This is a genomic window from Cysteiniphilum marinum (genome assembly GCF_014857925.1).
Lineage (GTDB): Bacteria > Pseudomonadota > Gammaproteobacteria > Francisellales > Francisellaceae > Caedibacter > Caedibacter marinus.
Genome location: NZ_JACYVZ010000013.1, coordinates 1 through 57671 on the forward strand (window position 1 = coordinate 1; position 57671 = coordinate 57671).

The window sequence follows — 57671 nt, forward strand, 5'->3', positions numbered from 1 at the left end:
TTGACCAAGCAAATATGGTTTGGTGTACAGATTTGACTTACATTCGCCTAAATCAAGGCTTTATCTACTTATCTGTGATCATGGATTGGTATAGTCGTTATGTGCTTAGTTGGGGACTTAGCAACTCTATGGAAGCCTCATTCTGTGTTGGCACATTAGAAGATGCGTTATTGCATTACGGAAAGCCTGATATTTTTAACAGTGATCAAGGGTCGCAGTATACCAGTACTGAATTTACAGGGCTTCTTTTAGCAAATGATATTAAGATTAGCATGGATGGTCGAGGTCGTGCCTTTGATAATATTTTTATAGAACGCTTGTGGCGTAGCGTTAAATATGAGGAGGTTTACATAAAAGATTATGCTGATATGCAAGAAGCCAAACGCTCATTAAAACGATACTTTGAGTTTTACAATTATGAAAGACATCATCAAGGTCTTGCGTATAAAAAACCAGCGGAGGTTTATTTCAACACTAACTATAAAAACACTGATGCCGACGCATTTAAAGAGAAACTATTATCCGGCTTAAAACCAAATGAAAACATTTGTTTGAAGCCTATAGTTGATGAGTTGAATTTGCAGTAGAAAATATCCCATTTTTATTGCAAAGTGGTCTAGACAATGGGGAGTACTTTATATCTTAGTGTTTTTGTTGGTCCATTAACACAATAAATTATGGATTGGCAACTCGTAAACTTTATTTTTGATTATCACTCAACCCTTGATTCGCATTAAACATGAGGAAAATGCAGCCAAACATTTTTCATGTGGTGATTGTATGGAAATGAGTGCATTGGGTGCACAATTTCTCAAGCAGAATGGTTTTGATGGGACGGTAAGTGTTATGGGGATCGGTGAGGATGTTACAACAAATCATGCATTTATTGAGGTTGGCTGAAAGTCATGGGTAATCAGGAAATGATTTGCGATTGGTAATATTAATAATTTAAAATTATTGATATATATTTGATGTCAGCAGTTTATTAAAATTATCAACATTAGCAAAGTATTAAAGTCAACTACAAGATATATGCAAGAAGTATGGGTTGTGTATAGTGGCTAGTATTTTAAAAGATTAATTTCTTCAAAGCAGGCACAAGCTTTTGAAGGTATACGTCATAAAAGTAACAATAGAAAATTATTTTATGTTGGGCTTTTAGTGACAGGTGCATCAGTGATAGTGATTGCTGCATTTATTAGCATGATGCTATCCGTTTTATAAATTTAATTTAAACAGTCATTAGGAGATGTTATGAAAAAGATATGTGTACTATTAGTTAGTGTTTTTATGTTAGGCTCAACAGTTGGTGCTTTTGCGCATAATACGGATTATACAGCAAATGCAAACCATGCTTACAAGCAAAGCATAGTACAAACCCAGCAAGATTAATTTTGACTCAAAGTATTAGGTAAATTGACGGTTTTAGATGTTTGAAATAATCCTCATAAATTATTTGTGATGGGTATAAAGGCAAGGAGCTTATGTAAATGCTGCTTAAAAGGGATGCAGGCTTTTTAGTGCTTGAAGGTTGTGTGTGCTATCGAGCATTAGACGATAGGTACATAGAAAACACGATTGATTTTGCTACTAGGCACCTTTTAGAGCATGAGTGTTTAATAAGTAAAACAGATCTTGATTACACTACTTTTAGATGGTTTGTGCAGTTATATTGTCAAGCTGCGTTGCGCCATGGTTTATCTGTTATTGCGTTGGATGCAGATAGTGGTGAGGTGATTGGTTTTGCAATTAATGAAGACCCTTACTCTGCTATTGCAGTAGATGAGAATATCTTTTATGAGGTGAGCTTAAGTTTTCATCCAATTTTAGATATAGTTTCACTATTTAAATCAGGACTTGATGTTATCTCTACTCAGTTGCAAGCTACTTTTCATTTGCACTTGTTGGGAGTAAAGCTATGTTGGCAAGGAAATGGTATTGCTACAAGGCCTATTGAGTTATCTGAAGAAATTGCAAAGAAGAATGGTTTTCATAGTATGGTGACTATAGCAACAAATTGGCATTTGAGAAAAGGCTATGAAAAATTAGAGTATAAAATTATCGAGAATGCGCTTTGTAAGGGTTTTGTTGTTGATGGGGAAAAGCCTTTTTCACATATTGTAGATGGTGGAGTTTATTTGCTCAGTAAGAAGCTGTAAACATTATTTTTAATTTTTAGGCCTTGCTTGTTTAACAATCTTGAAAAATTGCGCGGGGGAACGCGGCCGTTGTTTAGCATGGATGCTGGCACGGTTTGTTTTTTAAGAAATACTGCAACTGGCTCAGATTAGCGATATAGCAACTGTAAAGCACTTTGTGGTTGGTATAAATACACCCTCAATAATTAACCACTAAATAAATGTACTTAATTCACTTAACATTATTAGCACAAATGGGTAATATGTGCAGCATTACAATAGTGATTTAATGAAGCTATGTTAGTAAACGAGAGAGAGCACTCCTGATATAGTTTCTACGCTGCATTTTTATAAATATGCTGCTTAACTAAATTCCAGTCTTGAGCCCACTGGTTACTTGCTAAAGAGGTTCTAAGTTGCAATACCTTATGTGCAGACCCTCGGTTCCATTGCGCCTTATATTTCTTTTTAAACCGAGTATTAATAACACTCTCAACACCGCTTTCTATTGCACTGCTCGTGTATACTTTTCCTAATGTTCGTCTTGACTCATAATCCACTAAATATGCTTTATTATTAGCTATGTATTTCAGTAAATCATGTGCCTTATCTGCAAATTCAGTTGTTACAAGCAACCCATAAAGCTCAGATAGTCTAGTGATTGCCTCATCAGTTTTACCATGCCACACCTTCCATTTAATGGACGTAAGTTGCTCAGACTTATCACTGTTTAATTGACCAATTAACGTATCAAACTTCTTAGATATATGATACCAGTCAAGAATATAAGTAATTGATTTGCAGTGTTTTTTAAGGGATTTTAAAACATTCCAGCAATTCTTAGCACCATCTGATAAGGCAATGACATCAGTTTGTTTGGTCAACCCCTCCTTCTTTGCGGCAATCAAAGTCATCGCTTTAATTGATTTATGATGATCCTTATAACTTGAAGCTGCATAAGATTTTTGAGTGATTTCTCTATCTACATTATCTGTTTTTTTAGATGCTTTTCTGACTAAATTTTCAGGGTTGTAAACTTTAGTTAGCAAAGCTTCAAAATTACCTCGGGTTGGATGCTTATCTTTAATATAACCACCATCAGTTTGCACAATTAATTCTGCTGCAGCTTTGATTTCAAAATCCTTCAGACAATCCTCATCTTGATGTATCTCATGCAAATGCTGCCCAACACGCTCAGCTGTTCTCTTTAAATTCAGCTGACCATTCACTGGTCTATGACGCTTTACTTGTGCATCTAGTTCATGCTGGGCTTCAACGAATGACATCTTAGATGCAGCAACTGCTTGCATCTCTAATAAATCAGGATGACGGTAGTCCCCAAATAAGCCTTGAATGCTATAAGCTATTAGTTTTCGACACTCATGATTAGTACATCTTCTTCTAGGTAAGTTTATCTTATGATCACTGAATACGCTGTTAAAGTTAGATTCATAAGTTCCGTAATTTCTCATTTCACTGCCACATGCTGGACAGGTATCTTCAAGATCGTAAACGGTTGATTGAAATTTTAGGTAATTATCCTGTATACGGTGCAATATCTCTATTTGTTCTACATGGTTGTAACCTAAATCATCTATTGGTTTTTAATTTGGTGGAGGCGGCGGGAGTTGAACCCGCGTCCGCAAACTCGCCATCTTCAGATCTACATGCTTAGATTTATCTATTATCTTTAACTTAAACTTGCCCGATAAATCAGGGCAGCATTTAAGCGAGTCTTAAGATTTAACCGCAGTGTTTAGACAGACACGTTGGCGATCTTGTGAAAGAGATGAACGAACGTAAGATAGATCCACAAGCAAATACTATCGGTTCGTGCGTATCTAGGTTCTTAAGCTAGATTAAGCAGCTTTACGAGCAGCGAAAGCTGCATCGTTAGCTACAACGCGTGCTTTTTTATTTTTGCCAGTTATTAGCAAATTGTAACGTGTTTTACGAGGCAGATACACCCTCGGCATGCACTGCAAGACATTGACATTCCCGTCGAAGCCATATTCGCCCCCAGTGAGGTTTGTTATTGTAGGTAAGGGTATCAATAAAGGCAAGTGGCAAGCTGAATTATTTTACTTATTTTGCTCATTTTGATTTTTGTGCAAATCGGGCGTAGATAACAATGCCAATTAATGGTGCTAATAAACCAATAACTGAGACGGTGATTAATAAGACGCCAAGCTCACTATAATTTGCCGGTGTGCTAATGGTGTTATTGCTATGATCGATAACTTCACGTGTGACAACAAAGATTTGATTAAGGTATTTGCTAAATAGTGATCCGGCAGTTAAGGCTAGATTCATAAAGCTTGCCATTAAAGCAAACCAGGTTGCGGCATTGCCCTTAGGTGCATAACGCGCGATAAGGGCTAACATCGGAATCATTGCCAATTGGGCAAAGGGTGAGGCAATCGCGCTATCAATGAGTACAATAGTGCGTGCACCAAAACCAAAATAAACCATTGTCCATTCATGTAAGCCATAATAAAGTGCGATAAGTGGCAGCTCTAATAAAAAGCCTGCAACAGTGAGCCATAACAGTACCCATGCGATCGACTTCTCGGTGATAAGACGCGCGAAAAACCACATACCAACAATCGACATAAAAGCACCAATTTGTGAAAGTGTGCCAAAAAAAGCTTTGTCAAATCCAAGTACATCGATCATAAACCATTGAGCGCTAGGGCCCGCAGTAGGTGAGGCGCGAAAGATAAAGATCATAAGGGCTGCGACAAAAATAGCACGCAATAAATCTCTGGGTAATTCTTTGGTAATTGATTTAAGTAAATAGATAATAATCACTAACGATACGACAAAGACAATCTCTTGGGCAAAAGGAATGCTACTTAAGCCGATTACAATAATAAAAACAGCGTAGATCAACCCGCCAATAAGCACGGTTTTGTTAATTGGTTTTCTCGATACTTTATCCAAGCGAATACATAAAATACCGGTAATACTAATCAATGGAATAACTAAGGTGAGCAGAAATAGATTTTGATAACTCATCACTTGTGCAAGCCAACCACCAAGACCAGCAACCAAAAACATGCCTAGGCTTAAACTTAAGCGTCCTAAGAGTTGAACCATTGCTAGATCTTTATCGATATCTTTTTGAGGGCGTCCCTTGCGTTCAACCACCTCAACACTCATGGCGTCAGCAACAACATCCTGTAAAACAACACCAAGAACAGTTAAAAGTGATGATACAAAGAAAAGGGTGTTATCAGGTGCTAAAGCCACGATAAAAGACCAGCGCCCAGCTAATCCTGCCATAAGTAGAGAGCCACAAACCATTAAAATCGCTGCAAGATAGATATAGGCTTTACGCTGTGAACCAAACAAGGGCAGACTGTCAACAAACTGCCCAAAAACCATTTTGATATTCCATGGTAAGCTTAACCATACACCAATAACAATAAGGCTTTCAGCTGATAAGTTTAATTGCTCTTTGACAAAAAAGGACTCACCAATGCCTGAGAAGATGCTACAACCATAGGCAAAATAAATCATCAATAGTGGCAAATAACGTAGGCGCATCGCTTTGATTGGTTGGATTAAACTATCGACTTGCATATTAAAATAATCCTTGCCTGATATTCCTTGTAATATTAAGCATAGCTAAGATTATCTAATTTACAAAAATCATATCAAACGCACTAATCACGGCATTGTTTTGCCATCTTTTATGATACAATTGCCGCGTTTTATTAAGCTGAATGCAAAAAATAGCAAATATCTAAAAGAATATATAAAGAGTAAAAGAGGTTTTGATATGGCTGGTCACAGTAAATGGGCAAACATTAAACATAAAAAAGCAAAAGAAGATGCTAAGCGTGGTAAGGTTTTTACTAAGCTGATTCGTGAGATCACCGTTGCCGCACGCTTGGGTGGCGGGGACAAAGATTCAAACCCACGTTTACGCGCGGCAGTGGCAACCGCATTATCGAATAATATGACCAAAGATACGATTGAGCGCGCGATTAAGAAAGGTGCTGGTGGTGAAGAAGGTGGAAACTTAGAAGAAATTCGTTATGAGGGTTACGGTCCTGCGGGTGTTGCATTTATCGTTGATTGTATGACCGATAATCGCAATCGTACGGTGGCTGAGGTGCGTCACGCCTTTACCAAAGCCGGCGGCAATTTGGGTACGGATGGTTCAGTGGCGTATATGTTTAATAAAAAGGGCATTATCAGTTTTGAGACCGGCTTAGATGAAGATATGGTGATGGAAGTCGCCCTTGAAGCTGGTGCTGAAGATATTGTGAGTTTTGATGATGGTGCGATTGATGTTATTACCGATCCTAATACATTCTCAGAAGTCAATGATGCTTTAGAAGCTAAAGGCTTAAAAGCAATCTCGGCTGAGATTACAATGGATGCGGATGTTAAAACCAATATTGACGATGCCGAAATTGCACAAAAGATTATGAATATGATCGATCGCTTAGAGGATCTTGATGATGTGCAAAGCGTCTATAGCAATGTCGAGTTTGATGAAAGTGTTATGGATGCGCTTAATTCGTGATTATTTTAGGCATTGATCCAGGCTCGCGCATTACTGGATTTGGTGTAATCAAAGTGCAGGCAAAAGAATGTTTGTATGTTACCAGTGGTTGTATCCGTATTACTAAAGAAGCAACCGCTGAGCGCTTAAAACAAATTCAAGATGGGATTAATGATATTGTTTCGGCTTATTGCCCAACGGAAGCGGCAATTGAACAGATCTTTATGTTTCAAAATCCAGGAGCTGCATTGAAACTCGGACAAGCACGAGGTGTAGCCATGTGCGCTTTAGCAAATCAAAATCTCACGATTAACGAATACTCAGCTAAGCAAGTTAAGCAGGCCGTTGTCGGAAATGGTAATGCAACAAAGTTTCAAGTGCAGCATATGGTGCAATCTTTTTTGCAATTAAGTAGCAAACCACAGGCTGATGCTGCAGATGCTTTGGCGATTGCGATTTGTCATTTTCACAGTCGCAATAGTTTGCAGTTTATTCCAGGAGCCAACAAAATTGTACGAGGACGATTACGATGATTGGAAGAATAAAGGGTGAGCTTATCGAAAAGCAGCCACCATTGATATTGGTTGAAGCAGCTGGTGTCGGTTATGAGGTATGGGTACCAATGAGCTCGATTTATAAGCTGGGTGATGTTGGGCAAGAAGTGATACTGCATACCCATTTTGTTGTGCGTGAAGATGCGCAGCAACTTTATGGCTTTGCCACTAAGTCAGATCGTAGATTATTCCAAGAGCTTATTAAGATCAATGGCATTGGTGCTAAGATGGCGCTAGCAATCTTATCGGGTATGGACGGGGTAACTTTTGTCAGCTGTATTGAGTCACAAGATCATGGGTTGTTATGCACGATTCCAGGCGTTGGTAAAAAAACGGCGGAGCGTATTATTATTGAGATGAAAGATAAGATCACAAAATTAGTCCTTGAGTTAGATGCTTTAACACAGAATATGCCACATACTACAGAAGAGAGTGCAAGTCATGTTCATTCAGGTAATACAAGCTATCAGGCAAGTTCAGCGGTGCACCAAGCGATTGATGCACTGGAAGCACTTGGTTATAAGCGTAAAGAAGCTGAGAAATACGTGCATAAAGTCAAAAATGACGCTGATAGTGTCGAGAGCCTTATTCGTTTGGCATTGCAAGGGACGCAAAAGGTATAAAAGACGCAAAAGATGTAAAGGTTATTTGCTATAAAACATTCTTCACTTAAATAAAAACTTTGTTAAGCTAATCGACGAATATTTTACATGGACAAATAGAAGGTGAGAGATTAACTTATGAAAAAAGTCAAAAAAATGGAAAAAATCGTTAAAACATTATCGTTACCACTGATAGGTATGGGCTTAATGTCATCAGCAGTTGCAATGACAAATTACCAAGGTCCTAATCAGACAAAAGCACTATTTATATTACATAATGCGCATGTAAATCCTTTATACAAGCCCGTGCTTCAAGTGCCTGCTAAAGATAACCTAAAAGGGCATGCTAATGTGTATCAGGGGGAATATGCCGTATATATTCCTATTAAAGGGGATGAGTCATTATTGACACTGCTAAAAGAAGTCAATACGTTGGCATACCCTGATATGGCAACAAGAGTTATGACAACGCCGCATATTAGTGTCATTCAAGGTGTATTTAAGGGCAAAAACTATCAAGAGTTGGTTGAAGCGGTTACTCAATTGGCGAAAAACACCAAAGCGCAAGAGGTGACTTTAGCCAAGAACTTCAGCGTGGCAGGAGATACCTTATCTTTGGATGTTGCCGGAGATAACGCCTTTTTGAATGAGCTTAATGCAGAGTTAACGGCCAAAACGCACCCCAATGCACCAACGCATCAAACGATTGTTGCTATTGAAGAAGGGCATGCAGATCTTACGCAAATGCAAAGTGGTAGCGCGTGGCGTGATTATAATATTCCAGGCAGCAATCGCTCACATATCACAGCGGTTTATAACAAAGGTAATAGTGAATTGGCTACCAAAGCAAATAAGTTACTCAATAACAAAAGCTATAGCGTAATGGTTGATAGCATCGCAATTGCCAAAATGGATGATAATGGTAATTTATATGGCAAGCCGATTTTTGTTGCTCAATTCAAATCATGAGTTTGACGCGTTGCCCTTGGGCAAACTCAAGCCAAGAGATGCAAAATTATCATGATCACGAATGGGGTGTGCCACTATATGATGAACAAAGGCTATTTGAGTTTTTATGTTTAGAAGGAGCGCAAGCAGGCTTAAGCTGGCAGACGATATTAAAGCGACGTGATAATTATCGCCAAGCTTTTTATGACTTTCAGATTGATAAAGTTGCAAACATGACAGCGGATGATGTTGAAGCTTTAATGCAAAACACAGGCATTATTCGCAATCGTCTTAAAATCAAAAGTGTGATTAACAATGCTAAAATTTGGCTTAAGTTATCTACAACGCAATCAATGGTTGAGGTACTTTGGCATTTTGCGCCCAAAGAAATAATTATTTATACAGAGCACGAAGCGATTCCGGCATTCACTGAAGCGTCAAAGCAGATGAGTAAATGGCTTAAGTCACAAGGTTTTAGCTTTGTTGGGCCAACGATATGTTATGCCTTTATGCAAGCAACAGGGATGGTCAATGATCACTTGAGATCATGTTTTACTCGGAGTAGATCAAAATAATAGATTAAAAATATCTGCTGTAACAATATTGATAATTGTTCTCATAAAAATACAATGCCACTTAACTTAATTAAGCAAACCAGTTCAATTCAATCAAAGGGGATATTATGTTGAAGCGCTTTATTAATATAGCAGCTATTAGTGTTAGTTTATTTGCTTTTACTATCGTTTACGCCAAAGAAGAAGTTAATGTCTATTCATACCGACAGCCTTTTTTAATCAAGCCAATTTTGGATCAGTTTAGTCAAATGCATAATATCAAAGTTAATATTATTTTTGCTGATAAAGGTTTAGAGGAACGTATTGCACGTGAGGGTAAATATTCGCCAGCAGATGTGATTTTGGCAGTGGATATCTCACGAGTAATGGAGTTTGTTAGTCGTAATTTAGTACAACCGGTAAGCTCGAAACTGTTAACTGAAAATATTCCTGCTAATTTGCAAGATGCAAAGAGTGGGTGGTTTGCACTGACAACACGTGCTAGAAGTATCTATGCACAAAAAGGATTGCCAGATATTGATACATTGAATTATGAAGATTTAGCAAATCCTGAGTTTAAAGGAAAAATTTGCATGCGAAGTGCTAAGCACCCATACAATATAGCCTTAATTGCATCAATGATCGCCAATAATGGTTATGATCAAACAAAAGAATGGTTGATAAAAGTCAAGGAGAATCTTGCGCGCAAACCACAAGGCAATGATCGTGCGCAAGTTAAAGCAATTAAAGATAATCTATGCCAATACTCATTAGGCAATAGTTATTACTATGGCAAAATGTTGCTAGATGAACAGCAAAAATCATGGGCAGAAGCTGTGACTATTGTTTTTCCAAATCAAAATAATCGTGGTACACATGTCAATGTTTCAGCAATGATGATGGCAAAGTATGCGCCAAATCGTGACAATGCTTTAAAATTGATGGAATATCTTGCTAGTGAGGAAGCGCAAAGCATGTATGCAACGCTTAATATGGAGTATCCGGTTAACCCTAGCGTTAATCCCTCTCCATTAGTGGCATCATGGGGTGCATTTAAGACTGATTCAATTGATCTAAATAAAATTGCTGATAATCGCAAACTTGCGCTTAAACTTGTTGATGAAACAAGATTTGATCTAGCAAGTTAAATTTTGGTTATTGGCTATAAATGATCAATAAAGTTATTCTTACTATTGCAAGCTTTATCGCAGCATTAATATTAATGCCAGTTTTTGCATTGCTCGTAGAATCAATCACTCAATCAAATCAAGCGATTTTTGAGCACCTTTGGCAGACAACACTATTTCATTATATTAAAAATTCACTTTTGCTTGGACTAGGCGTTGTATTATTAAGTTTATTTTTTGCCATTCCAAGCGCTTGGCTTGTGACGCATTTTGAATTTCCTTTGAGCCGTTATTTTCAATGGTTATTGGTATTGCCATTGGCAATACCATCTTATGTTGTGGCTTATCTTTATACGGATTTATTTGATTATTCAGGTGTTGTGCAGTCAACCATTCGTTGGTTATTTGACTTTGATCATGCAAATGATTATTGGTTTTTTAATATACGGAGCTTAGGTGGCGCCATTTTTATTTTGGCATTGAATCTTTACCCTTACCTTTTTTTATTACTGAAAACAGCATTTTCTCAACAATCAACGCATCTAGATGATGCTGCCTCTTTATTGGGTGGTAGTTCATATCGACGATTTGTTAAGATTACCTTGCCGCTGGCTATGCCGGTTATCATTGCTGGATGTGCTTTAATTGCGATGGAAAGTCTATCTGAATTTGCGACAGTACAGTATTTTGCTATCAATACATTAACTACCGCAATTTATGACACATGGCTTGGGTTAGGGTCGCTAAGTGCAGCGGCTAAATTAGCAATGATTCTACTGTTGTTTATCATCATTTTATTGAGTATTACACGCTATTTTCAGAAAAGAGAATTAGCTATTACTCATGCTGAGCCTAGAAGAAAAATAGCATTGGATCGCAGAGGTAAGTTTTTAGCTTTTTGCTTTTGTTTTAGCATCTTCTTTCTTGGGTTTTTGTTGCCATTTATAGAGCTTATTTATTACGCAATAAAATATTTTGCAGAATCCATGACACGTTCATTTATCATAATTATACTGCAAACGATGGGCGTAGCGGTAGGTGTTGCTGTAATTTGTATTATTATGGCATTGTTTATCACATTAGCTAAGCGCAATCTTCCCTCTTATACATCACTAAAAATTGTACAAGAAGGGGCAGCCTTGGGATATGCCATTCCTGGAACGGTTCTAGCTATCGCTGTACTTGTGGTGTTAACAGCCTTTGATTATATTCTCAATGATATACTAAATTATTTTCAGAGTGAGTCGATCGGGTTGATATTTAGCGGTAGTGTTTTTGCAATTATTTTTGCTTTTTGCATTCGTTTTTGTAGTATCTCAATCAATACGATTGATGCGCGATTGAAAAATATTTCCAATGATTTCGATCAGGCAGCACAATTATTACGTCATAATAAGTTGAGCGTGAATCTGGCAATTCATTTTCCTTTATTAAAGCATGCCATACTTGCTGCGACTTTATTAATTTTTATCGAAGTAATTAAAGAACTACCTGCAGCGCTAATTTTAAGACCGTTTAACTTTGAGCTGTTATCAACTTATATATTTCAATATATCTCCGATGAAATGATAGAACATGCAGCATTAGGTGCCATGCTTATTACGCTTTTAAGTATGGTTCCTTTGCTGATTATTAATAAATTACTTCATAAAGAGGTGTGAGATGTTGCACGTTAAAGAATTAAACTATCAAGTCAAAGAATCTACCATTTTCAGTCAATTAAACTTTGAGCTTAGCCAAGGAGAATCATTAGCCTTACTTGGCAAGAGTGGCTGTGGTAAAACTACTATCTTAAAGTGTATTGCTGGCGTATTAACCGCAAAATCGGGGCAAATTACCCTTAAGAATCAGTTGCTTTCAGATCAAGGACACACTTTGATACCAGCACACAAACGCAATATCGGTATGATTTTTCAAGACTATGCATTATTTCCACATATGAGTGTATTTGATAACATTGCTTTTGGCATGTCTAAACAAGTCACTAACAATAAAAGCCGGAAAGAAAAGAAAGAGGAGAAAAAAGCTGAAATTAGTTCACTAATAAGACTTGTTCACTTGCCGGAGAGTCTATTATCTCGATATCCGCATGAGCTCTCAGGTGGTCAAAAACAGCGTGTTGCTATTGCTAGAACACTTGCTATTGCGCCACAGCTTGTATTGTTAGATGAGCCATTTTCTAATATTGATAGCGAAGTTAGGTTGTCATTGCTAAGTGATATAAAGACTTTATTTAAAAAGCGGAATATTAGCAGTATTTTAGTGACTCATTCAACGAGTGAGGCATTCAACTTTGCTGATAGAGTTGCAATAATGGAGAACGGTCGCATTGCGCAATTAGATAAACCTTTTGATCTATATCATGCGCCAGCAACAGCGAGCATTGCCCGATTGATATCTGATGGTGTATTGATTAAAGCTAAAGTTAATCAACGGGGAAGACTTCAGTCTGCCATCGGCGAAATTAATGCAAATCAACCATTTGATTCTTGTTACTATCAAATGTTTGTTCGTCCAGATGCTATAGAAATCTTGTATTCAGAGGAGTGTACTGAAAATATATTCACGGCTAAAGTTATAGATTGTCAATTTAACAATGGTCGATTTTATCTGATACTTATATGCCATCAAACACAATTAGTGGCACATCATCATTTGCCGATGACGCTAGGCATGGAGTGTCTTTTTAAGCTTCATGCAAATAAATTGGTTTTAATTCCAGATTGGGCTTAAGCTTTAGTTTTGTATTTTATCTTTGATGCCAAATAGAATAACAGTAGCAATAATTGCCATGCCATTGGCAAACAGGCCTACAGCAATAAACGCTTCACCAATACCAAATACAATGGCGTAGTGGATTTCACTTGGACCAAAATATTGTTGAAATAAAAAAGCACTTATTGATAAATAGGCGATGATAGCACCCATAATGGTACAATACAGCCTAAACGAGCAACTCACCATCCTTAATGGTTGTTTTACGGTAATTTAATGTCGCATCATAGATAATTTGATTGTAATGAGTGCAATCCCACAAAATTAAATCAGCACATTTACCGATGTCAATACTCCCTTTTTGATCTTGAATGCCAAGTGCATAAGCCGCATTAATCGTTGTTGCTTGAAAGGCTTGATAAGGCGTCATGCGAAATAAAGTGCATGCCATATTCATCATCAATGGTAATGACAAAAAGGGTGATGAGCCTGGGTTTGCATCAGTAGCAATAGCAATTTTGACATGATTCTTTAGAAGCTCAGCAATCGGTGGCAGCTTGGTTTCACGTAAGAAATAATAAGCCCCAGGCAATAAAACAGCAACTGTGTTTGCCGCGCGCAGTTTGGCAATATCTTCGATTGCAAGATATTCTAAATGATCAGCTGATAGGGCGTTAAATTCAGCGGCAAGCGCCGCACCTTTTTGATCAGATAACTGCTCGGCATGTAGCTTTAACTGAAACCCAAGTGCTTTGGCGTGAGTAAACAGGCGTTTTATTTGTGTGTGTGAAAAGCCAATATTCTCACAAAATCCATCAACAACGTGTGTTAGATTTTCTTTTTTAAGCACTGGCAGCATGTCAGTAATAATAAAATCAATATATTGATCCTTATCATCAAACTCAGGTGGCAAAGCATGGGCACCTAAAAAGGTAGGTATTATATCGACACCTTTTGATGTGTTAAGTTTTTGCGCAACTTTAAGCATCTTTATTTCAGTATCGATATCTAAGCCGTAACCTGACTTAATTTCACAAGTGGTTGTGCCATACTGCATCATTTGCTTAAGGCGTCTGTGAGCACTATGATATAATGCATCTAAAGAAGCGTTACGTGTTGCTGTAACGGTTGAACGAATGCCGCCGCCTTTGTTGGCAATTTCCTCATACGAGGCACCATTTAAACGCATTTCAAACTCATCCGCGCGATTGCCACCATAGACAAGATGTGTGTGGCAATCAATGAGTCCTGGTGTCACTAGCTGACCATTATGATTAATGGTTTCACGTGCCTTAGGTAGTGCTGAACCTTTGGCTAAGATATCAATGATCTTACCTTCATTGATGACTAAGGAGGAGTTATCCAAAATACGCTCGTCTTGATCGAAGGTTACAAGGCGCGCATTTTGGATGATCAGATCATACATGTTATTAACCTTTCTTATGCTTGAAAAAGTTGCGTGTGAACATCACTATAGAAAGCATGTTGCTTGATGACATCTGTGGCATTTTCGATATCGCGTGCAAAGTAGCGATCCTCATCGTAATAAGGGATTTTAGCGCGAATCTGGCGATATTTGTTATCTAATAGATTGGATGTTTTAAGCGGCGCTCTTAGTGACACCCCTTGACAAGCAGCAAGAACCTCAATACTTAAGATAGATAATACATTTTGAGCAATCGTGTTTAATTTGCGTGCGGCAAAAGTTGCCATACTGACATGATCTTCTTGATTAGCAGAAGTTGGCAGACTGTCAACAGATGCCGGATGCGCCAGTGTTTTATTCTCACTGGCTAATGATGATGCAGTCACATGTGCCAACATAAAGCCTGAATTAAGTCCGGCATTTTCAATTAAAAAGGCAGGTAAGCCGCTTAAATGCTTATCGATCAAAAGGGCAATGCGACGCTCAGAAATCGCACCGATCTCAGCACAAGCAATACTTAGCATATCGGCACTCATAGCGACCATTTCAGCATGGAAGTTGCCACCTGAGATAATCTCTTTGGTTTCGGGCAAGATTAACGGATTATCAGATACGCCATTGGCTTCATTTAATAAATTACGTTTAGCATCATTGATCACTTGCCATGCTGCCCCCATTACTTGTGGTTGACAGCGTAAGGAATAAGGGTCTTGCACTTTGTCACAGTGATCATGCGAATGCATAATTTCGCTGTTTTCCAGCAAATTGCGCATTACTTGTGAGAAAATGATTTGCCCCTCAACGCGTTTGATCTGGGAGATAACAGGATCAAAGGGTTTCATACTGCCAAAGGTTGCTTCAATACTTAAAGCGCCAGCGATAGTGGCAATACTGAAATTACGCTCAACTTTAATCAGGCCCATTAAAGCAATCGCTGTTGATGCTTGTGTGCCGTTAAGTAAGGCCAAGCCTTCTTTTTCCTGAAGCTTAATAGCACTTAAACCTGCTTGTTTTAAAGCGTCTTGTGCACTGATGCGTTGGCCTTGATAACTAACATCCCCTTCACCAATAAGCGGCATACTCATATGTGCCAAAGGTGCTAAATCACCTGATGCTCCAACTGAGCCTTGCTCTGGGATCACCGGATAAATACCATGATTATAAAAGGCGATTAACGCATCTAAGGTCTGCTGTGTGACACCTGAATAGCCCTGCGCAAGACTGTTGATTTTAAGGAGCATGATGAGCTTAACCGTGTCATTATCTAATGGCTTACCAACGCCGGTAGCGTGAGAGAGAACAATACGGCGTTGTAGCTCTTTAAGATCAGCTGTTGGAATTTTCTTATTGGCCAATAAACCAAAACCAGTATTGATGCCATAAACTGTTTTGCCAGCACTTAGTACTTCTTCAACAATGCTGCGAGAAGTTGCTACTTTAGCATAAGCACGATCATCCAAATGAATAGGGCAGGCGCTAGTAATCAGTAATTCAATATCCTGAAGGCTAAGCTCACCAGGGATTAAGCAAAAGCTTTGTGGGTTTAACTCCTTGTTGTTATTTGTATTGGCGTGGTTCATCACTTCACTCATATGAATGCCTCTTTCTTGGTTAAGGTGCAATGATCATCTTTTGAGTTGGCGTTAACCATGGGTAAGTTTAGCCCTTTCTCTTTGGCGCAATTAATGGCGATATCGTAACCGGCATCGGCATGACGCATGACACCCGTGCCTGGATCATTGGTTAATACGCGCTGTAAGCGTTTCGCTGCAGCTTCAGTGCCATCGGCAACAATAACAACACCGGCATGTTGTGAAAAGCCCATGCCGACACCTCCACCATGATGTAGACTCACCCAAGTAGCTCCTCCTGCGGTATTAAGCAGGGCATTTAATAACGGCCAATCAGATACCGCATCAGAGCCGTCTTTCATGCTTTCTGTTTCGCGATTAGGGCTTGCGACAGAGCCTGAATCTAAGTGATCACGACCAATGACGATAGGACCTTTAAGCTCGCCATTTTTGACCATTTCATTAAATGCTAAACCAAGGCGAGCACGATCGCCTAGACCAACCCAGCAAATACGTGCCGGAAGACCCTGAAAAGCAATGCGTTCTTTTGCCATATCAAGCCAATTATGTAGATGCTTATCATGCGGCATAAGCTCTTTAACTTTTTGATCAGTTTTATAAATATCTTCAGGATCACCCGATAAAGCAACCCATCTAAACGGTCCAATGCCTTGGCAAAAGAGTGGGCGGATAAATGCCGGCACAAAACCTGGGAAATCAAACGCATTTTGCAAGCCTTCATCAAAGGCGACTTGACGAATGTTATTACCATAATCAAAAGTTGGAATGCCTTGCTTGGCAAATTCAAGCATGGCTGCTACATGCGCTTTCATTGACTTTTTAGCTTCAGCAACGACAAGATCAGGATTGCTTTGACGCTCTTTTTTAGCCTTTTCTAAGCTCCAACCAATTGGTAAATAGCCATTTAATGGATCATGCGCGCTCGTTTGATCGGTGACTGCATTAGGTTTAATACCGCGTTTGACCATTTCAGGTAAAATCTCAGCAGCATTTCCTAAAAGACCAACAGAGATCGCACGCTTTTCAGCGCAGGCTTTATTGATAATAGCCATTGCCTCATCAAGAGTCTTGGCTTTGTAGTCGACGTATTTGGTACGCAGTCTAAAATCAATACGACTTTCATCACACTCAATGGCTAACACACAAGCGCCAGCTAAAACACCTGCAAGTGTTTGTGCACCCCCCATGCCACCAAGACCCGCTGTGAGAATCCATTTGCCGGATAAGTCGCCGTTATAATACTGGCGTCCCATTTCAACGAAAGTTTCATAGGTGCCTTGGACAATGCCTTGTGAACCGATATAAATCCAAGAGCCAGCGGTCATTTGCCCGTACATCATTAAGCCTTTTTTATCAAGCTCATTGAAGTGCTGCCAATCTGCCCAGTGTGGTACAAGGTTTGAATTGGCAATCAGCACACGTGGTGCATCGGCATGCGTTTTGAAAACACCGACAGGCTTTCCTGATTGAACAAGTAGTGTTTCATCATCTTCAAGCTTCTCAAGACATTCAACGATTTTATCAAAACATTCCCAATTGCGTGCCGCTTTACCGATACCGCCATAAACAACAAGGTCTTGTGGGTGCTCGGCAATATCAGGGTCCAAGTTGTTCATCAACATGCGAAGAGGCGCTTCAGTGAGCCATGATTTAGCGCTAAGTTTGGTGCCTGTTGCGGCTTTGATTGTGCGTGACATAGTATAAATTCCTCCTATTAAGGTTTAAGTTTAAGCTTGTAGAAAATTCGCAAGAAGTGCTGCTGCAAGCTTAGCGGTTCTGTTGTCGATATCTTTTTTTGGATTAAGCTCAACGATATCTAAAGCAATAACTTGTTTAGATTGCTTGAGCTTACGCAAAGCATTTATAACAAAAGGGCTATCAATACCTAATGCTTGTGGTGCGCTAACCCCTGGGGCAAGTGCTGCTTGAAAAACATCAAGACATAGCGTGATATAGATTTGCTTATTTTGTGCTGTGATTTTGTCAATAAATGACAAATCTTGTGAGTTGTTGTTGATGTTCTCAGCAAGCAAATATTGTGTATTGGTCGCATGTGCGTAATCAAATAAACGGTTGGTATTAGCAAATGGCTGTACACCCAAGCAATAATAATTAAAGTCTAGTTGCTGATCTTGCAAATAACGTGATGCTTGATAGAAAGGGGTACCTGAGCTGCCAAGATTACCTGTTAAAGTTTCTCGCAAATCAAAGTGTGCGTCAAAATTAACAATTGCAGGATTAAGCTTCTTTTTATAAAGACCTTGTAAATGCCCCCAAGCCGTTTCATGCCCACCGCCGATGACAATCGGTGTGGCGTTGAGTTGTATGACTTTAGCGACATATTCTGCTAATAACTGCTGTGCTGACTCAAGATCTTCACTATCGCAATAAACATTACCCGCATCATAAAGCCTGGTGTTACTCGCGAGATGTGCTGCTAAATTAAAAAACGCACGTCTAAAGTATTCAGGACCTTCTTTGGCTCCTATAACCCCTTGATTGCGCTTCACACCTTCATCACAGCAAAAGCCAATTAAGATAAAATGTTGTTTATCAGGCTCTAATGTGCCGATGGTTTGATTAAGATCAATGCTTTTAATCAGTTGATGGAAATACTCATTGTTAACATCAGTTACTCGAGAAGCATAGGTTGATGTGTTATTAGCAGGCAAGTATTTCATAAGATTAAAATTATACTTAATTACAAAATTTGTAATATCTTTACCAATAAAGCGCTTGACTGCAACCCCGATTTGCAAAATTCTTTAAAATACTATGCATATATGCATTTTTAATCTTCATAGGTCATAATAATCTGGGCGATAGTTTCAAGCTCATCCTTATTAATAAGCTCGAGCTTTTCAATCAACTCAAGAATAATATTTTGAATATAGCGATATGAGCGTCCCGATTGGCGTGCAATATCCTTTGCTGAACCACCTGCAGCAATGGTTTTAAGATGCATGAGCTCACTTTCCGTGAGATTATAAAGTGCTTGAATTAAAGCAAGTCTTGGTTGTTCAAATTTCGGTGTATTCTGTGCTTTTAAGCGTTTGATATCCTCAGCAGAGGGCGTTAATAATTGTTGGATATGAATGCGTTTATAGATAAGATTCATTGTCGAGCGTAAACGTTGGAAATATTGCGCCTTTTTCTTGAAGCTGCATAAGTTAAATGAGGCTTTAGTGGTGTTAAAAAGTAAGACATCTTTATAATCAGCATAAAGTCTTTCAGTGACGAGTGTTAGGTATTCATCAAAGTTTTGCTTGACAGGCTGCTGTTGTGGAAACTCACTATAATCAATAATGCGATAGGCTTCTTGATTGAGTGTGCCATAAAGGGCATCAAGCTGCCAAAATCCCAATCTAAAGTAAGCTTTAAGCTCATCAGGTGCGGTGCTGCCAACATAATTAAAATCATAGGATTTAGTCACGCGGAAAAAATCAAAGCTGATAATGCCATCTTGTGAAATAAGTGTCAGAATCTCTTTAATTGCACGTTCATTGTATTGGCAATCGCGATAGATGGCGGTCATATCTTTTGTTGACAAATGACTAAATGAATTAAGATAGTAGGTGTTTTTATCGTTTTCAGGGTTGTTGTCATTATTGTCATTTTTATTAATCTTATCACTTTTTGTATTCTTATTATCCATATGGCTATATCCGTTAACACCTGACTGTATCAAGTCTAGATGAGAAATGTGAGGACACAAGTATAAAATACAGGGTGTATTTTATACACTAATAAGTCCTATTTAAAAAAAGTATAACTATGCTCCCTGGCACAAACATTGGCCAGTTTTGTATTTGTGATGTTAAATATCAGAATGATTCAAAGAGGAGCGTATGAAAAACAATCTTATTTCTAATTTATCTAACCCATTTAATAAATTTGGTTTACCCATTAAATTAAGTTGCATTGCCGTTGCCGTCGTGCTTTCTGGTTGCGGTGGCGGAGGTGGTAGCAGCTCAAGCGCAAATGACACGCCAGTAACTGCGGTACTTGCAGCAAGTAATAGCAATAATTACTTATGTCAAGCAGCAGAAAATGGTGATTCCAGTTGTAGTGATAGTGTGACGATTGCTAATAATGCAGGTAATACAATCACGGGTGTTGGTACATCAGTCAGTAGCAGTGCGACAATACAGCAGGCATATTTTGATGCGCTACCTGAAGGGTGTAACGCCACTTTTAATACGGATACAACAAACAGCTGTCTCCAAAGTAACGGATCATATAAAACACTAACAACAGGCGAGCAATGTCAGCTTGCCTTTAGCGTATCATGTCACGCTCCTGTGCATTTAGGTACACATCTGACGATTAAGTATCAGCATAGTAATACTGATTTTGCGCTTAATGCACCTGTGAATCAAACCTTTCTGGCAAGTGATAACTTTACATATTCGGTTGAACAAACGCCTTTAGAAATTATGTTAGGTGCTGATAGTAGTATTGTATTGACCAACCAATCAGACCAAACTTTGCGTCATCTAAAGCTTGTATTACCTGCTGCTTTATCTGGTATAAGCTCGGATACACATTTGCATATTGACGCATTAACGCCAGGTGAAAGTGCAACACTAGCATTTCATCTACCCGATGATGTGACTAAAGAGACGATTACCAATGCATTAAATCAGTTTTATGTTGTTGCAGATAACTTGAAAAGAACCATGATTCAAAATATTGATATCAATAGCGGTTTAGAAATCAAATCAGCGCCAACAGCTGCACTTAATAGCACACAAACACTCTATCCGGTAACTCTAAAGAACAATACCAACCAAAATTATGATCATGTCAGCATTGCATTATTGGATAGTCAAGGTCATATTATTCAACAAGGGATAAGTATTAATCAAAGCCAGCTAAGTGTCTTAGCTAACTCAACCAAAACGCTTTATATCAAGCTTGATAGCGATGTTGCCGAGCGTGTTGTTAAAGTTCGTGTCGACTATCAAACACACTCTGGCAATCAAACAAAAGCGTTAGATTATCAATTAGATATTGATGCGTTAATCAAAGCACAATCATTAAGTGTCAATAGTCATGTATTACCGTATGTTGATCATTTGGTTAAAACGTTAACGATTACCAATAATGGCGAATTTGATTGGTATCCTTCTATAAATGCAAGTGATTATGAGGTGAGCGGCGAAGGCATTTCGGTAAGCGCATCCTCAACAGGGCAAAGTTGCTTAAGTGGCAAAGTGGTTAAGCCTGGCGGCTCTTGCACGTTAAATGTAAGCTACACCAAAGATATTGCCCAAAATGTGCCAGATAGTGCCGCTATTAATATTCCATTGGGTGCTAATGTTGCACAAGATGGCGTCAAAACAGTGAGTTTAAGCTTGGTTGATCAAAAGGTATCACTATCACCTAAGTATCAACTGATTCCTTACGTGCTTAATACCACAGAGACTCAGGCAATATATCGCTTATTATTATCCAATGATGATCAGGAAGCGATGACGAATATTAAAGTGCATCTACCTCAAGGCTACAAAAGCGTTAATGATCCCTTAGCAGATGCCAACGCCTGTCAAGACGGTATGAGCTTAGCAAGTGGCGCAAGCTGTGTATTAAGCATCGGTCTTGTTAATCCGACTGATCTTGGTGCGCTTGCCCAAGGGAAAATCAGCATTGATGCCGATATTAATACACAAGCACATCAAAATATTGCGCAACTTGACCTATCAGCGCTTAATGTGATTGCGGCATCAAGCAATGATGCCAGTGCGGTATTGCCGAGTGTAAGCTTAAGTGAAGTCACACCAAGTAGCATAAATAATGAACGTATACAAATCACATTGAAGAATAATAGCGATCAAGATATTGTTAATTTAGCATTACATTTACCGCAAGATTTACGTGATTTATTAACAGCTGAAAGCCAATCAAGCTTAATGATTCCAGTATTAAAGCAGGGTCAGTCTTATATCTTTACACTGAGCTTTAACTCAAGCGTTGCAGCTGAGAGCTATATTGACGCGCACTATGATTCATTATTAACGAATCAAATAACACATGATTTAAGCTTAACAGCAGCAAACATGCTGGCATTGTACCCAAGCTTTGACGTAACTAAATATACGCTAGAGGCAGATAATCAAACATTAACGGCCACTGATAATCAGTCGATTAGTTTACATAATCCAACAACGAGCCCGATGGTTGTTACTAACTTGACTTTAGGTCATGGTATGACAGGAGTAAGCCTTGACCCAGCGCTTCATTTTCCATTAACAATTAATGCCAATAGTACAGTGCATATCCCGCTTGAAGTCAGTAGCTCAGCAGAGGGAAGTGCAATGTATCAAGTAGATTATAGCCTGAACAATCAAAACAAATCATTGCAAAAACAAATTAGCGTTGATAATCAGATAACAAGTCATGATATCAATATCATTGCTAACTTCTTAAGCCAGATGCAAAAGCCATTAATAGAAGGCAGTACATTACAAAAAACATTAACGATTACCAATAATGGTCAATTTGACTGGCATGTCAGTGATGATAGTGCTGACTATAAAATCATTGATTTAGCAAATAACGAGCTTGCCCAAGGGGTAACCCTTGCTCCCGCGCAATCTAGCTGCTTAAGTGCAGGTAGTATTGCGCCTAGGCAAAGTTGTACATTAGTACTTGATCTAAGTCATACGGCACCTGATCAGATCGCCCTTGAGATTGCGGCTAAAAGCAATTTAGCAGATGCAAAGAACGTGATTTATACAACAACGACAAATACTTATTTATTTGATCCAGTTGATGCGGGATTTGTACCAAATAAGGTCAAATCCTCGATAGTAGGGGCAGATGAAAATCCGGTGTACGTGAGTTATCAACTAACAAATCATGCAACGCATGCTATTACATTAGATAGTATCCCAAGCTTTAGCTTAGAAGGACACTCCACGATTAGTCTTGCAAATGAAGCTGAAATAAGCAGTTGCGTTGATGGCATGACATTACAATCTGGTGAGCATTGCACTATTCGACAAAAGCTTATGTTTAATAGTGAAGCAGCATTAACCGAAGCCGTTAATGGCTTTATCAATGTTCACGCGACAGTCGATGGGCAAAACATACAGCTTCTGCATCAAGCACTCACGGTAGGTGGTGATAGTGGTGTGGATTATATATCACCGCAATTAAGTGATTTAACCATAACAGCAGGTAAGGTAAATACCATTGAAATCAACAATCCGTCACAATATGAAAGCTTAAGTGGTGTGAGGCTGCATATCCCTGAAGTTTTAACAGGAGATAGTGATAATCTGGTGATTAACAGCTTAGCACCCTCACAATCTTATCAGTTTAGTTTCACACCTGCGATGGATCAAAGTGTATCTGATTGGTTAAATGCCAATAAAGATAGCTTGCTCGATAATGCAGAAAGCTGTTTGATTTATGCCACAGCATCTAATGGTAATAAAGTTTGTCCACCAGTTGATGTCAAAGCACCATTTGATTTAGCTGATTCAAGTATTAATGTTGATTCACCTGGGGATCATTTCTATCAATTTGAATATAGCGGAAGCTTACAAACACAGCTTGAAAATATTGCTTTGATTGCAGGAGATAGCGTTGGTTTAAGTCTTGTAAATGATCATGCAATTCCATTGACATTGCATTATGGCGATTTAAAGAGTGTTAGCTTAAATGCAGATCCTAATAGTCACATAACTAGCAATGGCGTGAAACCAAAGCTTGAGATCACCTTAAGTGGTGGTGTTAAATATGATGTGCCGATAAACCTTACACAAAACAAGGCGCAATTAACACATGGTAATCTATACATGCTTAGCCCGCAGCAAGGTGCAACAAGCACAGTGAATATGACGATTGAGAATACAGGTGCATTTAACTGGCAAATTCCAACTGCAACAAGCTTAGCAAATGATATACATTTTTATAATCAGGCAGGGCAGCTAGTTAGCTCAAACTTTGCAGTGGTAGGTGCCACGACAAATTCTTGTACTGCATTAACTTCATTGGCAACTGGTGAGAGTTGTAATTTAACGATTGAGGCGCATAGTAATGTTGTTGCAGGTGATTATACTATGCAAGTTTCTCCGGATCTTCATTTGACGATTGATGGTGGTAAGCTCAACTTGCATGTTGTTGATGAGTTAGGCTTTGAAAGTCATGTTGATAGTGGCGAAGTTGGTTTAAACACGCAAGCAATTACCTTATCCAACTACACATCGCTTGCTAAGGAAATAGATATCGGCATGCCACAAAACCAAAATGCTTATCAAGTGTTAACGACAGGTATTAATTCGCCATGGTGTACAGCGCTTACCTGTCCCAAGTCGTGTGATATCGATAATGGTAAGGTGTTCATGCCAGCGGCAACAATCGATGGAGAGAGTATTACACCAAGTCAATGTAAAGTCTACGTGCATAAAACAAATGATCCAGCACTTGCCATTGATCATATATCAATTGGCTTGCCAGGACAGATGAAAAGCTATGAATTAAGGCCATTACAAAATCTATATCTCATGAAAGACAATAAGTTATATCATAATATTTTAGACAAAGCAGATGGCTTTTTATTTGATGTTAATAATTGGCAAGAGATAGGGCAAACCTCAACAGAAGGCTCTAGTGTTGCTGATTTAGCAACAGATGATCATGGTAATGTTTATGCTGATGGGCGTTATACGACACTTTATCAACTAACTAATCAAGGAATGCAATTGGTTGCTAATTCAACAAAGAATGTCACCATTACATCACTTGAGTTTAACAAAGGGTATTTGTATGCTACGGTGTCTCAAGATCAAGAGATCTATCGTATTCCTGTTGATGAGATTGGTGTGCCAGGTGCACCAAGCTCACCAACATGGCAGAAGTATTATGATGCGCCATCTGGGTATTATTATTTGGGTGAATTAAACACGCTCCCATTTACACTTAAAAATGATAATCCTGATAGACCCACTTTGTTGATGATCTCTGAGTATAAGAATAATGGTAATGTTGCATTATATAGTAATAACAAGTGGAACAATTTAGAGTCTATTCCTGACCATAACCCACCGGCGGGCTCAGGCCAATATGGACAGATTTTCACCTTGGCAGTTAACCCAAGAATACAATTAACGCCAGTGCCGCACTATGACATTCTGTTTGGTACACACCCGACAGGTACGTCACAAAAAGGTGGTAATTCGACAATGAAAAAAGTATACAAAGCCGTATTGGGCTGTAAAGAAAATGGTGTTTTATCGGTAATTACAGGTAATGATCAGTGTCAAGCAAGTGACATGGTATTAATTGATCCAGTGAGCTTGTCAGGCGAGCTTACAGCGGGCTATCAGCTCATAAGCCAATCAGTTAATCCATATTATGGTGTGCTCAATCTGCAAATTATCTATAACCCTGTAAATTTAGTCGATCAATATATCTATATGTTAGGTAAGCGTGAGACAACACACTTTAGCACGGATGGTTCAGTCAATGAAATGTATATGATGGGTTATGATAAAAACTCACCATGGCAGACTGAGAACCCAATCCCAATGTTGGGCTCATCTCCTAAGTTTCAAGATATCGATGTGGTCAATGGTATGCAGATTAAAAAACAGTAATAGCTAAAATCAAAAATGATAGGGTGTATTTTATACACTTATCTTCTTAAGGTGTGCTTAGTACACTTTGTAATCTAACAAGATCCATAGCAGTCATAGTGTTATGGGTCTTAAATTTATCTCTGTCATTTAAAAATAGCCAAAGAGGAATATCTATGCATTGGATGAAGAAAACAGTATTTTGTTTAACCAGTATGACGGTATTAGCCATCGCTGGTTGTGGTGGTAGTGGTGGCACTAGCAGTGGTTCGGCGCCAATAGTAAGCCCTCTTGCAGTCAGCAGTAACATGCCTGAGCAATTAACGCCAGAAACCGCAATAGATAGAAGCTCAGAGGTTGAAGTTCAAGTAAAGGTAGGTATGGATCAAACGTTTGAAATGAATCAAGTCGGTGCTGCTGAATCACCATCAAAATCTGTGCACATTACAGCAGTATCGATATCACCAACTGTTGCTCAGTATGTTCATCTTGAGTCTGACCATGCAGATTCATGTTGGTCAAATGGCACAGGTGTAAACCTGCAAGCAGCGCAAAGTTGTAATCTTTACTATAGTGTTGAATCCTTGGCACCAACTGCCATTAATGGTGATGTTAAGATCGCATTAAGTGGTGCCTCGCAAACAGCGATTGAAGTGCCTGTGAAAACAATATTTAAACCTGCCAGTGAGATGACAAATGTTTTGCAGTTGCAATCATCCATCACGATGACACCAGGTGGCATGATGCAGTTTGTGATTCATAATCCTAATAATGAAGCAGTCAAAGGTGTGAAAATTGACCTAAGTCACGCACCAGATGCAGTGATTGCTGCATTAGATTTACAAGATATTACAGGTGGTCATTATAGTACAATTACGAAGATGGTATCGGCTAATACGACAATGTTAGCATCTAAGCAAACGTTGACGATAGCGCTTCTTGTTAAGCCTGATGAGAATATTGCGGGTGAGGCAATTAAGTATTTCTATCAAGCGCTTGAGCAAAACAAATACCATGATAACCCCATTTTTCAGGTGATTGCAGATAATGCGCAAGATTTGGTTCCGATTAGCGTTAATGCCTATTCAGTACCAGCAACCTTATCAAGTCTTGATATTAAAACACCAGGGGAGTATCAACAGACACTTACCAATCATAGTACTCGGGCAATGATGATCAAAACGATTGATTTGACATTGCCACAAGGTGTGACACTTAAAAATATGCAGAATACGCAAAATATTCAAAAAACGTGCCAGAAAGATACCTTATTGGCAGCGGGCAGAAGTTGTGTGCTGTCATATCAAGTTGCAGATAATGCCTATCAAGCTCAGGATTTTAATAAGCGCTTTGCTAATATTAATTATTTTTCTGATCAAATAGCTTATAGCACTCAAGATCAAGTCTCTGATCAAGATGTAACAATTGCAGGTGCGGATGTTGGCTTTAAAGAAGCATCGCATTACATTAATATGGATTCGCATAATAGCGTGATCAATGTTGCGATGGTGAATCACGGTGCCTTTGCTTGGCAGCTGCCTAATAGTTTGGATGCATTTCAGTTATATCAAAACACAACAAATCAACCACTACAAGGTGACTATCTGAGTGTTATCGCACCAACCAATGGTCAAGTATCTTGTGCAGTGGGTGGGACATTAGCGGTAAATAGCACCTGTTATATTGGGATTAAGTATACGCAATTAAACGCGTCACCCGATGCTAAAGGTTATCGTTTAAGCCTAGCAAAACAAACCAATATAACGGCAGCGATTAATAGTAATATCTATTTAACCAAAAGCGGGGTTAATGCCGAAATATCGCAAGATGATAATACGGTTTATCCGAGTGTCAAAGCGATTAAACTCACCAATACCAATTTTAATAACGAGTCGGTTTTGGTGTCATTAACTAATGACAATCTTAAGCAGTTTTCTGTCTATGATGGCACGCAATCTTGGTGTAGTGCCAATACGTGCCCTAAATCATGTTTTAACAGTGATCAGTTATTTACAAAAGGACAAATCAATACATTAACGCTTGATGCTTATTCTACGAAAAGCGATAACACCTGTTATATTTATGTCAAAGGGCAAGATGTAAATACAGGAGATAAAGCAACGGCCTTATTACAGATTGACAAGCTTGGCGCTCATGCGGATAAAAATAAAAGATTTAATTTTACGGCAAGTGGTGTACTGTATGCGAGTGTGAACAGCCAGACAACACCTTATGTTTATCAGTATGATCAAGCGGGGTGGCATGTACTATTTGTTGGGAAAAGCACAGGTGAGTATATGTTAAATAGCTTTATTTCAGGCGTTGGCATTTCTCCTCAAGGTGTCGTTTTTATCAGTAATGGTTACCAAACATTGAAGCGTCCATTTTTGCCAGATGTTTATCCACCAGTTTTGGGTAAGCGCTTTACTTCAGTGCTATCTATTAACGGTCAGAATACTTTTTTGGGGTTAAGTGATGCATTGGGGGATTTAGGTCAACGTACACATATCAAGATCAATAGTTCAGGACAAATTGTTGTGTCCAATGTTGGCATGATAGAGGATACACATGCCTATATAGCGCAAGCCTCAACCAATGATTTTAATGGTTGGAATAAGTTGGCAACACCTGTTTCATCAACGATTAAAGATGCAATACCAATGACTTTAGATGACAAAGGTGACTTATATTACATAGCAACTGAACAAGGTCAAACCTATAAATTAACCAATCAAAACAACTCGCCATTAACACAAACGATTGCTAAAGCACTTGGCACTATTAAGGTGTTTAACATGGGTAAAACAGCAACTGGAGATATTTATCAAAGTATGCAGTGTAGTCAAAATGGTCAAGATATGGTTTGTATTGAGGTGCTTAAGAATAGTGTATGGCAACAAATAGCTACCTTTCCAAATGATACGAGCTCTAACATGTCCGTCGCATTTGATAGCAATGGCAATGTTTACTTTTCTTCACTGAACACGCATGCGGTCTATTATGCGAATAAAAATACGCCAAGACAGATTCTAGGTGCTGATTCTAACCCATTTAAACAAGTCAATATTTATGGATTAAAAACGGTTAATGATACGGTTTATGTATTAGCAAGTAATGGGTTATATACCTATGATCAGTCACAAGCTAAATGGCAATTATTAGCTAATTTGCCAGCGGCTAATTTATCTGAAAACCCAGAGATTATGAACAATCTGCGTGTTGCAACGCAATTGGATGTAGGCACTGATAGCCATTGATTCTTGAATTTATTAACTGCAGCCAATAAGATCAAAAAGTAAAGCAAAACTTCAACAAATTATCGATTGTTTTCATCGGCATGCTCAGGCAAAATAAGACGACTTTTGATGCGCGATTTATCGCAAATTTTTTATTAACCGTTTAGAGTAAAAAGAGTAAAAATGGCAGTTAAAATAGAGAAAAAAATCACAGGCTTTAATATTGTCAAACCCGATGATGGGGCAAACAATGTTGCAGTTAAATCAACAAAAAAAGAAAAATCACATCAGCAAATGAGTGAAAATATCAAGCGTCCAGAATCATTGCTTGGTGAAACCTATAAGATTAAGCCACCTCAGGCAGAGCATGCACTGTATGTGACAATTAATGATATCGTTTTAAATGAAGGCACTGAGCATGAGATGCGTCGCCCATTTGAGATCTTTTTGAGTTCTAAAAATATGGAGCACTTTCAATGGACGATTGCTTTGACTTTGATTATTTCAGCGGTTTTTCGCAAAGGGGGGGATATTACCTTTTTAGTTGAAGAGTTACGATCTGTTTTTGATCCTAATGGCGGTTATTTAAAGCGTGGTGGAAAGTATATTCCTTCATTAGTTTCTGAAATTGGTGATGTTATTGAAAAGCATTTAAAGAAAATTGGCATGTTGCCAGATGATGAGTTAGATGAAGAACAGAAGCAATATATTGCTGCTAAGCGTCAAGAGCTGGATCAACGTCAACAACCAAGTAATGACGCAAGCAGTAACTTTCCACCTGAGTCACAACTGTGCACCAAATGCAGTACCAAAGCGATGGTACGTATGGATAATTGCTTAACATGCTTAAATTGCGGTTACTCTAAGTGCGGATAAATCAATCATGATTTATGCCTTTTTCTATCTTGCTTTTTGCATTTATCTTGGTTTTTTTCTTAAGAGTAAATGGGCGACATTACTGCTTGCGATCTCTGTGATAAGTTGGTTTGTTGTGCGTTTGCCTGAGATTAATGCTGATCTTAGTTGGCGCTTTACTTTAACAATCATCGCTTATATGACTGAATTTGTGGTGTTGCTGTATTTTTTCCCTAAAAAAATCATTCAACTAACGCGCCCAAATGTACAGAAAAACTTAATTGTGACAGGCGTTTTATTGGTTGTTTTTAGTGTGGTTGTATTATTTAGCAGCCTCGCAATTCCTTATATGCAGCAAGTGTTAATGCAGCAGGCAAATGCTGATATTAACCATATGTTGTCACAAATTAGTTGGCTTTATCGTTTTGGTAGTTTTGCTGGTTGGCTAAGCTTTTTTAGCTATCTTTATCTTTGGATTGGCTTAAGTCGGTTTATTGTTAAGCGTCCTTTCGGCGTTTAACGGAGGTGGGCGTATGCAATACGCCCCTACGAATCTCAACTCTCCCCTTGCGGGAGAGGTCGTGCGGCGTAAGCGGCACGGGTGAGGGGTGCTACGTTGGCTGAGCGTTAGTCGAAGCCAATTATTGGGCGCTTTAAAGCCAATGATCTTTTATGGTATTGAATAAAGCTTGCAGTTTTGGGTCATCTTTAAGCGACTTTTTAGTAATCAAGTAACAGTCTAAGGCTGGTGGTTGATAATCTTGCAATATCGACATAAGCTTTTTGTGTTTAATAGCTGATTGCACAGTAAAAGAGGGCAGATAAGCGATGCCTAGATCGCTTAACGCCATATCTAATAATGATTTACTTGAGGAACTTTTGTACTGTCCTGCTACTGCAATATGCGTCACTTCATCATGAACTTTAAATTCCCATGTGCCTTTAAAATTGTGACTATGATCAATACACTTGTGTTGGGCTAAATCCGATGGTGATTTAATATCAGCATGATCATCAAGATAGGTTTGTGTGGCACAAGTGATTTTTGTCCATGTGCCTATTTTTGCTGCATAGTAATCAAGGTGAGGAGGTAGCAAACCACAAAAAATAATACCATCAAAGTTATCTGCAATAATGTTTGGAAGATAATTGCCAATATGCCAATCCAACTGTAGTTGCGGATGTTCTAGGCTCAGAAACTTAAGCGATGGGATGCATATTTCACTGAAAACACTTTGTGGCACACCAATTTTAAGTAGCCCATATAGATTATTCTCTACACTGTGAATTTGAGTGTAGAGATTGTTTTCAAGAGCAAGTAACTCTTTGATCGTATGCCATATTTTTTGGCCTTCTGGTGTGATGCTGACATTTCTTGTATTACGATAAAATAAAGTAGCATTGTAATGGCGTTCAAGTTCTTTAATAGCATTTGAAACTTTGGATAATGTGGTATTGCAGTGCTTGGCAGTTAGTCTAAAGTTGTTTAATTGGGCGAGTGTATCAAATAATTGATAGTGCATCATGCTAAGCTTGTTTGATTTTATTTTTAAATCAGTCATATTCAAAAACTCGTTATTATCGTAAATATGGAGACAGTGTAAGATTGTTTTTGTTGATATACAATAAAATATCTTTTAGGCTTTGCTTTGATGAAGTTTGCCATACAAAAGAAGGGGAGATGCTTTTTAATCAGCTACATGGTGAGCATGTAGTCATAATAAGTTTCAATATGCCCTACAAATTTATTACCTCGCCCCTTGCGGGAGAGGTCGTGCAGCGTAAGCGGCACGGGTGAGGGGTGCTACGTTGGCTTAAGCATGGTCGAAGCCAACAGTCATCTTTACCTTTTTTAGATTCCCTTCGACAGGCTCAGGGAGCGGTCAATAATTTGAAAAGAGCTCTTATTTTCTCAGGGAACGATTGATATTTAATTGGAAGATGAAGCGATTAATTCCAAAGGAATATTGATATCAATACTATGTGGCAATAAAAGTTTATGCGTATAATTTTGTGACTGCAAAAACTGACTCAGAAGATCTTGTAGCACTTGAGGTGGTAAGGGCGAGAAGCTTATTTTCTCTATGATACCTTGATTATTAATTGTTAGCCTAATCATAACATTGAAAGATTTATAAGGTGGGGGTTGTTTGGCAAGATAGTTAGTTAGAGCACTTTGTAATTCTGACATGATATTATTTATTTCTTCAGCACTACTAAAGGCAGAGGTGGCTAAAGATGTACTCAATTTAGTGACATGATGATCTTTCTTATTCAATTGAGTCGATGATTTATTTGCTTCAATCTTCTTTTTCTCGCGATGTCGAGGTTGTATTTTTTTTGGTGGATTGTTGTAAATTTTGAGTTTTGAGTTGTGTGTTGTCAGCGGCGTATCAGCTGTTGTTGACATTTGTTCTAACATATTCATCTGAGAGGCTGCTGGTGAAATATTTGTTGCACTATTTGGGGTGTTAGTACTTACGTTGGTCTGGCTAAGATAAACAATATGTGCAGGGATGCTTTCTTTAGTTAGAGCAATAGCAATATGTTTATTTGAGGTATTACTTATATATTCAGCAACCACACATAAAAGAGCAATAACTAAGATAACACTTGAGTGCAAAGCAAGAGAAAGCAGGGTTGCATGTTTCATAACAAGCGATTAAAACTGATATTGAATATTAAGCATTGCGACAATGCCATCGGCAGGGTAGTAGCTTAGGTCTTTTAAATTATAGGTTGAAACATAACTGTAATAGAACTGATTAAACAGGTTATAAATATTGAAATTAAACTGCCAATGATCGATCTGATACTTAGCGCCAAGGTTGGTAAGGAAATAACCACGTTGTTTAGCAAGGCTATTGGTATAATCACCATAGGCGTAGCTTGCACTATAATATTGCTCTTGTAGCCAGAAAGAGAGTTTGTCATTAAATTGCCAATGGCTATGGACCTCAGCAGCAAAGGGAGGTTGACCAGGTACTTGATTGTTACTAATATCAACGTTAATTTTATTGCTATTTTTAAAAAAACCGGATCTAAAAGTATTTAGATTAAAGGCAAAACTGCCGCCAAGACTTAAACTCGGCAGCCATGCGTAATCAAGAGCGAATAAATTACCAATGGTTTGTGTCGGTGGTAAATTAATATTGGCACCTGGGAATTGTGAATCTGGGACTGGGTAACTTGGATCATAATCAATCTGGTTATTAATCAGCATCCAGTAACTGCTATTCTTAACAGTCAACTTATCGTTTTTATAGGTGTTATCAAGCTGATAAATCCATGCCGTTTGCGGATTTAAGCCAAAGCTTGTTGTTGTCCCAGGGGTTAAATTAGATTGATCAATAAAAGGCAGCTGATAAGCATATGAAGCTGAAGCGCGTGTATTAAACGTCTTATTCCAGTTGTATTGCAAATAAATATCACCAGCACCAATATTAATCACTTGTGAGCCTGAGCTATTACTCGAGATAAAATTACCTGTAGTATAGCTATGCTCAAAACGCCCACCAATACCACTTTGCCAGTTTTTGTTTAGGGTAAAGTCACTTTGGTTAAATAATGCAATGCTGGTTTGTGTCGCATTATTTATTGTGCTGCTTTGTCTGAAGGTTTGATAATTAAACTCGCTACCAAATGTATTTTTCACAAAATCATTGTCAAATACAATGCTTGGGCGTAAATAAAATAAGCTACTGCCTTGTTTAGAGGAGTAGTTTGATTCTGCAAAAATAGCATTAGCCCATTGCTGTTGATATTGCGATTTGAGGTTAAATTGCCATTGTTTATCAAGTGTTTGTTCAAAATTAAGCTGCGTGTTAATGGTGTGATTAATATATTTTTCTTTGCCACTACTCGCTTGCCATGGATTATCATCGCTTTGTTGTTGATTTAGTGCTCCTGGGAAGTGCAAATATTGATAACTATCACTGAAGTTCAGTGAAAACTTTTGTGTGTTAGTTTGATGCATTAGGGCAATATAGGCATTATTGCTATTGTTGCGTGAATAATTGCGATAGCCATCAATGCTTTGACTAGTATTAGCAAACTGTAAACTCCATGTTTTCTCATTATCCAATAGCTGATTAATAAAGACATTAACGCCAGCACCAAATGGATAGCCGCCAGATAATCCAATCATGTATTTATCTTCAGCTATAAATTTCTGTTTAATATTAATCGTGCCACCTAAGCCCATGCCGCCATAAAGTACACTACTGGCTGTAGGATCAATGGCGATACTTTCAATGCTATCTTGTGGGATCAAAGAGATATTTTGCGCTTGTGAGTTAAATTGATTCAGTGGAATACCATTTAATAAAACGCTCGCACGTTGCCCCTTTAAATAAAAACTGGGGTTTGCTGCACTACTATTATTGCTGTTAACCCAAGCATTTTGCTCAATGGTGCGGTCAATGCTTTGATTGGCATAATTAGGCATTAAGGAGACGCTAATCGGTGAGCTAGAGGCATCGCTATTGTTGCTTTGTGTTTTGTTTTCATCATTATTTAAATGATTCGCATAATTTATAACAATCGTTGGTAAGGTGTATTCAGTCGCTGATAGCTGTTTATCATCACTAGTGGCTTTGACATTTTTTGCATTTTTTACATTATTATCACTGTCGTTATTCTGTTGATCAGCAAAGCTTGTTTGCCCAACGATGGACAATAGTATGATGGCACTTAAAGTGCGAAAACGGTATGGTTGCATGGAGCCCTCTTTGTTGTTTATATCCCCGTAAACGTTGTGTTATTAGGCAGGTTTCCGGACTTATCCCAAATGCTTCTTCCCAGTTGCCCAGTGAATGATTGCAAACGCTTTTTAAGCTATCTTTAAAAGTGTGGTTTACCGTTGCGGGTACAGTATTGGATTTACACCAATTTCCCTTTTAACTCATGTATAAAGAACGATGAGCACCTAACAGGCGCTGATATTAGAGCGCTTTAAAGCAAATAGCAAGTGTAAACGTTGGCTTAAGCGTTTGTTGAAGCCAATTTCCATCTTTACTTTTTTTACATTCCCTTCGACTTCGCTCAGGGAACGGTAAATAATGTGAGTGATTACAAGCGTTAGCCTTAACTCTCATGACCTATTGAATTTTGCTTAAGGCACGATTGACTATTGAGTTAATAACATTAAAAGCAAAGAATATTAAGGGTTTTACTTGAGAAAGCCAGCATAGTAAAGGATACTATGCCACAGAACTAAAATAGACAAATTGCTTGTTGTTATGTCAAAAACAAATCGTGCAAATTACCCCTTGTTAGCAAAGATTAACTCGCCTTGTGATTTGCGCAAACTTGCCGTTTCTCAATTAACACATTTAGCGACTGAAATACGCACCTTCCTTGTTGAGACGTTAGATGTCTCAGGTGGGCATTTTGCTAGTAGCTTAGGCGCTTTGGAGCTAACCATTGCTTTACATTATGTCTATGATACACCCAATGATCACTTGGTGTGGGATGTGGGGCATCAAACCTATGTGCACAAGATCCTAACAGGGCGTGCTGATGAGCTAATTACTATTAAAAAGCCTGGTGGCATTTCAGGCTTTCCTAAGCGCAGTGAAAGTGTTTATGATAGCTTTGGTGTAGGGCATTCCAGTACATCAATAGGGGCTGCTTTAGGCATGGCAGAAGCGGATAAACTCAAAGAATCAAATGCTAAATCTGTTGCCATTATTGGTGATGGGGCCTTAACCGCAGGTATGGCATTTGAAGCGTTAAATCATGCCGGTGGTATGCATTCAGATATTTTGGTGGTGCTAAATGACAATGAGATGTCTATCTCTGAGAATGTTGGTGCGCTTACGAGTCATTTGACTAAAATTCTATCGGGATCAACCTATAACAATATTCGTGAAACTGGTAAAAAATTTCTTAAAAAACTCCCAGGCGCCTTTGAGCTGGCAAAACGCTTGGAAACCCAAGCCAAGGGGATGTTTGTACCGGCTAATTTATTCGAGGCACTTAATTTTTACTATGTGGGTCCAATTGATGGACATGACATTGAAGCTTTGGTTGAAGCATTAAAAACAATTAAATATCATGACGGTCCTAAGCTTTTGCATATCTTAACCAAAAAGGGTAAAGGCTATGAAAAGGCAGAGGAAGATCCGATTAAGTTTCATCATGTTAATCCACAGTTTAATTCAAATTTAGCGACTAAAGGTGTATCACAAGTCAAATTAAGCTACTCAAATATCTTTGGGCAGTGGCTATGTGATATGGCAGCAAAAGATGACAAGCTTGTTGGTATCACGCCTGCGATGCGTGAAGGATCAGATTTGATTCGCTTTTCAAAAGAATACCCTAAACGCTACTATGATGTTGCGATTGCTGAGCAACATGCGGTGACGTTTGCCGCGGGTCTTGCTTGTGAGGGTTATAAACCGGTTGTTGCTATTTATTCAACCTTTTTACAACGCGCTTATGATCAAGTGATTCATGATGTGAGTTTACAGAATTTAGATATTCTCTATGCTGTGGATCGTGCTGGCATTGTGGGAGCTGATGGCGCGACACATGCGGGAATTTTTGATTTAAGCTTTATGCGTTGTATTCCTAATACCGTTGTCATGACGCCAAGTGATGAAAACGAGTGTTATCACATGTTAAGCTTAGGCTTTAAACACCAAGGTCCGGCGATGGTGCGTTACCCGCGTGGTACGGGCACAGGTGCCGAGATTACAGAAAGTTTTGACCTGAAAATGGGACAATCAAAATGCGCACGCCAAGGTCAAAAAGTGGCGATTTTAAACTTTGGCACTTTACTGCCAATAGCCATCAAAGCAGCTGAACAACTTAATGCTACTGTGATAGACATGCGCTTTGTCAAGCCATTAGATACACAGATAATTAAAGAGCTGGTTAATTCGCATGAGATTATTCTTACATTAGAAGAGAATGTGATTATGGGTGGCGCTGGATCTGCAGTGAATGAATATCTAATTGCTAATGACCTATTAAGTAAAATCAAAGTGCGTAACATCGGATTGCCTGACCATTATCAGGATCATGGTGATAAAAATGCATTATTGTCAGAAGTAGGTATTTCAGTAGAGGGTATTATTCAACTAGTTGAGTCAATTGTTTAAGTCAATAAATTAAGTAGCAGGGCAAGTCTCAAGGGATGGTTTCTTGCGCTGAGATATAGCAAGATAAGCACCAAAGAAGGTAAGTAGTAATCCAACCCAAATAGCGTAAGAAATAATAAGTCCATTATAACCAAAGCGGGTGAGATAAGCGCCAAGACTGCTAAAGGTAAAAGCAAATAGATTTTGCACCAATCCAATAGCGGATGCCGCAGTCCCGCGGCGATGTGGATGAAGTGACAATGCTTGACTTACTAAATTTGGCATGCCAATACCTGCGCCAATGGTAAAGATAAAAAATGGAATGGCTAATAACCATGCCGATAGAGTAATACTAGCTATCTCAGCAATAACAACTAAGCTAAAAACAATAACGGCGATGCTTACAGGCAACATAAACATCTGTTTAAATGACGTGCCTTTTTTCAGTAAAAATTTAGAGAAGGTGCCCCCCAAAATAAACGCCACTGAAATTGGTATAAAGAACAGGCTAAAACTCTTTGTCGCAAAATGAAGCTTTGTCAGCAAAAAAGGAACCTGTGATAAGTAGACATATACCGACATGTAGATCGTAGCACTGGCAAAGGCAAGTACCATAAACTGTGCATCAACAACCAGGTGTTTATATTGTTTTAAAATGGATAATACAATGTGTGTTTGCTCTAGCTTGTGTTGTGGCTTTTTAGTTTGCGATGCGGTTTTTGGCGCAGGTAGACTTAATGTCAGTCCAATGAGGATAATTGCCAGAATAGTTAGGGTAACAAAAAGCGCTTGCCAGTGGCTAAATGATAGAATAAATCCACCAAACATGGGGGCCAATGCGGGCATTGAACCAATGATAATAAAGCCTGAGTTAATCATGTGCTTTGCTTTGTCTTCAAAGTAGGTAAAGCTTAAAACTTGCCATAAACAAAGCGCACTGGCAGCACTTAAACCTTCAATAAAACGTGCAAAGATGAAGGTGGATATGTTTGGTGAAAATATCGCAATTAAATTCGCAATAATATAAAGTGTCAGTCCAAAAATAAGCACTTTAGAAGTTTTGATATGATCGGCGATCGCTCCATATAAAGGGATACCTATCGCTAAGCCAAGCATATAAAAACTAACGGTAAGACTAATATGTGCCTTGGTAGTAGCGAAAGTGTGTTGTAATGTCGGCATCGCTGGAATGTAGATGTTTACGGTTAAGATAGACAATAAAGCAAGTAAATAAATCAGTAGTTTTAGTTGATTCATGATAATTACCTTCGGTTTTTGAACTTGTTAGCAGTATACAAAATTTAATGTTAATTAAAATTGAATGATATTTAATATGATGTTAACTTATTTTAAACGGTATCGAGTGAGAAGCTAAATGAACTATACCTTGCAACAATTGCGTGTTTTTATATCCGTCTATGAGTTAAAAAGCTTACGCCAAAGTGCAGAATTAATGTTTTTAACACCGCCAGCTTTGACCAAACAGCTACAAAACTTAGAAGATATTCTGGGATTTCAATTGTTTGAACGAACCAATAATAAATTAACAGCTAACAACAAAGGGCATGCTTTTTATACGATGATTAAGGCCATGCTACTTGAGTTTGATCGTATTAATCAGTTGGAGTTGCCTTTTTTAAAGCATAAAAATCCAACGCTTAAAATTGCCTTATCACAAATATTTGAGCAGAGTCTATTTTGTAAAATCAACCAAGTTATGAAGCTTGATCAATCATTTGATTATGATCTTGTTGTTGAAAATAAAACAAAACATATTGAACTGTTATTGAAATATGAGGTAGATGTTGCCTTAGTTGTACTTAATGAAGGCGAAAAAAATATGTTTAAAGAGCATGGCTTTGACGTTAGACTATATACTGATATCGTTCTTGATGCTTATATTTCACGTGATTTAGCAAAAGGGTTTGATCATATTGAGCAAGGCTTGAAAACACTAAAATATATTTTGTTAACTCAATTAAAAGATACGTTACAGATTAAAAGTGCACTTTATTTTTCCTCTTATACGACAATATTGCATGCAATTACCCAAGGAATTGGTTATGGCTTCTTGCCAACACCACTGTTGGCTGCCCAGGAAAAAGAGATGCTTTTGAATATAAATGACCAGATTTCTGAGAACATGCCTAATATACAAAGTTATTATGTTTATGCGCAAAATTCACCACTATTGAGCCTTATTGAAATGGTTTTTAATGTCAGATAAAAGCAATTATAGCTATCCCATCTATACTTTCCGTACGATTTTCGTTATCTACTTGGTATTTTTACATGATGGTATTTTGCTAATAGAATAGGCTATTAACTGCAATACCATCATGCAAAACCACTCAAGTATATTTAGAAACTAAATACCTAAAGCATAAATGGAATAGCTATATTTGGCGTTTAGGTGAAATGGTGTATAATGCGCTCACTTGGCACCCATCATACATCATATTTTGATTGCGGTTGTGTGTTTAAAATCGAATAATACAAATGATAGATAGTAGAAATAAATAAGGTATAAAGGGTATAGCATGTCAAAGTACGTGGTTTCAGCACTGTATAAGTTTGTCACACTGGACGATTATGAAGCATTAAGAGCACCATTGTTAAAAACAATGGAAGATAATATGGTGCGTGGTACGCTATTGTTAGCTAAAGAGGGTATCAATGGTACGATTGCGGGAACCGCAGCAGGTATTGAAGCGGTGCTTAAGTTTTTAAAATCTGATTCACGTTTGGATGATTTGGTACATAAAGAATCATTTGATGAGCATATTCCTTTTAATCGCACTAAGGTAAAGTTGAAAAAAGAAATTGTGACCTTAGGTGTCGAAGGATTAGATCCTCTTAAAGTATGTGGCACTTACGTTAAACCACAAGATTGGAATGCCTTAATTTCTGATCCTGACGTTTTATTAATTGATACACGCAATGATTATGAGATTGACATTGGTACGTTTAAAAATGCGGTTAACCCGCATACGGAGACGTTTCGTGAGTTTCCCGAATATGTTGAAAAGCATTTAGATAAGACAAAACACAAAAAAGTCGCAATGTTTTGCACCGGTGGCATTCGTTGTGAAAAATCAACTGCCTTTTTGAAAGAACAGGGCTTTGATGAGGTCTATCATTTAGAAGGTGGTATTTTAAAATATCTTGAAGAAGTACCTGAAGAAAAAAGTCTATGGCAAGGTGAGTGCTTTGTCTTTGATTCACGTGTTGCTGTGACGCATGATTTAGCCAAAGGTCAATATGATCAATGTTATGCTTGCCGTCGTCCAATTACTGAAGAAGATAAGCTTAAACCTGAGTATGAGCAAGGAGTATCTTGTCATCATTGTAAGGGCAATCATACCTCTGAACAAAGAAAGCGTTTCTTAGAGCGTGAAAAACAAAGCCAGTTAGCACGTGAACGAGGCGAGTTGCATATCGGTGAAGAGGCAAAACAAGTCGGCTTAATCCGTAAAGCGCAGAAACAGCAAAAGCGCGAAAGAGATCGTTTGGCGAATAAGAGTCGTTAACAATAAGTAGATTAATCAATTACCCCTCACCCGTGCAGCTAGCCTAGCTGCACGACCTCTCCCGCAAGGGGAGAGGTATGAGCTGATGCAATTTATTTATACTTATTACTTAAAGCAAAGGGATAGCTAGATCAATGGAAAATATCGATAAAACACATTTATTAAAACTGCTTTCACTACAGCAAAAAGCTTTTTCACTTGATCAATATCCTGATTATGCATTACGTAAAGAGAAGCTTAAGCGTTTATATTCAGCATTATTAAAGCATGAAGAGGCATTGATTGATGCAGTAAATGATGACTTTGGTCATCGTAGTGTCAATGAGACTTGGTTGAGTGAGATTTTTCAAGTTACCAGTACCATTAAGTATGTCCTTAAATCTTTGCGCAGTTGGATAGCTAAAGAGAAACGTCATACCAGTGTGATTTTTAAGCCTGCTAAAAACTATATTTATTATCAGCCCGTAGGTGTTGTTGGCATTATGGTGCCATGGAACTATCCTATTTTGTTGAGTTTGTCGCCGCTTATCTATGCATTGGCTGCGGGAAATCGAGTGTGCATTAAACTCTCAGAACATACACCTAAAACCAATCGCGTGATGATGGAAATTTGCAAACTCGCTTTTAATATTGATGAAGTGGCGGTTGTCACGGGTGATGCTAAAGTGGCACAGAGTTTTAGCGAGTTACCTTTTGATCATTTGTTTTTTACTGGATCAACGGCTATTGGCAGAAAGGTAATGGAGGCTGCCGCTAAAAATTTAACACCTGTGACGCTTGAATTAGGCGGCAAATCGCCGTTAGTTATCAGTCAAAACTTTCCTTTAAAAAAAGCGGCTAAAATGATTACTTTTGCCAAAGGCTTAAATGCCGGACAAACCTGTATTGCACCGGATTATGTATTTGTTCATGCGCAAAAACTTGAGGCATTTGTAGCTGAAATGGACGTAGCGTTTAAAGAAATGTATCCGCAATACATGACTAATGATGATTATAGTAGCGTGATTAATGAGGCACAGTTTAATCGCTTGCAAGAATATATTGAGGAGGCAAAAGGTCAAGGTGTTAAGTTTGTTACATTAGATGTATTTAAAGTAACGAATGACCAAAGTCGAAAAATGCCAATTACACTGCTATTAAATCCAAAGAAGGATTTACAAGTGATGCAAGATGAGATCTTTGGTCCATTGTTACCTGTGTTAAGCTATCAATCGATTGAAGAGGTGATAAGTTATATTAACCAAAAACCTCGTCCATTGGCTGCTTACCTTTTGAGTTATGACCGTGCTGAACAAGAGTATATTAATAGGAATATTATTAGTGGCGGGATGTGTATCAATGATGTGTTAAACCATATCGCGCAGCATGATCTACCTTTTGGTGGCGTTGGTAGTTCAGGTATGGGGCGCTATCACGGTTTTGAAGGGTTTAAAACATTCTCTAATGCCAAATCAATTTGTCAGCGCAGTAGACTCAATAGTGCCCTTTGGCTTTATCCGCCTTATGGGCAACGATTTTCTTGGTTTCGTAAACTCTTTAAGGATAGATGGCAGTTTCCCACTGCAAAATGATTTATGGGTGATATAATTCATCATTAAACGCGCTAAATCAAAAGCACATCTTATGCTTAAAAATGTTGGCATCCGCGGTCGGATGATTTTATTAACCTTATTACCAACACTGACGGTGTCAGCCTTGCTTGGTTTTTATTTTATCAGTATGCGCTTTTCTGATTTGGATCGTAATCTATATATTCGTGGTGAGGCAGTTACTACTGAACTTGTTGCCGCCTCTGAATATGGTCTGTACTTTGACAGCAAGATTATCTTACAAAATGTCACGGATAATATTTTAAGCTATCCAGATGTGCGCATGGCTGCGATTTATGACAGTGATGGTGATTTATTAACATTCACGGGTAGAATTCCACAAGTAAACCCTCATTTTTTCAAAGAAAATTCAGACTTGATGAGTAAAAAAATCTTTATGCAAGAAGGGCATAAAAATATTCAGTTTTTAGCACCAGTTATTTCACGCACAGTTAACCCAAAAGAAAAAAGTGTTGGTAAGCTTTATACGGAGAAAGACCAACGTATTGGTTGGGTCGTGATTACGCTTAGTCGCGAAAACACGATTATGAATCAATATCAGGCAATTATTACAACATTGCTTATTGTGTTGATTGGGTTAACGGTAAGTATCTTATTTGGACTACGTTTAAGTGGAGATTTGATCAATCCGCTTTTTGATATTATTAATGCAGTGAAGCGTATTAAAGAAGGTGCGTTAGATACTAAGCTTGATGGCAATCCACCTGGCGAGCTTAAGAACCTTGAAGAAGGTGTCAATAGTATGGCGCTATCGCTTAATAATGCCCATCAGGAAATGCAGCGCAATATCAAACAAGCAACAAGAGAGTTAAGACATACGTTGAAAACGATTGAACGCCAAAATGTTCAATTAGATCAAGCGCGCAAAGAAGCAATTGAAGCCAGCGAGATAAAAAGTAAATTCTTGGCAAATATGAGTCATGAGATCCGCACACCCATGAATGGGGTGTTAGGCTTTTTAGATTTATTAGCAAAAAGCAATCTGAGTTCTTTGCAACGTGAGTATTTAGAAACAATTATATTATCTTCTAATAATCTATTGAGCATTATCAATGATATTTTGGATTTCTCAAAAATCGAATCGGGCAACTTAATTCTTGAACATCAGCCGTTTAATTTGCGTGAAGAAATCACCAATTGCATGATGTTATTCAAGCCCAAAGTCATTGAGCAGCAGATTGACTTTGGTGTATTACTAGACCCACATTTGCCACAAATGGTTATGGGTGATGCGCTAAGATTTTGCCAAATTTTAACGAATCTTGTGAGCAATGCATTGAAGTTTACCGAGCAAGGGAGTGTCTGTGTCAATGTTGATTTAAAAGCAACACATCAACACCAAGTTGAAATATGTATTAAAGTTAAAGACACAGGTATTGGCTTATCTCAAGCGCAAATTAATAAACTTTTTCATGCATTTACCCAAGCGGATTTATCAACCAGTCGCAAATATGGAGGCACTGGATTGGGACTGACTATTAGTAAAACACTTATTGAAAAAATGGGTGGAGAGATCCATGTTGAAAGTAAGTTAGATCAAGGGGCATGTTTTAATTTCAATGTGTTCTTTGATAGAGTCTCTGCTTCAACCGTTGAAGAAATAAAGTCGATAAGTGTTAAGAAGCTTATTGTTTATAGCCAGAGTCAATATGCTGGAGAGATGTTTCTTGCACATATTGCACTATTTGGTATTGAATATATTTATTGTGATAGTGAAGCCACATTGATTGATGCTGTGGTTGAGCAAGATACAGTTGATATTGTGTTGATTTATAACACACTGCCTGAAATGCAGAAATTAAAACAGTCATTAATTATGGATCTACAATCATTTACTCAAGCAGATATCTTTCTTATTGCTAATATGCCATTAAATGAACTGTTTGATTATACACATAAGCTAGGTCTTAAGAATTGTTTAAATTACCCATATAAGCCGAATAAACTGGTCTCTTTTTTAGAGAGCTCTCTTGAATTGAGTGAAACAAAAGAGACTGACACGGTAGATGACATACCTAATATGCAAGCAGAAAAATCGATACTTATCGTTGATGATAATCCTATTAATTTAAAGCTTTTGCATATTTTATTGAAAACAAAAGGTTACGCTCCAGTTAATGCCTTTAGTGCAAAAGAGGCCTTGTCATTAATAGAAAAGCAAAATTTCAGGATGGTCTTAACTGATGTACATATGCCTGAGATGGATGGTGTTGAGCTATGCCATGCCTTGCGTCAAGATGCGCGCTATCGTGATGTACCTATCATTGCAGTGACAGCAGATGTCGTTGAAGGACAAGGTGAGAGCCTGTTAAAAGAGGGCTTTGATGCCATACAAATTAAGCCGATTGATGATAATGCATTATCTGAACTATTGATGCATTACTTAGGTAACCGTGATACCACAATGCACGTTGGAAATGCTGTAAATGACCAACATGATCAAATGAATCAAGATCAACAAATAACGAATGAGGTAATTCAACGTAGTGATACAAAGGAGAGCAAAAAATATATTGATATTGAGCTTGCTTCAGGATTAGCAGGCGGCAATATTGCTTTTGCTAAAGAGATGTTGGCGGCATTTATGAACTCTTTAAGTGATGCCGTTGAAGAAATTGTAACTGCTTATGAAAATAGCGAAGGTAAACGCTTAAGAGATTTAGTGCATAAGCTTCACGGCGGGGCTAGTTACTGTGGCGTGCCCGTGCTTAAAAATAAATTGGCAAATCTTGAAAAGGCATTGCAACATAATAATTATACGATTGATGCCATTGTGCTAGAGAAATATGAGCAATTTATAATAGTTTGTGATAAAACAATAGATGCTTATCATCAATATAATCAATAAGTTGAGTCAAGAATTTTAAGGAGTGAAAGCTAAATGTTAGATCAAGCAAAACGCTTTAGTCAGCGCGTACTGAATGTCGAAGGTTCAAAAGCCGCTGAAATGGCAGCGCGTGCAGCAAGTCTTATTAAAGCAGGGCATCAAGATGTGATTTCTTTGGCTGTTGGCGAACCGGGTTTTCATTCACCGAATGAGGTTAAAGAGGCGGCTAAAAAAGCGATTGATGAAAATCGCACACAATATACACCAGTAGATGGTGTTGTCGAATTAAAAGAGGCAATTATTAAACGTTACAGCCGCGATTATCAGCTTAATTTTCAACATAATGAAGTCTGCGTTACCACTGGTGCTAAGCATAGTTTATATAATATTTTTAATTGTATTTTGAACTCTGGTGATGAAGTACTGTTCTTCTCGCCTTTTTGGACATCTTACCCTGATATGATTAAGCTTGCGCATGGTAAACCGGTAGTCGTTGAGACAACGCATCACAATGATTTCCAGCCAACGGAGCATGACTTAAGAGCAAAGCTTAGTACCAAAACAAAGGCATTAGTGCTTAATATTCCACATAACCCAACCGGTGCGATATATCATAAAGAAACATTGAATATGATCGCTCGTGTATTAAAAGATTATCCTGATGTTTGGATTATTAGTGATGATATTTACGATATGCTCTACTGGGGAGATCGTCCACTGACATTGATTGAAGTGGCGCCTGAGTTAAAATCGCGTTATGCCATTGTTAATGGCGTATCCAAAAGTTATGCGATGGCAGGATGGCGCATTGGCTATATCATCGCACCCGAGGATATGATCAATATGCTCAGGCGTTATCAGTCACAATCGATGTCATGCGCGTGTTCTATCTCACAATATGCCGCGATAGAAGCGCTCAACTTACCAAGATCAGCGCTGTTTGAACAGCTAAACACCTATCAAGAACGTGTCAATTTTTGTTATGAGGCATTACAAAGTGTGCCAGAGATTGATTGTCTATTACCTGAAACAACCTTTTATTTATTTCCTTATGTGCAGCCAATTATTGAAGCATTAGGCTTTAAAGATGATGTAAGTTTTTGTTTGCATTTATTAGAAACTAAGCATTTGGCTGTTATGCCAGGGTCAGCCTTTGGCGCACCAGGTTATCTACGCCTTAGCTGTGCCGATGAAGTTAGTGTTTTAAAAGATGCCATGGGACGCTTAGTCGATTATGTTAAACAAGAAAAAGTACATAGCAAAGCATTATAAAGAGGATCATAATGAATTATATTGAACTATTAGAACAGCGTTTTGCTTGCAAGAAATTTGACTCAACACGCAAAATTTCTGCCAAAGATAAAGCATTTATTTTAGAAGCAGGACGCCTATCACCGTCATCGTTTGGCTTGGAGCCGTGGCAGTTTGTGGTGATACAAGATGATAAATTGCGTGAGAAATTAAAACCGGCATGCTGGAGTCAAAGTCAAATTACAGATTCAAGCTTTGTTGTTATCATCTTAAGTCGCAAAGCGCATAATTTCCGAGGTAAGAGTGATTATGTTCGTCAAAAGGTTTCACGACGAAATTTACCACAAGAAATGCAGGATACTTATCTAGGTTTAGTACAAAATTATCTCAGTGTTGAAGATACGGACGCTTGGGCAAAAAGGCAGTGTTATATTGCATTAACGAACCTACTCAATGCCGCACAATCTTTAGGCATTAGTAGTTGCCCGATTGAAGGTTTTGAAGCTGAAAATGTCAAGAAAGTCCTCGATGAATATAAACAAATCAATTTTGATGATTTTGATTTCTCAGGTGTAATGTGTGCATTTGGTTATAGTGCCATGGATTTACCAAAAAAGTTTCGCGCTGCTTCAACAGAAGTTATTATTGAAATTTAGCTATTAAATTTGATTTTTTAAAACTATTTTTATTTGCTGTGACACCTTAAGCTTTTATTAATTTTGATTATCGATGATGGATAAGTGTTATAACACTCACCCTAGAAAAATGAACAGTAATTAAATAATTAAAGGAGCACTTAAGATGAAAAAGAACAAATTTTTTAAAGCGATTGCAGTCATGTTTATCGGTATTTTCTTAGCAGGCAACTTAGCAGCGGCTTATGCAGGGACTGATTATGTATCAAACTCAAATAAAACTTACAAACAGTCACTTGTTCAGCCAGTTCAAGATACTCCGAGCATATCAATGACAGGCTCGGATGGTATGTAACACTGCATCGTATTAGTTAAATGTATTAGCTAGCGCATCAATGAGTGATGGATTAGGGTTGGTTTCAGGGTTGGGTGCATCACCTGAAGTATCCCAAAACATTGCCCCTTTTAACCCTTGCTGTTTTAGCCAATGTGCTTTGATTTTCACCATTGTTGCTGAATCATAAGTAATAAACATCCGTGACAACGGGTTGTAATAATAGCTTTCAACAATTCGATCAAATGGGTAGGTAACACCTGAGATGGTATAACCATTAATGCTCACCTCACCAAAGTTGCCAACACTTCTTAATACATTGTTGTTATCGCGTACAAGAATATAGGTGTAATCAGATGCAGTGTTAGCAAAGCTTGCGCATACTTCATTATCTTTAACATTTGAGAAGCTACCCCCCATGAGGCAGTTATACCCTAGACTGCCATCCTCCCACTCTCCAGGTCCTGTAACACCTGATTGATAAACCCCTGGAATATTCGCTAATCCAACATCTACTTCTACCCATTGGCGACCATATAGCGGAATTCCGGCAATGATTTTTTGATTGGTGACACCTTCGGCATTAAGTGCGGCAACACTGCTGATGAGATTCCATTGTCCTTTGGTTGTCATATAGTTTGGTGCATCAGTACCTTCTGTGGCAGATAAGGGTGATTGATGCCCTGTGTTACCATCCCATGTTCCTGCGGCATCATAGGACATGATGTTGATCGAATCAAGATACGGTAGCATCTCACTATAGTGATTAAGAGTGATATTTTCAGGTGCTTGATTAATGGCGATACTTAAATGATAGGTTTTGCCAGTGGTATTACTTAAGTTATCAAGCTTTTGACGAACAACTTTAATAAGCTCAACATAGTTAGCAGCATCGCTATATTGTAAGTATTGATCAAGAATCGCTTGCTTTTGTTCATTAGTAATCTCGGCTCCTTGGGCAGCAATAGCCGTATTAGCGGCATTGATATGCTCATTTTGCACACCCCATACAGGAAACTCCCAATCAAGATCAAGCCCATCCATATTATATTCCTCAACCAATGCCGTGGCACTATTAGCAAAGGCTAGACGTTTTTGTGGATCAGCAGCAACACTTGGGAAATTGCCAGACCATGTCCAGCCCCCAATAGAGAAAACAGCAATCAAATCATTGTTATACTCGTTCTTTGCCAGTATCTTTAACTGTTGAATACGCTCTAGGTTACCATAAAAAGGTTTGTTAGAACCCTCGCCATACCATGTGCCTGCTTGATAGACGCCATGCGCAGTGGTAACGTCTGTTGTGAAGCGTTTCTCCGTATCGGCATAACCATCACCAAGTGTGACAATACCATTAGCGTCAAAGTTCAAAAAAGCATAATAAAGTACATCAAGATCTTTTGCATCTAAGTGGTGTATTTGGTGATCGCGTCCATAGGTGCCCCAAGCAGGATAATAGGCGCCAACCTCGTAAAAAACATTATCCACTGAATAGCTAATCGCAAGATCTTGTGTGCTTGCAGCAGTAACGGTTATATTGTTGGTGTTATTTGCGCTATAGTAGCGATTATTTGCATTATCAAGATAGCCTTGATAGCTAATCGTATAAGTGCCAGGGTTAAGACTCAAGGTAACATTGAAGTTATTGGACATTTGTGAGTTGACAGGATTTGATTCATTATCATAGACACTCACCAAACGTTCAGTGCTGCCGCTAGGAAGATTGTTTAATGTGATATGAATAACGCCAGCTTCTGCGGCAAGCGCACTGTAATTAAGCGAAACTGGGCTAGTCATGCCACTGTGTATTGAAATGCTCACCGTTGTTAGTACATAATTGATCCCTTCATACAAAATAGTGGACTCAACAGAATAGTCATTGCTTGCTAACATAACACCTGATTGGCTACGCATTTCCGATAAACTATAGCTGATAACTTCTTGATTTGGTTTAATGAAGTTAACCGTACCATCAGCTGTTTCAGGAATACCATTTGCTATAAATTGCACGATATTAATTGATGGTATTGGTGTTGGTTCAACCTCGGTTTCAAGCTCTTCAGGTGCTTCAGGTCCAGTAGTTTCCGTGTTTTCTATCGTTGTGTTTTCAGAGGATGGTAAGGTTTGGTGGTCTGACTCAGACGTTGGTGTTGGTAATGTTTCATTGCTTGCACCATCAAAGCCACCACCGCAAGCACTTATGATCAAAGCCGTCAATGTGAGAAAATAAAGTTTAGATAATTTCATGCTGTTCTCCTTAATAATTGCACAGACAGAGAAAATGATCGCAAAACAATCACATAGCTGTAACTACAGATTAAAAACAGCGGTGTGCGTAATTTATGCATATTGGATAAAAGAGGGTGAAATTTGAAAAACCAACTGAACAAATGTCTATTCTAAAAATCTTGCGCTATACTTAGGGACACTGGCGCGATGCGTTTGAATTGTAAAACTATAAGGAGATATTTCAATGGATAAGATACTCTGTCAACACGATGACAAAATCACAATAATTACGATCAATAATGGTGATAAACGCAATGCTTTTGATAGTGAGATGTCAAAAGCCGTCACACAATTTATTCATGAGGCAAAACGCAAGAAACAGCGTGTGATTGTGCTTAAAGCCAATATTTCGCATGGCATATTTTCAGCAGGGCATGATTTAAATGAACTGACATCAGTCGATGAGATTACCAATGATCCGATGTTTGAAATGTTTGACGCAATGACGGCATCACCTTTACCTATTATTGCCCAAGTCGAAGGCGCTGTTTATGCTGGTGCTTTACATATGCTGATGGTTTGTGACATGGTTTATGCCACCAATGACAGCAAGGTGATTATTACCGCTAATAAAATGGGAGTGCCTTTCTCATTGCGTAATTACCAAAATTGGTTGTCAGTCATGAGTATTCATAAAGCCAAAGAGCTATTTTTTACCGCTAGTAGTATCGATGCTATGGATGCCTATCATACAGGAATTTTTAACACCATTTTTAGTGATAGTGCATCACTTTCAGCACGTGTTGATGAGGTCTGTCAGGCAATTATTAGTTGTTGTGCTGAAGGTGTTGCTAACAGTAAATTTCAGCTTAATGTTTTGGCTAATGATGTTACGATTAATTATGATGAAGGCGTCGCTATTGAGGAGTCGAGACATAAGATTTTAAATAGTCCACAATTTACTAAACGTGTCGAAGCACTTATTGCTAAGATTCATCATAAGAAGTAAAAATGAAAAATCGAAAGATTCAAGGAGAGAAAAATGTCACGTGTTTTAGATGATGTATTAGTATTGGATTTTACTCAAGCGTTAGCTGGACCTTATTGCACAATGCTCTTGGCTTACAATGGCGCACGAGTTATTAAAATTGAACGACCAGGAGATGGTGATATGTTGCGCTCAGCGGCTCCCTTTACCAAAGAAGGAACTTCAGTATTTTGGGCATCAGCCAATGCCAATAAAGAAAGTTGTGCGCTAGATTTGAAAAATTCAGAACATATCGCATTGATTAAAAAAATCATTCAAAAGGCAGATATTCTTGTGGAGAACTTCAGACCTGGCGTTATGGAAAAACTGGGCCTTGGTTATGAAGAGGTTAAAAAAATTAATCCCGCGATTGTCTACACCTCAATCTCAGGTTTTGGTACAACAGGACCAATGGCGCATGCACCAGGCTTTGATTTGGTGGGACAAGGCTATTCAGGCATGATGTCAATCAATGGTGATTTAGATAAAGATACTGGGCGCATTGGTTTTCCTGTAGGCGATGTCAGTGCTGGTATGTGGGGCTATATGGCAACAATGACTGCCTATTGTGGGCGATTGCGAAGTGGCAAGGGCGCCTATGTTGATGTTTCGATGCTAGATGGTTTGTTTGCAATGATGCCAGCTGAAGTGGTTGCTTATACTAAACTCAATGAAATTGAGCATTGTAGTGGCAATATTGATCCAGCTGCTGCACCTTTTGGTGCATTACGCACAAAAGATGGCGCGGTTATTGTGGCTGTTTTGGGCGAAAAGCTGTGGCTCAATTTTTGTCAAGCACTAGATAAAATGAACTGGCACGATGATCCTAAGTTTAAAACAGGACCTGATCGCATTAAAAATCGCACTGATTTACAAGCTGTTGTACAACCACTTTTTAGGCAAAAGACAACGGCAGAATGGCAAAAGATCTTAACCGATGCCGGTATTCCAAATGGTATTGTTAATAACATCAAACAAGCCTGTGAGCTGCCACAGATTAAAGCACGTAATATGCTTATTAATGCTGGCGATTATATTGTGCCCGGGAATCCTATGAAGATTAATGGAAGTCATGATTTAGATACACTCAATACGCCAGAGAAACTTGGTGCATCGACTGATAAAATAAGGAGGGAGTTTAAGTAATTTATTATTCATCTCCTCCATCATCCTCAAAATCATCTTCAAGCTCATCTTGAGACATTTCATTATTTACTTGGTTAATTACAGAATTAACAATATCTTTTGCATACATACTGGCAATCGCAGACTGACCGCTAGACATTAATAATTTCTTTGTGTCATTTAATGCTTGTTGACAAGTGGCTTCATCTGATCCTTGGCAAAAAGACTTATCACTAGATAGATTACATCCTGTACCTTGTGTAATACAACCACAACTTGCGAGGCCGGTTGCAAAAGTGCCGTTATAGACGAATTGCCCTCCTGAGAAATTTGTTGTTGATTGCATGTAGTGCCCACTAAAACATGCTGCAACAGCAAGTGCATTATAAGTTGAAGAGTTAGGATCTGCTGACATATACCAAGGATTCCCAATATTAGCCCCTTTTTGTAACATACAGACATTAAAACTAAAATTATCAATAGTTAATGTGCCACAAAAATAGAAGTGCCCTTCAGATGGAGTTTTGAAACCTCCCATACTAGAAATAGAGATAGCCTGATTATTTACTGTAGCATACGGAAAATCTTCCCCAATAAAACTACTATTATTCCTGTTTGAAAAAATGGCAACTTCTCCACTGTTATTTATTGCATAATTTCCAGCACACTCTCCATTTGTACACTGAATATTATGGATATTACTCCATGATAGAGTTGGACGACCATCAAACCAAGGTATAGTATTTGTATCTGCTTGAATGCTGCATCCGCAATTATTAAAATTATCATCACAATAAAGCTGTTGGCTAGGATATTCGCAAGCACAACTACTTGAGGCTTTTTGTTGCATTGCGTTGGCCTGTTTTATTCCTGTAATTGCTAATATGAAATTACTTGTTCCAGAGCATGAGTTTACAGCGTTCAAACAAGCATTATTACCCGTGATATTGCATTTTGTCACTCCATCAGGAATTCCCCCATTTTGGGCTAGACAGTTAGCATATATATATACATTACACTGCTTTTGTGAAAAACAGCTGGCCATACTGTCTGATATGTATGAACTAAACTTCTGTTTAAGCTGGTTGGCAAAACTGGTTTGACAAAGTGATGATTCAGCGCTTCCTGGAGCACTAGACGCTACTGAGCTTGTATTATTTTTATTTGAGATTTCTTGTGATTTTGCTGCCACCCAACTGTCCATATTGCCCATGTTAGGGGTTGCCATTTTTTGTGTCGGTGTGGTAATTGAAGGTAGGTGCTTTTTAATAAAATCTTTAAATTTATCAATTGAGTTTCCTAGCCTTATAGATGGAGATAAAGTTTGTTTAGCATTTGAGTAAGGAGAAAATTGATTATAAAGTGGTGTGCCATATAGTGGATTTGATGTTGCTGTCCAATTAAAATTAGGCGTAAGGGTATTCGCATTGTTTCCACCTGCTGCAAGGTACCCACTTTGGTATAACGTTTGCATTTCACTTTCGGTTAGAGAGAAATCCATACTTGAGATATTATTAGAATCTATGAAAATCGTGTTAGCAGTAATACTAGGATCATCCATCATTTGGCTATATTGCCCATTTGATAGAGTGGTGAACACTTGATTTAAAAATGTTAGAGTACTATTAGGCGATCTGGAAAGGCTTTGTTGTGTTGGATTTGTGCTGTTTGTGTTATCTGCGATATTTGTTGAGCTAAATGTAAACCCCAGAAGTTCACCTGAGTTTGGAGACTGTGGATATGATTTGATGATTTCTGCTATTGGATAGTTTTGAAGTATTCCTCCATCCACAAAAGCATAAGATTTTGACCTGATACTATCTAGATAGGTTAAGTAGCTATTTTGTGTGTCTTCAGAGTTAATATAGGACATTGCAGTACTGTATTGTGTTGACCACTCTCCAGATGATGATAACTGATAATTTACAGGGAAGAAAAAGAATAGTAGGCTACTTGAGGTTCTGATTGCATCAGCAACAGCAATGTTCTGCGTGTTTGTATCGGCTGAACTTAGCATAATGACTTGTCCAGTACCTAAATTTGTTGCGGCAAAATATACATGAACACCACTACTATAGTTATAAATATCTTGGAGTGTAAGCATACTTTTATCCTCAATATCAGCATCCTTGAAAATCGGTGCATTACTTACCAGAGTTTTAAAGAGTTCATATAGTGTTTTACCACTATATAACCCATTCAATGCAGCTGATTGTTGTGTATTAGAGTTATAACTTTGTATATTGCTCAGATGATTTGCAATACTTTCATCGATAGATGATTGGGTATATTTAGATGTATGAGTTGTTTCTTGAATATTGGTACTTAATGTTGTTGAAACAAAATCAGATTTATCCAATAAGGTTGAGTAGTTAAGAGCGCCTAATATAGCAGTTATTTGAGCTGTACTGTATCCTAAGGCAATAAGCATCCCGACAATAGATCCTGTAGAGGATCCTGAAATAATTTTTATTGACTCCAAGTTACCACCATTTTCTTCAAATGCCTTTAGTGCACCAGCATACGCAATATTTTTGACACCACTTCCCGAAAAAACAAGTATTCTAACATTTTCAAAAGATCGTATAGATGAAAAGGTTGATTGATACAAACCTAGGCTTAGGGTAATTGTAAGAAGATAAATATATCGATTCATTTTTAGCATATCATATACCTCAGTAACTTTTCCTTAATATGACTATATTTTTAGTCTAGATCAAAAAAGCCACATTACAATAAGGGGACATTATTTAATTTTGGCCGCTTCACAATGTGAAGCGTTAACCGCATAACCAAGTTGTGCAGCGGCTTTGCCGCTCAAGTATTATGGGTTCAGCCCGTAGGTATCTATTTATCCATTTTAAATACTGTAAATGAACTACCTCCATTTGCTTGAAGAGTAATATATGTATTTTCTTGTTTTGCACTCTCACAGTTTAGCGTGATTTCCCAGTCCTTGCTTGTTTCATTATATTTTCTTGGTAGGCTTGACTTAGCGCCAAGTGACCAAGTCGCTGTAAAATAGCTAAGTTTAACAGCACCTAATACAACGTTTTTGCAAATATAGTGATGTTGGTGATCTTTGGAAGTGAAAATAAGATCACCGTATAAGCCAAGACCTGCTGTATTATCGCTTATTCTGCTACCAATTGCTTTGCAATTAGTATCATCAGTATCGCATGCGCCGCGGATGTTCTTAAGCCAATTAGCAATATCACTATTTTCTAATGCAATATTAGATCCAGTATCAATCGTAACCCTATCAGTACCAACAATTAGTGTGGGTGGTGTTACTTCAGGGTAGGCGCTAGCAATGATAAATTGTGTTTGCGTTGCATCAAGATCTGTTACTGCAGGGTCAACATAAATAGACACGCTAGAGTTGGCAAAGCTGCTGCCAATCAAACTTAGGTTAAGTAAAGCAAAGTAGCCAATCTTTTTAGTTAAATTTTTAATACTCATAATGGATGTTCCTTGTGATTTTGGATTATTGATAATTAAGATTTTTGTACACAATAGAGTTTGTATGGCGTGTTACAACTAGCTAGTTGTAAGCTGTGTTTCTCGCTATCAAACTTAGCAGCCCATGAGTTGTCAGTTGCTAGAGGGTTGGCAACATTGGCAAAATATTGTGGGCTATTTGAAGTGCCATCATTTGTCCAGTTATTACAATTGCTACTTAAGCCATAAACATCGTCATATACCACAAATCCACTCCAAACATAACTTTCAGTGTTTTTTGCAATAGGATTCTTTAAACCACCCAAGAAGAGTGTGTTAGGAGGAGCTACGACTTCATTATTTAAATTTAGATAGTATGCTGTTTGATCATAATTAATATTATCTTTAACACTGCGCGAAGTATCTGGCAGCATAGCCTTGTATTCCCCATCAAGTCCAAGGGCGTTTGCTTCAAGTTGACACTTGTTATTAGCACCTTCAATGCCACCTAAATTACCACTATAGTTTTGTGTGGTTGTAAAGATAAAGTAAGCTTTTGCTTTTGTTATTGTGACAGGAAATTCAGTGCTTTCTTCACTCATATTATGAGCAGATATTTTAATTTTGGCATAAAGAGGATCATTAGCATCATAATCAGTGTTAACAATGATTTGACATGATTGATCTGCCGTTAATGTTTCTTGACAAGCTTGATTATCAATATGCAGCACATCAGCTTGATCACTGCTAAAGCTTAAGTTGTTAAGATCGCCTTTGCCGATGTTTTTAACAACAATCGTTGCTTTATTGTCAATGTTATTTAACTGAAGCTCGGTTAATACTTTGCCATCAACTGCTTGAAACTGTACTTGTCCTTTTTCTCTTTCAATGACTGAAAATACAGCACGTTGATTATTATCAAGATTGGTGTAAACAGTACCACCTTCAGCCTTAGCATATAGAGTAAATTCATAGGTGCCTGCTTGTGTATCTGGATTAATAGTCATTATTGGCATCTCACAGCTTTGCTGAGGTGCTAATCCGGTTTCGCTTAAGGTAAGACAATTGGTTGCATTAGATAAAGAGCGATCAATATTCTCGTCACCAACTCGTTGCACTTGATAGGCTCCTTGTGTTGATGCTGTTGCTGGATACCAATTAAAGTTACCGTTATTGGTGATCTGTGTTGATACCTCAAGGCTTTGATCTTTTATCTCAAAAGGATTGTTATCGTTAATTTCAGATAATTTAATGTTGGTATTGGCAACGCTTACTGGAATAGTCATTGTCTCAGTTATGCCATGATCGTGTTCATACTCAATGATTAATTCACCTTGACCTTTTGCCGATGCTTGTGCATTAAGCATAATCATGGCATCAGATAGTGGGGCAATATCTTTGACGTTTGCCATAAGATTAACATCTGAAATATCATCAGTGATGTTTATGTGATTAATTTTAATTGGGTTATTAGAGGTATTTTTTAGCGTGACTGTATTACTATTTGGTTGTGTGAAATGGATATTAGAGCGATCACTGACAAGTACACGCTTATCATAGGCTAGTACAATATTAGTTTTAGCAATATTACTGGCATCAATGTTAAGAAGATGGCCATTGTTAATATTATCTACAAGTTGTGCTTGATGAGTTTCATCTTCAAGGGCAGTTTTTAATTTTATTGGGTCAAGTTGCAAAGTGATAATGCCAGTTTCACCAGGCAAAATATTTTTCTCATCATCGACGATTTGATTATTTGCATTCAGTTGTTTTTTTGTAGCCTCATCTAACAGATCAATAAACCATTTGCTATCATCATCTTCAGCGATATTTAATACCACACGATTTATCGCGTTATCTGAAATATTTTTAAAAACAACATCAATTTGACCGTCACTATGAATGGTAATCGGTGTAACACTTGCTTTAGCTAATGATTGTGCTGTTGCGATATCTTCCTGTTTAATAAAATTGCCTTGGTAATGCAGCACTTTGTTTTCAATATTTTCAACCTCGATAATTAAGTTAAGCTCTTGATCAAGAAGTGTTTGCGAGCCGGTGTAGATGGTTTCAATATTAAGCACACAGCTGTCATTAGCAGTTAATGTCGTTTGTGTGAGCGAACCATCATCATTGGTGATAAGACAGCTTTTCTCTGATTTATCAGCCACATATTTCAATGTAAGACCATCAATTTGTGGATCAATATGTGCACCTATTACTTTAATGTTGTCCTGTTGCGGGTCATTTAAACCTGTCATCAGGTTATAAGTGGTTTCGGTGCTTAAACGTTGCTTATTGATGCCAATCCCTTCGGCTTTAATGCTTGAGGCAGGTGCTAATAAAGTTTCATTGTTAAGTTTAGTGCTGCCAATGATTGGCTCTGGAGAGGGTGCACCGGCTCCACCGCCACCACAGGCACTGATTAAAGAGGTGCTAATGAGTGAAGGAAGAAGTCTGATTAATGTTTTATATTGCATCGTAAGTTTCCTTAAAGTTAATCACGCTTAGAGATGTTGCTTATGATAAAAAGGTTTTCTGATTAAAAAAACGACATGTTGCGCGCCAGATTGTGCGTAATGTGTGCATGACGAGCAGGGAATATTTGCCGTAACAATAAAAAAGCCTGCAGTCGCAGGCTTAAGTTGTTGTGAGATTATGAATTATCCATTATAAGGGTAAACCACTTTAGGTGTTATAATGACGGTATTAGTTAAGTTGGTACCAGTC

General features: G+C 38.1%; 43 protein-coding genes, 1 other RNA gene and 1 riboswitch (1 of these 45 running past the window's edge). Of the genes, 26 read left to right on the forward strand and 18 right to left on the reverse strand.

Annotation, left to right across the window (positions count from 1 at the left end):
• The 4 genes from IE867_RS07525 to IE867_RS07540 all read left to right on the forward strand — a co-directional run.
• A partial coding sequence (locus IE867_RS07525; protein WP_192484160.1) for an IS3 family transposase occupies positions 1-587 on the forward strand: 587 nt, incomplete at its 5' end.
• A gap of 136 nt (positions 588-723) precedes the next feature.
• Complete coding sequence (locus IE867_RS07530) at positions 724-900, forward strand: hypothetical protein (RefSeq protein WP_192484116.1); 177 nt, start codon at positions 724-726, stop codon at positions 898-900.
• Between the two features lie 354 nt (positions 901-1254).
• Positions 1255-1392 carry a hypothetical protein gene (locus IE867_RS07535; protein ID WP_192484117.1) on the forward strand — a complete coding sequence of 46 codons (138 nt, stop codon included), beginning with the start codon at positions 1255-1257 and terminating at the stop codon, positions 1390-1392.
• A 98-nt stretch (positions 1393-1490) separates the two neighbouring features.
• Complete coding sequence (locus IE867_RS07540) at positions 1491-2159, forward strand: hypothetical protein (protein WP_192484118.1); 669 nt, start codon at positions 1491-1493, stop codon at positions 2157-2159.
• Between the two features lie 314 nt (positions 2160-2473).
• Here IE867_RS07540 and IE867_RS07545 read toward each other — a convergent pair whose 3' ends face one another.
• The 3 genes from IE867_RS07545 to IE867_RS07555 all read right to left on the reverse strand — a co-directional run bounded on the left by IE867_RS07545 (position 2474) and on the right by IE867_RS07555 (position 5723).
• Positions 2474-3610 carry a hypothetical protein gene (locus IE867_RS07545; RefSeq protein ID WP_192484119.1) on the reverse strand — a complete coding sequence of 379 codons (1137 nt, stop codon included), beginning with the start codon at positions 3608-3610 and terminating at the stop codon, positions 2474-2476.
• A gap of 138 nt (positions 3611-3748) precedes the next feature.
• Positions 3749-4159: a transfer-messenger RNA gene (gene ssrA, locus IE867_RS07550) on the reverse strand.
• Between the two features lie 73 nt (positions 4160-4232).
• Entirely contained in the window at positions 4233-5723 is a 1491-nt protein-coding gene (locus tag IE867_RS07555) for an MFS transporter (protein WP_192484120.1), read from the reverse strand.
• Positions 5724-5922: 199 nt separating this feature from the next.
• Between IE867_RS07555 and IE867_RS07560 the strand changes: the two genes are divergently transcribed.
• From IE867_RS07560 to IE867_RS07595, 8 genes are all read left to right on the forward strand, one after another.
• Positions 5923-6675: a YebC/PmpR family DNA-binding transcriptional regulator gene (locus tag IE867_RS07560; RefSeq protein ID WP_192484121.1), complete on the forward strand. Its 753-nt coding sequence runs from the start codon at positions 5923-5925 to the stop codon at positions 6673-6675.
• The gene (gene ruvC / locus IE867_RS07565; RefSeq protein ID WP_192484122.1) at positions 6672-7187 is read left to right on the forward strand and encodes a crossover junction endodeoxyribonuclease RuvC; all 516 of its coding nucleotides are present in this window, start codon (positions 6672-6674) and stop codon (positions 7185-7187) included. The genes IE867_RS07560 and ruvC overlap by 4 nt, the downstream gene beginning before the upstream one ends.
• A complete protein-coding gene (gene ruvA, locus IE867_RS07570) occupies positions 7184-7831 on the forward strand; it encodes a Holliday junction branch migration protein RuvA (protein ID WP_192484123.1) in 648 nt (215 codons plus the stop codon). Before ruvC ends, ruvA begins: the two co-directional genes overlap by 4 nt.
• Positions 7832-7948: 117 nt before the next feature.
• On the forward strand, positions 7949-8779 hold the full coding sequence (locus IE867_RS07575; protein WP_192484124.1) for a 2'-5' RNA ligase family protein: 831 nt from the start codon (positions 7949-7951) through the stop codon (positions 8777-8779).
• On the forward strand, positions 8776-9333 hold the full coding sequence (locus IE867_RS07580) for a DNA-3-methyladenine glycosylase I (protein ID WP_192484125.1): 558 nt from the start codon (positions 8776-8778) through the stop codon (positions 9331-9333). The genes IE867_RS07575 and IE867_RS07580 overlap by 4 nt, the downstream gene beginning before the upstream one ends.
• Before the next feature lie 107 nt (positions 9334-9440).
• Entirely contained in the window at positions 9441-10460 is a 1020-nt protein-coding gene (locus tag IE867_RS07585) for an extracellular solute-binding protein (RefSeq protein ID WP_203249771.1), read from the forward strand.
• 20 nt (positions 10461-10480) lie between these two features.
• The gene (locus IE867_RS07590; protein WP_192484126.1) at positions 10481-12100 is read left to right on the forward strand and encodes an ABC transporter permease; all 1620 of its coding nucleotides are present in this window, start codon (positions 10481-10483) and stop codon (positions 12098-12100) included.
• A gap of 1 nt (position 12101) precedes the next feature.
• On the forward strand, positions 12102-13172 hold the full coding sequence (locus tag IE867_RS07595; RefSeq protein WP_192484127.1) for an ABC transporter ATP-binding protein: 1071 nt from the start codon (positions 12102-12104) through the stop codon (positions 13170-13172).
• Positions 13173-13175: 3 nt separating this feature from the next.
• On the opposite strand, the gene IE867_RS07600 is transcribed toward IE867_RS07595, so the two are convergent.
• From IE867_RS07600 to IE867_RS07625, 6 genes are all read right to left on the reverse strand, one after another.
• The gene (locus IE867_RS07600; RefSeq protein WP_192484128.1) at positions 13176-13367 is read right to left on the reverse strand and encodes a hypothetical protein; all 192 of its coding nucleotides are present in this window, start codon (positions 13365-13367) and stop codon (positions 13176-13178) included.
• Positions 13368-13383: 16 nt separating this feature from the next.
• On the reverse strand, positions 13384-14580 hold the full coding sequence (gene hutI / locus IE867_RS07605; RefSeq protein ID WP_192484129.1) for an imidazolonepropionase: 1197 nt from the start codon (positions 14578-14580) through the stop codon (positions 13384-13386).
• Positions 14581-14594: 14 nt separating this feature from the next.
• Positions 14595-16172 carry a histidine ammonia-lyase gene (hutH, locus tag IE867_RS07610; protein WP_225629990.1) on the reverse strand — a complete coding sequence of 526 codons (1578 nt, stop codon included), beginning with the start codon at positions 16170-16172 and terminating at the stop codon, positions 14595-14597.
• The gene (hutU, locus tag IE867_RS07615; RefSeq protein ID WP_192484130.1) at positions 16169-17869 is read right to left on the reverse strand and encodes a urocanate hydratase; all 1701 of its coding nucleotides are present in this window, start codon (positions 17867-17869) and stop codon (positions 16169-16171) included. Before hutU ends, hutH begins: the two co-directional genes overlap by 4 nt.
• A gap of 30 nt (positions 17870-17899) precedes the next feature.
• Positions 17900-18853, reverse strand: a complete 954-nt coding sequence (gene hutG, locus IE867_RS07620; protein WP_192484131.1) for a formimidoylglutamase — start codon at positions 18851-18853, stop codon at positions 17900-17902.
• 110 nt (positions 18854-18963) lie between these two features.
• On the reverse strand, positions 18964-19827 hold the full coding sequence (locus IE867_RS07625) for a helix-turn-helix transcriptional regulator (RefSeq protein ID WP_192484132.1): 864 nt from the start codon (positions 19825-19827) through the stop codon (positions 18964-18966).
• 193 nt (positions 19828-20020) lie between these two features.
• On the opposite strand from IE867_RS07625, the gene IE867_RS07630 reads away from it, so the two are divergent.
• The 4 genes from IE867_RS07630 (at position 20021) to IE867_RS07645 (ending at position 30367) form a co-directional block, all read left to right on the forward strand.
• Complete coding sequence (locus IE867_RS07630) at positions 20021-25777, forward strand: hypothetical protein (protein ID WP_192484133.1); 5757 nt, start codon at positions 20021-20023, stop codon at positions 25775-25777.
• Positions 25778-25941: 164 nt separating this feature from the next.
• Complete coding sequence (locus IE867_RS07635) at positions 25942-29013, forward strand: hypothetical protein (RefSeq protein WP_192484134.1); 3072 nt, start codon at positions 25942-25944, stop codon at positions 29011-29013.
• A gap of 162 nt (positions 29014-29175) precedes the next feature.
• Positions 29176-29868 (forward strand): TSCPD domain-containing protein, encoded by a 693-nt coding sequence (locus IE867_RS07640; protein ID WP_192484135.1) that lies wholly within the window; start codon positions 29176-29178, stop codon positions 29866-29868.
• Between the two features lie 7 nt (positions 29869-29875).
• Positions 29876-30367, forward strand: coding sequence for a hypothetical protein (locus IE867_RS07645; RefSeq protein WP_192484136.1), 492 nt, complete (start codon positions 29876-29878; stop codon positions 30365-30367).
• Between the two features lie 133 nt (positions 30368-30500).
• On the opposite strand, the gene IE867_RS07650 is transcribed toward IE867_RS07645, so the two are convergent.
• The 3 genes from IE867_RS07650 to IE867_RS07660 form a co-directional block, all read right to left on the reverse strand.
• Complete coding sequence (locus IE867_RS07650; RefSeq protein WP_192484137.1) at positions 30501-31409, reverse strand: LysR family transcriptional regulator; 909 nt, start codon at positions 31407-31409, stop codon at positions 30501-30503.
• A 368-nt stretch (positions 31410-31777) separates the two neighbouring features.
• Entirely contained in the window at positions 31778-32500 is a 723-nt protein-coding gene (locus tag IE867_RS07655; protein ID WP_192484138.1) for a hypothetical protein, read from the reverse strand.
• Positions 32501-32509: 9 nt separating this feature from the next.
• Complete coding sequence (locus IE867_RS07660; RefSeq protein WP_192484139.1) at positions 32510-34567, reverse strand: TonB-dependent receptor; 2058 nt, start codon at positions 34565-34567, stop codon at positions 32510-32512.
• Between the two features lie 28 nt (positions 34568-34595).
• A riboswitch (cobalamin riboswitch) is annotated at positions 34596-34793 on the reverse strand.
• Positions 34794-35087: 294 nt separating this feature from the next.
• Between IE867_RS07660 and dxs the strand changes: the two genes are divergently transcribed.
• On the forward strand, positions 35088-36953 hold the full coding sequence (dxs, locus tag IE867_RS07665) for a 1-deoxy-D-xylulose-5-phosphate synthase (RefSeq protein ID WP_192484140.1): 1866 nt from the start codon (positions 35088-35090) through the stop codon (positions 36951-36953).
• A 9-nt stretch (positions 36954-36962) separates the two neighbouring features.
• Here the strand turns inward: dxs and IE867_RS07670 are convergent, their stop codons facing one another.
• On the reverse strand, positions 36963-38189 hold the full coding sequence (locus IE867_RS07670) for an MFS transporter (protein ID WP_225629991.1): 1227 nt from the start codon (positions 38187-38189) through the stop codon (positions 36963-36965).
• A gap of 118 nt (positions 38190-38307) precedes the next feature.
• Between IE867_RS07670 and IE867_RS07675 the strand changes: the two genes are divergently transcribed.
• The 7 genes from IE867_RS07675 (at position 38308) to IE867_RS07705 (ending at position 47140) form a co-directional block, all read left to right on the forward strand.
• Positions 38308-39159 carry a LysR family transcriptional regulator gene (locus tag IE867_RS07675; protein ID WP_192484141.1) on the forward strand — a complete coding sequence of 284 codons (852 nt, stop codon included), beginning with the start codon at positions 38308-38310 and terminating at the stop codon, positions 39157-39159.
• A gap of 313 nt (positions 39160-39472) precedes the next feature.
• Positions 39473-40462: an oxygen-dependent tRNA uridine(34) hydroxylase TrhO gene (gene trhO, locus IE867_RS07680; RefSeq protein ID WP_192484142.1), complete on the forward strand. Its 990-nt coding sequence runs from the start codon at positions 39473-39475 to the stop codon at positions 40460-40462.
• A gap of 134 nt (positions 40463-40596) precedes the next feature.
• Positions 40597-42033: a coniferyl aldehyde dehydrogenase gene (locus IE867_RS07685; RefSeq protein ID WP_192484143.1), complete on the forward strand. Its 1437-nt coding sequence runs from the start codon at positions 40597-40599 to the stop codon at positions 42031-42033.
• A 52-nt stretch (positions 42034-42085) separates the two neighbouring features.
• Entirely contained in the window at positions 42086-44920 is a 2835-nt protein-coding gene (locus IE867_RS07690) for an ATP-binding protein (RefSeq protein WP_192484144.1), read from the forward strand.
• Positions 44921-44953: 33 nt separating this feature from the next.
• Positions 44954-46171, forward strand: coding sequence for a pyridoxal phosphate-dependent aminotransferase (locus tag IE867_RS07695; RefSeq protein ID WP_192484145.1), 1218 nt, complete (start codon positions 44954-44956; stop codon positions 46169-46171).
• 11 nt (positions 46172-46182) lie between these two features.
• Positions 46183-46806, forward strand: a complete 624-nt coding sequence (locus tag IE867_RS07700) for an NAD(P)H-dependent oxidoreductase (protein ID WP_192484146.1) — start codon at positions 46183-46185, stop codon at positions 46804-46806.
• Positions 46807-46951: 145 nt separating this feature from the next.
• Positions 46952-47140: a hypothetical protein gene (locus IE867_RS07705; protein WP_192484147.1), complete on the forward strand. Its 189-nt coding sequence runs from the start codon at positions 46952-46954 to the stop codon at positions 47138-47140.
• Between the two features lie 12 nt (positions 47141-47152).
• On the opposite strand, the gene IE867_RS07710 is transcribed toward IE867_RS07705, so the two are convergent.
• Complete coding sequence (locus tag IE867_RS07710; RefSeq protein ID WP_192484148.1) at positions 47153-49366, reverse strand: glycoside hydrolase family 18 protein; 2214 nt, start codon at positions 49364-49366, stop codon at positions 47153-47155.
• Positions 49367-49592: 226 nt separating this feature from the next.
• Here IE867_RS07710 and IE867_RS07715 point away from each other — a divergent pair, with 226 nt between their 5' ends.
• Both IE867_RS07715 and IE867_RS07720 read left to right on the forward strand, forming a co-directional pair.
• Positions 49593-50357 (forward strand): enoyl-CoA hydratase-related protein, encoded by a 765-nt coding sequence (locus IE867_RS07715; RefSeq protein WP_192484149.1) that lies wholly within the window; start codon positions 49593-49595, stop codon positions 50355-50357.
• 33 nt (positions 50358-50390) lie between these two features.
• Entirely contained in the window at positions 50391-51521 is a 1131-nt protein-coding gene (locus tag IE867_RS07720; protein WP_192484150.1) for a CaiB/BaiF CoA transferase family protein, read from the forward strand.
• A 4-nt stretch (positions 51522-51525) separates the two neighbouring features.
• Here the strand turns inward: IE867_RS07720 and IE867_RS07725 are convergent, their stop codons facing one another.
• From IE867_RS07725 to IE867_RS07740, 4 genes are all read right to left on the reverse strand, one after another.
• Positions 51526-54165 carry a patatin-like phospholipase family protein gene (locus IE867_RS07725; RefSeq protein ID WP_192484151.1) on the reverse strand — a complete coding sequence of 880 codons (2640 nt, stop codon included), beginning with the start codon at positions 54163-54165 and terminating at the stop codon, positions 51526-51528.
• A gap of 182 nt (positions 54166-54347) precedes the next feature.
• On the reverse strand, positions 54348-54962 hold the full coding sequence (locus IE867_RS07730) for a hypothetical protein (RefSeq protein ID WP_192484152.1): 615 nt from the start codon (positions 54960-54962) through the stop codon (positions 54348-54350).
• A gap of 35 nt (positions 54963-54997) precedes the next feature.
• Positions 54998-57421 (reverse strand): DUF1554 domain-containing protein, encoded by a 2424-nt coding sequence (locus IE867_RS07735; protein WP_192484153.1) that lies wholly within the window; start codon positions 57419-57421, stop codon positions 54998-55000.
• 183 nt (positions 57422-57604) lie between these two features.
• A protein-coding gene (locus IE867_RS07740) for an RCC1 domain-containing protein (protein WP_192484154.1) crosses the window boundary here: on the reverse strand, positions 57605-57671 show its 3' portion. 4292 nt of this gene lie beyond the right edge of the window; 67 of the gene's 4359 nt are visible here — the last part of the coding sequence; the start codon falls outside the window, past its right edge; it ends in the stop codon at positions 57605-57607.

Coding starts and splice junctions, on each gene's coding strand:
- IE867_RS07540 (WP_192484118.1), top strand. CDS start 1,491: ATGCTGCTTAAAAGGGATGCAGGCTTTTTAGTGCTTGAAGGTTGTGTG.
- IE867_RS07600 (WP_192484128.1), bottom strand. CDS start 13,367: ATGGGTGCTATCATCGCCTATTTATCAATAAGTGCTTTTTTATTTCAA.
- IE867_RS07640 (WP_192484135.1), top strand. CDS start 29,176: ATGGCAGTTAAAATAGAGAAAAAAATCACAGGCTTTAATATTGTCAAA.
- IE867_RS07705 (WP_192484147.1), top strand. CDS start 46,952: ATGAAAAAGAACAAATTTTTTAAAGCGATTGCAGTCATGTTTATCGGT.
- IE867_RS07710 (WP_192484148.1), bottom strand. CDS start 49,366: ATGAAATTATCTAAACTTTATTTTCTCACATTGACGGCTTTGATCATA.
- IE867_RS07675 (WP_192484141.1), top strand. CDS start 38,308: ATGAACTATACCTTGCAACAATTGCGTGTTTTTATATCCGTCTATGAG.
- IE867_RS07625 (WP_192484132.1), bottom strand. CDS start 19,827: ATGGATAATAAGAATACAAAAAGTGATAAGATTAATAAAAATGACAAT.
- IE867_RS07575 (WP_192484124.1), top strand. CDS start 7,949: ATGAAAAAAGTCAAAAAAATGGAAAAAATCGTTAAAACATTATCGTTA.
- trhO (WP_192484142.1), top strand. CDS start 39,473: ATGTCAAAGTACGTGGTTTCAGCACTGTATAAGTTTGTCACACTGGAC.
- IE867_RS07690 (WP_192484144.1), top strand. CDS start 42,086: ATGCTTAAAAATGTTGGCATCCGCGGTCGGATGATTTTATTAACCTTA.
- IE867_RS07645 (WP_192484136.1), top strand. CDS start 29,876: ATGATTTATGCCTTTTTCTATCTTGCTTTTTGCATTTATCTTGGTTTT.
- IE867_RS07630 (WP_192484133.1), top strand. CDS start 20,021: ATGAAAAACAATCTTATTTCTAATTTATCTAACCCATTTAATAAATTT.
- IE867_RS07735 (WP_192484153.1), bottom strand. CDS start 57,421: ATGCAATATAAAACATTAATCAGACTTCTTCCTTCACTCATTAGCACC.
- IE867_RS07660 (WP_192484139.1), bottom strand. CDS start 34,567: ATGCAACCATACCGTTTTCGCACTTTAAGTGCCATCATACTATTGTCC.
- hutG (WP_192484131.1), bottom strand. CDS start 18,853: ATGAAATACTTGCCTGCTAATAACACATCAACCTATGCTTCTCGAGTA.
- IE867_RS07595 (WP_192484127.1), top strand. CDS start 12,102: ATGTTGCACGTTAAAGAATTAAACTATCAAGTCAAAGAATCTACCATT.
- IE867_RS07545 (WP_192484119.1), bottom strand. CDS start 3,610: ATGAGAAATTACGGAACTTATGAATCTAACTTTAACAGCGTATTCAGT.
- ruvA (WP_192484123.1), top strand. CDS start 7,184: ATGATTGGAAGAATAAAGGGTGAGCTTATCGAAAAGCAGCCACCATTG.
- IE867_RS07585 (WP_203249771.1), top strand. CDS start 9,441: ATGTTGAAGCGCTTTATTAATATAGCAGCTATTAGTGTTAGTTTATTT.
- IE867_RS07555 (WP_192484120.1), bottom strand. CDS start 5,723: ATGCAAGTCGATAGTTTAATCCAACCAATCAAAGCGATGCGCCTACGT.
- IE867_RS07685 (WP_192484143.1), top strand. CDS start 40,597: ATGGAAAATATCGATAAAACACATTTATTAAAACTGCTTTCACTACAG.
- IE867_RS07720 (WP_192484150.1), top strand. CDS start 50,391: ATGTCACGTGTTTTAGATGATGTATTAGTATTGGATTTTACTCAAGCG.
- IE867_RS07590 (WP_192484126.1), top strand. CDS start 10,481: ATGATCAATAAAGTTATTCTTACTATTGCAAGCTTTATCGCAGCATTA.
- IE867_RS07700 (WP_192484146.1), top strand. CDS start 46,183: ATGAATTATATTGAACTATTAGAACAGCGTTTTGCTTGCAAGAAATTT.
- hutU (WP_192484130.1), bottom strand. CDS start 17,869: ATGTCACGCACAATCAAAGCCGCAACAGGCACCAAACTTAGCGCTAAA.
- IE867_RS07695 (WP_192484145.1), top strand. CDS start 44,954: ATGTTAGATCAAGCAAAACGCTTTAGTCAGCGCGTACTGAATGTCGAA.
- IE867_RS07715 (WP_192484149.1), top strand. CDS start 49,593: ATGGATAAGATACTCTGTCAACACGATGACAAAATCACAATAATTACG.
- IE867_RS07670 (WP_225629991.1), bottom strand. CDS start 38,189: ATGAATCAACTAAAACTACTGATTTATTTACTTGCTTTATTGTCTATC.
- IE867_RS07635 (WP_192484134.1), top strand. CDS start 25,942: ATGAAGAAAACAGTATTTTGTTTAACCAGTATGACGGTATTAGCCATC.
- IE867_RS07580 (WP_192484125.1), top strand. CDS start 8,776: ATGAGTTTGACGCGTTGCCCTTGGGCAAACTCAAGCCAAGAGATGCAA.
- IE867_RS07560 (WP_192484121.1), top strand. CDS start 5,923: ATGGCTGGTCACAGTAAATGGGCAAACATTAAACATAAAAAAGCAAAA.
- IE867_RS07655 (WP_192484138.1), bottom strand. CDS start 32,500: ATGAAACATGCAACCCTGCTTTCTCTTGCTTTGCACTCAAGTGTTATC.
- IE867_RS07650 (WP_192484137.1), bottom strand. CDS start 31,409: ATGACTGATTTAAAAATAAAATCAAACAAGCTTAGCATGATGCACTAT.
- hutI (WP_192484129.1), bottom strand. CDS start 14,580: ATGTATGATCTGATCATCCAAAATGCGCGCCTTGTAACCTTCGATCAA.
- IE867_RS07725 (WP_192484151.1), bottom strand. CDS start 54,165: ATGCTAAAAATGAATCGATATATTTATCTTCTTACAATTACCCTAAGC.
- IE867_RS07730 (WP_192484152.1), bottom strand. CDS start 54,962: ATGAGTATTAAAAATTTAACTAAAAAGATTGGCTACTTTGCTTTACTT.
- hutH (WP_225629990.1), bottom strand. CDS start 16,172: ATGAGTGAAGTGATGAACCACGCCAATACAAATAACAACAAGGAGTTA.
- IE867_RS07535 (WP_192484117.1), top strand. CDS start 1,255: ATGAAAAAGATATGTGTACTATTAGTTAGTGTTTTTATGTTAGGCTCA.
- dxs (WP_192484140.1), top strand. CDS start 35,088: ATGTCAAAAACAAATCGTGCAAATTACCCCTTGTTAGCAAAGATTAAC.